Here is a 57,671-nt window from a genome sequence, read left to right as displayed (position 1 = left end):
GTTCTCACTCGTCGCCGAGCTCGACGGTGTTGATGGCTTCGCCGAGCAGGCCAGGGCTGTGGCAGACGCCGTGGGATATCGTTTAGGCGATGGCGGTGAGAGGGGCGGCGCGCGCATGCCGAGGTCGAAGCGCAAGCCCAAGCCGCGCCCTCCCTTCGACCCGCCGCGCGAGGCGGGAGGTGCGAACTGCGCCGAGGCGTGCGGCAACGCGTTCGCGCACCTCTACAGCGCCGAGGGCGACATCGGGCGGCGCTACCTGAGGTGGCGCGGCCTTGACGACGGGGACGCGGCGGCCTTCGGGCTGGGGTTCACGCGCGACCCTCGCGAGGTCATGCCGGAGTTTTCCGTGTACGAGCCCAGGGCGCTCGGCTTCATCACCATACCGTTTTGGAACAGGGACTTCTCGATAGCCAACTACTGCATGGTGCGCACCGTATGCCGCCCGGGAGACGCGCGCAACAAGGAGTGGCGGCCGCGCGGGCTGGCATCTCCCTTGTGGCGCGAGTGGCTGCTTTCGGTCGGCGCCGAGCAGGTGTATGTGACCGAGGGGCTGATCGACGCGATGGCGCTTGCCAAGATCACGGGCGGCGACACGGTGGCCCTGGGAGGCGTGGCAAACGCAAAGCGCCTAGCGCAGGTGCTCTACGCGACGCCGCCGGAGCGCAGGCCTGCGAGGGTCACCGTGGCGATGGACGAGGACGACGAGGGGCGCAGGACCCGCGACAGGATCTGCCGCGACCTGGACGTGCTTGGGGTGCCGCACGCCGTGATGCCGCCCTATCCGGGCGGTGCCAAGGACGCCGACGAGTACCTGATGGCGATGCGCGGCCGCGAGTGGGAGTTTGAGGTGCGCGAGCCGAGCATTCAGACCGGCTACGACCTGTATTACACGAGGTGGCTTTGATGGGCGCTGCCAAGGACGCGTACATGCAAGACGTGGAGGCCGCCAACGACGCGGCCTCCGTTGTCTCAGAAAACGTTGCGGCAGCAAGCGCCTCTTTCGGGCTTCCCCCCTTCGAGGCCGCCATCGTCATCCCCGAGGAGCTGCCCGAGATGCCGGCCGAGATCGTGGAGGGCGTGCTGCTGGAGACGCACAAGATGCTGCTCACGGGACCTTCCAAGGCGAACAAGACGTGGGGGCTTATCAACTTGGCCGTGAGCGTGGCGACCGGTGGCTGGTGGATAGACTTCAAGTGCGCCCGGCGCAAGGTTCTCTATATAGACCTGGAGACCGACCGCCGCACGCTGCAGAGGCGGATCTCGACCGTGAGCGCGGCCAAGGGCGCAGACGCGGGGGCCGTGCGCGAGAACCTGGCCGTCTGGCCGCTTCGCGGCAAGAGCTGCGGGCTTGCGGAGATAGCCGCCGAGCTCTTTGCTAGGTGCCGCGTGGGCGACTTCGGCATGGTGGTGATCGACCCGGCGTACATGGTGCAGGACGGCGACGAGAACAACGCGCGCGACATCCGCGAATTTTTCGCCAAGCTCGACGAGATCTGCGTGAACCTGGGATGCACGGTGGTCATAAGCCACCACCACTCAAAGGGCGCCCAAGGGTTAAAGAGCGCCATTGACCGCGGCAGCGGAAGCGGCGTGTTCGGGCGCGCGCCCGACGCGGTGCTCGACATGACCGAGCTTGTGCTGGAGCCGGGGACGCTGGAGGCGGCGCGGCAGTCCGTGAGGCTTGCGGCGGCAACGCATCTGACCGGCTGGCGCATGAGCTTCACGCTGCGCGAGTTCGCGCCGAGGCCGCCGCTGGACGTGTGGTTCTGCTTCCCGCTGCATGAGGTGGACCGCACCGAGCTTCTGGCTGACTGCAAGCCGAACTACGGCGGGGTGTCTGAGGCGCGCAAGCTCCGCTGCGAGGCCGAGAACCTGGGCAAGGTGGCATCGCTCGATGCCGTATGCGAGAAGCTGATCGGTGCGGGCACGAGCTGTTTGCGCGACGAGGTGCGCAGGGCGCTTAACTGGAGCCTGCCAACCGTGAGGCGCTGGCTTGATGAGTCGGGCCGCTTCGAACAGGAGCTCGACCCGAAGACAGGGCGTGCGCTCATTGTTCGCACGGACGTGAATGATGCGGCAACTACTGGATTTTTAGGCGATACCGCAAACAGCGGAGAGGGGGTGCAAGGTGTCCTTCCCATGGCCTGAAAGGGTGCAAATTTTCACGTTTGAGGGGGGTAAAAAAACCCTTATATATAGATTTTTTTATGGGGAGGGGGATGTGTGTCGGGGACGAGACGCCCCGACCACACACCCCCGCACCCTTCCCGTGGGGCTTGAGGGGGTCAAAGGCTTTCAGCCTGGTTTTCACCCTGGGCGGTGGCGGCTATGAGCGGCAGGGCGTGGCGGGAGTGGACCACGCGCGAGATCGACGTGATGCGGGCCCACGGGCACCTGGGCGTGGGCGCCGTTCACGACGCGCTGCTTGCCGAGTGCGGCACCGACCGTTCCGTCCGCGCGATTGAGAGCCAGGCGAGCCGCTGCCACGTGAGCCTTAAAGTTCAGCAGGTGTGCCCGGAGTGCGGGGTGGTGGGCGTGCGGCTGAATAGGCAGAGCGGGATGTGCCCGAAGTGCACCGAGGCGATGCACCTGGCCGAGGAGGTCGCGTTCAACGAGGTCCTGCAGCGGGAGCGCGAGGAGAAGGCAGACGTGCGCGAGGTGGCGGCGATACGGCGGGAGCGCGACCGGATGCGCCAGCGCAACAGCAGATTGTGCCGCAGGTACGGCCTTCCGAGCCGGCGCGAGCGGCAGGGCGGCAGGTGAGCGCGGGGGTGCAAACGGCGCAAAGGCTAAGGGCTTTTCACCCTTTCACCCTCCTGTTCGCCCCGAGTTTGTGACGCGCGGGGACTATGCCACCTTGAGGAGGTGGCTGACCATGCCGGCAAAACTTAAACTCACATACGCGCTTGTGGAGCAGATCGTCGAGCTCAAGCGAGACGGACTGTGCGACGCTGACATCATCGCAGCTATTGGCGTTCACCAGGCGACGTTCTACCGCTGGCTCAAGGAGGGCGAGAACGCGAAGACCGGGGTGAAGCGCGCGTTATACGAAGAGCTAAAAAAGGCCGAGGCGCAGTACAAGAGGTGCCTGCTCACGACCATCAAGTCGGCTGCGGCATCCCGCGCCCAGTACTGGACCGCTGCCGCCTGGCTGCTTGAGCGCAAGTACCCGATGGAGTACGGACGGATGGAACGCAAGGCAGATGAGGGCGAGGGAGCGCCGGTGCAGCTCACCTTGGGGTTGGTCATCGAGCCCATGGTCGACGACGAGGGCGGCGAGGGCGGTGATGGCAGTGGCGACTGACGTCTCCGACTTCGTCATCCCGCGCTTCCACCCGGTGCTGGGAGATGTGATGGCGCACGGCCACACGCACTACTGGCTGCCGGGCGGGCGCGGCTCGACCAAGTCCTCTTTTATTTCCATTGCGATTGTTCTTCTCATCATCGCGAACCCTAAGGCTAACGCGGTGGTGGTGAGACGCTTCTCCAACACGCTGCGCGATTCGGTCTACCAGCAGATACAGTGGGCCATAGAGGTGCTGGGGCTTGAGGGGGTGTTTCGGTGCAGGGTCTCTCCCATGGAGATCACGTACATGCCTACCGGGCAGAGGATCGTGTTTAGAGGGGCGGACGACCCGCTGAAGCTCAAGGGCGTGAAGTTCACCAAGGGGTATTGCTCGGTGGTGTGGTTCGAGGAGCTGGACCAGTTCGAGGGAGTGGAGGCGGTGCGGAGTATTCTCAACTCGCTGCGGCGCGGTGGGGATAGGTTCTGGATCTTTTATTCTTACAATCCGCCGAAGACTATGTGGTCGTGGGTGAACGTTGAGCGGCTGGAGCGTGTGCGGCGCGACGACACGCTGGTGCGCGGGAGTTCTTACTTGGACGTGGTGGAGACGCACCCGGAGTGGCTGGGCGCGCCGTTCGTGGAGGAGGCGGAGTATTTGCGCGACACGAACGAGCAGGCTTGGCGGTGGGAGTATTTGGGCGAGATCACCGGGACGGGCGGGGCTGTGTTCGACAACGTTCACGAGGCGAGGCTTTCCGATTCGCGCATCCGCACCTTCCAGAGGGTGCGAAACGGCGTGGACTGGGGCTGGTTTCCGGACCCGTGGCGGTTCGTGCGCTGTGCCTGGGAGCCTGACGCGCGGCGGCTTCTTGTGTTTGAGGAGCACTCGGCGAACAAGATGATGCCGGCGGATACCGGGCGCATCGTGGTGGATGCGCTCACCTTCCCCGACGAGGCGGGCGCGGAGGCGTACTTCCACGACCAGATGGTGTGGTGCGACGACACGCCCGATTCCAAGGTGCAGATGAACGTGTGGCGGCGCGAGCTGGGGATTCGCGTGCATGCGGCGCGTAAAGCGCGGATGCGCAGGCTTTCCTACGAGTGGCTGGCGGGGCTGCGCGAGATTGTGATAGACCCGGAGCGGTGCCCCTTGACCTTCTCCGAATTCACGCTCAAAGAGTTCGAGCGTGACCGCGACGGGAATTGGATTGACGAGATTCCTGACGGCAACGACCATTCCATCGACGCGGTGAGGTATGCCATGATGGATGATGTTTTGCGGGGGTAGGCGGTGAGGGCTCGTCGCCGCCAAGACAAAGAATTTGGCTTGGCAGCTGGAGGGCAGACGCCGTTAGGTGGCTGCCCGACTGCGAAGCAAGACACATGAAATGTGGCTTGCGTAGCCCACGGAAAGACCGCGAAGCGGGCTTGGAGTGGCCTGGAGTGACACCGAAGGTGGCACGGAAGGTGCGGAGTGTGACCCCGCAGGGCTTGCGCTGATTGACCTTCATTGACTGAATGCGTTTTGCGCAAGACCGAGGAGGCACACGGAGCTGCAGAGTAAGACTTGGCGGCAATGCCGTGGCGTGGCGGCTTTTCGCTTGCGCTTGTGCGGCATTGGCGGCAAGGCTTATGGAGCCATGGAGCAAGACATTGACGGCGATGCGCGGATGATTCGCATTGCCGCTTTTCTTTTTGCGCATTGCCGGCAAGGCTTATGGAGCTGCGGAGCGTGACAGCTTGCTGGCACGCGCAGCTAGAGCCGAGACGCGAAGCGGGTTGGCGGCCAAAGGGCAAGACCCCGCAGGGCGAGCCAACGGAGGGTCATTGAGATTCGGGCTAATGCGAGCCCGAGGAGGCTTGCCCGACATGGAGCCGAGACGCGAAGCGGCTTGGCGACCGAAGCGCCGACTTCAGGCGGCGCGGAGTGGAATGTAACGCGCAGTGGCACATGGAACTGCGAGCGACGAAGCGCGAGCCTGCTTATGCAGCTGCATTTCGCAGCCGTATGAGCAGAAGCCCTGGCAATAGCTGGGAAAGTGGCAATGGTTGGTATAGAGGGATAGAGACGGACGCGCTTTGATTGGCGCGCATGGGCATGTGCGATACGGGCGCGAGGGACGCTGAACGGATGGGGCGCGGGCGCCTCCATGGCCATGGTGGACATATCTGGGGCGAAGCGGATTGTGACGGCGGCGGACACTTCACCTTGTTTGCTTGATTGGCAGAAGGGGGTTTCCGCATGGGCGTGAATGGGCTGGACGAGTATTGGGTGCCGGAGCATGTGAAGGACTATCTGAGGCGGCTGGGGTTTGTGCTTCCGCTGGATGATATGGAGCCTTGGATTAGGTCGTGGGATGACTGGATGGGCGCCCGTGGGGACTTCTACGACTATCGCGACAAGGACGGGATGGGGCGGGTGTACGCGGTCCATCGTAGGAGCATTCACCCTGCCATGCGCGTGTGCAAGGAGTGGGGGTCGCTTCTGCTGAACGAGAACGTGCGGGTGGTGTGCGAGGACCAGGGGGCGACAGAGTGGATCAACTCGTTCTTCTCCTCCACGAACTTCATGAGCGCGGCGCAAGCGACCGTGGTGAGGGCCTTCGGTCTGGGGACCGGGGCATGGGCATTGTGGCTCGACCTGGGAAAGCGGAAGGTTCGCGTTAGGCACTACGACGCTCGCATGGTGATACCGCTCACGTGGGACGAGGACGGCATTACCGAGTGCGCCTTCGTCACGCGGGCCTTCTACCGCGGAAAGGCCGTTGATCAGCTGCAGATGCACTTGCTCGGCGGCGGCTTGTCTGAAGGCTTGCCGCCTCTGCTCGGGGAGGCGGGGCATAGCGGGGGCGCCTCCGGGGGATCGTCGCTTCTGGCCGGTGGGGCGAAGGGCGGCGGGGGCTTCTCGGCTGTTACTCACTCCTCGTCTGGTAAAACAGGTCACGGCGCGCCCTTCTCTCCTGGTGAAATGGAAAGCGGTGTGGGCTTCTCCACAGAGTCTTCCCCGTCTTCACCTTACGCGGCTTCCCATGGAGGCGCGAGAGGGCTTCTCGCCGTGGAAAGCGAGGAGACGTACCGGATTGTCACCGTGTGCTTCGACCATGAGGGAAATGAGCTCGCACCTGTGGGGATCCTGCCGGTATACGACACGGGGTGCCCTTTCCCCACCTTCGGCATCGTGAAGCCGGCGGTCACCAACACGCGCGTGGACATGTCACCCTATGGTCAGAGTGTGTTTGCGGACGCGGTCGACGCCGTCCAGGCGGTGGACCTCACCTTCGACGCGCTCATCAACGAGATCGACCTTAGCAAGATGAGGGTGTTCCTTTCCGACGTGCTCTTCGACCGCGAACAGGACGGCAACAAGAACGTCACCATCCCCTTCGGTAAGCAGGACTGCACAGTCTTCCGCAAGGTCATGAGCACGGAAGACACCATCCAGGAGTTCGCGCCTGCGCTTAGAACCAATGGGCAGATCGAGGCGTTTCGCGTGGCGTTGCAGATGCTCGGTGACCTCTGCGGCTTCGGCATCAGCTACTTCGACTTCGACAACACCGGGTACGTCAAAACTGCCACGGAGGTGAGCTCGGATAATTCGGCGCTCATGCGCAACGTCCGCCGGCACGAGAACAGCCTGGAGGGGGCGATCGTCTCCATTACAAAGGCAGTCATGCACACGGCTCGGGTGTTCGGGGAGAACATCCCCGACGAGGGGGAGGTGCGCGTCCAATTTGACGACAGCATCATCCAGGACACGGCAGCCGAGAAGGAGCAGGACATGCGCGAGGTGGGCGTGACGATGTCCGCCTGGGAGTATCGTGTCAAGTGGTATGGCGAGGAGGAATCGGTTGCACGCGCTCGGGCGGCTGAGGTCGGCACGGGTGCCTTCAAGCGGGACACGATCACGAACGGAGTTATCTGAGGCGGTCTCGGCATTGGTGACGCGATCTCTGGTGCGTAAGGATTTCGGCTGGTAGCGGGCTTCAGGTGAGGCTGCTTGGAGCCCGTATTCGCTAGCTTTTGAGCTGGTGAGGTTGGGTTGCGGGTTGGCGTGTCGTGGCCCTGAGATGGCTCCTGGCGGGCGCTGTAGGGTGTCGGCTGCTGGTGGAGAGGCGGGAGACGGCGACTGAGGGCGTGCGGTGGCAGCCGGATGAGCTTTGCGGCGAGTGTTTGCCGCCCGCGCTGGCTGCTGGACTGGACGGGCGCGAACGAGCCGGATAATGCAGCAGACCGGACGACCACGCGTAGGGTGTGCGCCGCTGGCCGGGCGTGACGCATGACGGACGCGCGCCCCCATAAACCTTGCAGCAGGCCAGATGGCGGCGTAGGGCGGGCTGAGCACGCGGCCGAAAGCAGACCGCGCAAGCGGGCTGCTGTAGGCGCGTATGCGAAGACCGACCGAAGCCGACAGCTGGCCGTGAGGAAGACTTCCATGGGCGCGTGGTTGGCATGTGGCACGAACGGCCCGAGCGCACACCCGGAGCGTGGGCGGCCGGTCTGCGGACAACCCGAGGTTGGTAGCGCCCGTCCAGTCCAGCAGCCAGGGATGGCGGCAAAACAAATTCGAAGCGATGAGACTTACGACACAGCGAAATGTGACAACCAAGAACGCCCACGAGTCGAATCAATCGATAAACTAATGCTTGCCTTTCTCGTGGAAACGGATAAGCTGTTTATTTTGCGTACTTGACTTTGCTCACGAGATGGCATATTCACTTTTCTCCGCTCTCTGATAGAATTTGAAACGCTGGAAGTCGACATCCAAGGTTTTGAGTTTTGAGCGGAGAGGAACGTGTATTGCACGAGATGTAATCGCTATACGGACAACGAAAGATGTCCTGAATGCAATATGGAGACGCTAGAAGAAGCCCCCCATGTCGTATATTGGTGCGATTCGTGCAGGGTGCCTATCATCCACATCCCCTCAGGAAACAAAATACAGTGTCCTACCTGCGGAAACGAAGCGAAGTATTTATGCGCCGACATTAGGCCGGTATTTCCCGAAGAGCGACTACTCTTTGAAATACTCTCAGCAGAGCCATACGTGTATATGCGCGAATCAGTGTGGGCCATTGGAAGCAAGTACTACGTTAATGGCGAACCCCATAACATAACCATTGCTGAGATTCAGTCTTTCGATCCCGTCGAGGTAAGAGAGAAACTTGACCGTTACGCCGAGGGAAATGACGACACGGATTTCCGCCATTACGTAAAAGCATTTGTAAAAGCTAATCGCGCCCACAAGAACGAGATTGTTCACGAAGCCTGCGAATTCATTGTTGAAGCTTCGAAAGGGTACCCCGACGAAAACCTTGTGGTGTCATTCTCGGGAGGAAAGGACTCTACCGTTACAGCAGATTTGGCTGTACGGGCGCTCAGCAATCCTTACCTCGTGCACATATTTGGGGACACTACACTAGAGTTTCCTAGCACAATCGAATATGCCGAGCGGTTTCGGAGTAGCCACCCATTGGCCGTCTTTAAAACCACCAAGAATTACGAGCAATCGTTCTACGACGTCGCTGAAGAAATTGGGCCACCCGCACGCATGATGCGATGGTGCTGCTCGATGTTTAAAACTGGACCGATATCACGTGCGTTCAAGGGCTTGTTCGGTGATCAGCCGATACTCACCTTCTATGGTATTCGTAAAGGAGAATCGGTTTCCCGAAGCAAATACAACAGGATCGAAGATAGCGCCGAATCGGTTAAGATCCAGCGCCAGAAAGTGGCTGCCCCAATCTTCTATTGGAATGACATCGACGTCTGGCTCTACATTCTCGCTGAGGGCGTTGACTTCAACGATGCTTACCGGCTTGGTTACGAACGTGTGGGGTGCTGGTGCTGCCCGAACAATAACCCACGCGCACAATTCCTCTCCCAGATATATATGCCCGAAGAATCGGAGAAGTGGCATACGTTCCTTGTCGACTTCGCTCGAAGAATCGGAAAGCCGGATCCCGAGGTATATGTGGACACGGGAAAATGGAAGGCACGTCAGGGCGGCAACGGCGTGACGGCCGCATCGTCTGTGCAGGTAGATGCCAGCCACTGCGCAACGGAGGACAATGCCATGATCTTCTCCCTGGAACGGCCGTTTTCAGAGGAGTTGGTTGGCCTTTTCACTCCCATTGGGGACTACGCACCCGATCTTGGACGGAAGCTTCTTGATGAGCGATTGTTTGTTGACCCCAGGACAAGCGAGCCGGTAATCGCGGTCATGCCGTTTATCCAGCCTGGATATGAGCATGCTGTAAAGGTGCGGATACTCCGCGACAGCGATTCGGAAACACTGCTTAGGCAAGCAAAGTATCAGGTCGTTAAGTACAACGCCTGCAGACAATGCTTGAAATGCGAATCATTGTGTCGCTTCGGCGCGATAACAATAACCGGCGACGGGTATCGGATAGACCCAGCGAAATGTGCTCATTGCAAGCAATGCGTGACCGACAAGTACCTAGAAGGTGGCTGCCTCATGCGCAAATATCTGAAGACGAAGGACGAGTAGCCCATGCAAATGAAGTTTAAGGCACATCAGACATTCGCCATACGCAAGGGATGGCTTGGAAAAGGGCTAAGAGGCGTAGAGGAAGTCAGCCCTATGTTGTTGATGCCAAGCAGCAGCAAAGAGGCGATGGACGAGCTCGGCCTTGGCTCAAACCAAGTTGTCGCATTGCGTTACTGGCTCGAGACTGCCGGCCTGATTGAACGGGTGCGGAGGAATCGGGAGCACGATCTGACTGAAACCGGGCGACTGATACTCGAAAACGACCCATACACCGAAGAGGTTGGCACTCTGTGGGCGCTTCACTGCAACATAGCGTCTGCGCAGGAAGACGCGGCATCCTGGTACTTCTTCTTCAACGAGTTCAAGATGAACGTATTTGGGAAAGATGACTTCACTCACGCGATTGGGCGATACATATTCACGCACAACGATAAGTCGAAAGTCGCGCTAACGTCGCTCGACTCCGACTTTAGCTGCATTCTTAATACCTATATCCCGCATGATCGAACCAGCAACAAACAGGTATCTCCCGAGAGCGTCATAGACTGCCCCCTCGGAGAGCTGGGACTTGTGGATGTCGATAACCGTGCCGCAAGAACATATCGCAAGAAGCCCGCGAACCTGAGTGTACTACCAAGCCTGCTCGTGTTATATGCGATGTGCCCGACACGCAAGCAAATGGAGGCAGACGGGTATACCGCCGAGCGTGAAATCAAGCTCGAGACACTCCTCGACGGCCCTTGCATGCCTGGACGTGTCTACAACCTCGATTCGGTCGCATTGCTCACGAAACTTTACGAGCTTGAAAGTGACGGCCTGCTCCGTATTAACCGGACGGCAGGGCTTGATGTGATACGGCTCACGGAGCCAGGGATGACCAAAGAGGATTGCCTGGCAAGCTACTACGAGATGATAGGCTAGGGGGTGGTGCTATGAGACTGCGCGATATGGTTAGGCCGAACGAAGACTTCCAGACCTCCATCAATATAGATTTCGACTTCGGTTCGAAGGCGAAGGTTGAAGGGCTCATCCCCACGGATTCGGTATGCCGTTATCTCGAGGAAATACTTCGCGACGTGGTTGCCGCCTCCAACCAGAGGGCGAAACTCCTTGTGGGCGCTTATGGCAAGGGCAAATCACATGTCGTGCTAGCAGCCCTGACCGCCATGTGGGTCAAGGACAGGGATAGCTTTGAACGCATCATCGGGGCCTACCGTGAACGCGGGTTGGGCTTCGGCGATACGCTCGAACGATTCGTAAGCGACGGCGGAAAGCTGCTCCCCGTCATCATATCTGGAAGCACATCAGATCTCAGGCACTCGCTTCTTCATGCGCTCAGGAATGCACTGCGAAAAGCCGATCTAGAAGACCTGATGCCCTCGACGAACTACGACTGCGCTATTAAGGTTCTCGAACGCTGGAAGAAAGAATATCCGGAGACACTAACCCGATTCGAGGAGATTACGGGCAACAGCGCAGCTTCTATTTTATCCCGACTCAGGAACATGGACACTGCAGCTTACGAACTCTTCGTCGAAGCATATCCTAACTTGACGTCTGGTGGCAGCTTTGACGCGTTGGACGGCGCGGAAGTTATCAGTGTTTATGAGCATGTTCTCGATGGGCTGAAACGCTGTGGAATAGACGGCATATACGTTGTTTACGACGAGTTCAGCAAGTATCTCGAAACGAGCCTCGACCGCGCAACCTTCGAAGACACTAAACTCTTGCAGGATTTCGCTGAAGCGTGCAACCGCACCACGAACGGCAAGCAGCTGCATCTCTTGTTAATCAGCCACAAGAGTCTCTCCAACTACATCGATTCAAACCTCCCCAAGGAGAAGGTCGACGGCTGGCGTGGAGTGTCGGGGCGCTTTCGTGAAATAGAGATGATTGACGACGCCAATCAGTACTACGAGCTGCTAAGCAACGCAATCGTCAAAGATGAGATGCTTTGGAGCGAATGGCTTACAGAGCGAAACGGCACCAACAAACTGAAGCTTGCACAGATGCGAGCACGATACGCCAGGCAGGGCGTTTTTGATGACGACGCATCAGTGATGGTAGCCGAGGGATGCTATCCGTTGCACCCTCTAACAACTTACCTTCTCGCCAAGATGTCTGAGAAGGTCGCCCAGAACGAACGAACGCTGTTCACTTTTATATGCTCACACGAAGAAAACTCGCTGAGTGATGCACTGCCGAGCGCAGATGTATTCATTTCGCCTGACTACGTATATGCCTACTTCGAACCGCTGCTGCGGAAAGAGTATTACACGAGTCCCTTACATAAGATCTATGAGCTTGCCCGTACGTCAATGCGCAGGGTCGAGGCGGGCAGTCTTGAAAACAAGATCATACAAACCATAGCAGCAATTGATGTGGTTGCGCAGTACGACACAGTAGCACCGACAAGGCAGACGCTAATAGACATCTACACGGACTGCGGATATGAGCCCCTCGAAGTCGACGAGGCTCTTGACGTCTTGGTAGCAACTGAATCGGTCGTATATCTCAGGCGCAGCAACGCGTATCTAAAGCTCAAGGAAACGTCGGGCGTACGAATCGATAGCGAGATATCAGACCGAGCCGAAAAACTGCGCAGCACCTACTCGCCAACCGACATCCTGAATATGGCGATGAAAGGCAGGGCGCTATACCCCTCGCGTTACAACGAGGAACGCGGCATGGTGCGGTACTTCGACTGCGGATTTACCAGCTCAGAAACAATTTGTGAATGGAAACGCGGGGCTAGGGTCCTTGAAGGCGACGGCGACGGCGAAGTAATTGCCGTCTTTGCCAACACGCCGGATGAACTCGAAGACGTTAAGGACTTCTCTAAGGACGTGCTGTCCGCAAAGCCAATGACCGTCGTCGTCTTCCCAAGGAAGCATACAGATATCGCAGACGCCCTTTACAAGCTTCAAGCAGCTAAACAGCTCAAAGAGGAAGCGAATGGCGATGATGTCCTCGTCGAAGAATATGAGATAGTCGTAGAGGACTATAGCGAGATCGTTGACGACTACATAGCGGGCTATTTCCAGCCCGAATTAGGGCGCTCTCTATACTATATTGGGTGCATCCGGCGCAATATCGTCACACGCAAGCGCAAGCTTTCAGAAGAGTTGTCACGACTATGCGATGAGGCATATCGCGATACACCTCGCATTACGAGCGAGGCGCTAAACAAGAACGATCTTACAGGCACGGCGTTCAGCAGCCGAACCAAGATTCTCAAGGCCCTGTGCGCGAAGACGCTTTCCCCGAACTTTGGATTTGTCGGCAATGGGCAAGAGACTTCCATGGCACGAAGCGCATTCGAGAAGACGGGGTTGATAGCCGATCTCGCCGCATCAGCAGAAAAGCCTGGAACGAATCGGGCGCACGGCATCGACAAGGTCATCAACACGATACGTAAATACATAGAGCAAGCGCAGGGTACGCCATTCTCCAGACTATACGACCAGCTCATGGGGCCAGAGCTGAAAATTGGTCTTAGGAAGGGCCCGATATCACTTTATCTGGCTTATGTCCTGAGAGACTATCGGGAAGAGATCAAGATTACGCACGGTGGCGAAGAGAGGGTCCTTAGTGAGACTCTGCTCGACGATATTTCCAAGCAGCCCGAGGCCTATGAGTTGACGAGGCTTAACTGGTCGCCACAGATGGCAGAATACGTACACGAGCTGGCCGAGCTATTCGGCTGCAAAGACGCAGAGGCTAACAGGAACGATGTGGCCGAAGCGATACGCCTATGGTACGTGGAGCTACCGCAGGCAACGCGAAACAACCGATGCGACCACGCATGCGCGGATAGCGCGCAGCCAATTCCGAGAACGCGAACGGCATTCTTCAAAGCAATCCGGCGAATCGAGACCGACTCGAACGAGTTCTTGTTCGAAGATTTGCCACGTGTTTTTGGCTCTCAGCTCGGTAACCCGAGACTCATTGCCGCCATTCGAGAGGAAAAGCGCGAGTGCGATGAGTATCTCTCCGAATCGATTGGCAGACTTGCGATACGACTGATTGCACTGTTTGACCCGGCTGCGCATGCGGATGCGACGCTGGGATCGGTGCTGCATGATTGGGCGGACAAGAACCCGGCTACGACCACCCATGTGCTCTCAGGTGTGAACAACCAGGTTCTCAGTGCGCTCATGGCGGCGAACGGCGATGATAGAGTAACCGTGAACAGACTTGCCAAGGCTGCAACGTCGCTTCGAATTGATGATTGGAACGATGCTCGGTTCGAGGACTTCATGCGAGTCATACAAGACATGAAAGCAGAGGTAGAGGGCGTTGGCTCGAACAGCGCAAACAACGAAGGTACGAACACGATTGGAATCGTTTTCGTCGATAGCGACGGCATAACGAGGCAGAAGGCTTTTAACGTAATCGAGTGCAGCAGCCGTTCGAGGCTGCTCAAGAACAGCATCCTCGCATGCCTAAGCGAAATGGGCGGCGCGCTCCGGCCGGAAGAGAAGCGACAGATCATCTTCGAGGTGTTGGAGGGGTTGTGCTAATGGATCAAAACACAGCCTACTTCGATAATGCCGCTACGACCTACCCCAAGCCTGCTGTGGTATATGAGTTTGCAGACGCCTTCTACAGAAGCAGCGGAGGGAACATTGGCCGTGGAGGCAACGCCCTCGCAGTCGCAGCGGGTGAAGTCGCTCGTCAGGCAAAGGACAATCTCAAGGCTCTATATAACTGCCCAGCGAGAGAAGTTGTGTTCACCTCTTCAGCTACAGACGCACTCAACCGCATTATATTCGGGCTAGGCATAGGTGCTGACGAACATGTATATCTCTCGCCATTCGAGCATAATGCAGTGACGCGGCCCCTGAATCATTTGGCGAAAGCTGCAGATGTCCAACTGCACGTGCTTCCCTTCGCCAGAGATACGTTCTTACCCGATTTCGATGGGATTCAGAAGGCTTTTGAAGCTGATAAGCCCAGGCTGGTTGTGCTTACTCATGCAAGCAATGTTTGCGGTGCGGTTGTTCCGGTTGAAGAAATCTGCGCTCTTGCCAAGCGGTATGGGGCGACTACAGTCGTTGACATGAGCCAGACCGCCGGCCTTCTCACCGTTGATTTGGCAGGACCTGCAATTGACTATGCGGTGTTTGCAGGACACAAGACGCTCTATGCGCCATTCGGCATTGGGGGCTTCTTCTGTCGGAGAGGTGCGCAACTCAACCCTGTTTTTTTTGGTGGCAACGGCATCAACTCTATTGAACAAGACATGCCGAACAACATCGTTCAGATGGAGGAGATTGGCAGCCAGAACACATACGCAATTGCGGGGCTTAAGGCATCAACCGACTTGATACTCAAACAGGGTATAGCTCAGGTCCGCAAACGCGAGCAGCAGGCACATGATGCCCTCCTAAAACATCTCGCGGGCGACGGAATTGAGATTATCGGGCTCGATATGAAATGCGAGAGAATTGGTGTCATATCGGCGCTCTTCGAAGGTTATAGCCCCGATGAAACCGAGATGGTCCTTGGGCGTTTTGGTGTTGCCGTGCGGTCCGGTATTCAATGTGCGCCTTACGCCCATGACTTCCTCGGCACGCTACCTGAGGGCACCGTGAGATTTAGCGTAAGCGCGCTTACGAATGAGCGGGATTTTACCGTACTAGAAAACGCCTTAGGTATCATAAGAGACGCTTGATAGTGATGGAAGAAAAATGGGTTTAAGAGACTTAAACATACAGCCCGAATATCGTACCAACATGTGCGATATCGCCAAGGAATTCCTTGTGCCTGTCCTCTCCGAAGCGGTAACTTACGATCGCGCAGTGGGCTTCTTCTCCTCAAGTGCTTTAGCCGAAGTCGCAAAAGGCATCGGCAGAATTGCGCAGCGTGGTGGACGGATTAGATTGATAGCCTCGCCGAATCTTTCTGACGAAGACATCAAAGCGATAGAAAGCGGGTATGAACGACGAGAGCAGATACGAAAGCGTCTGCTCAACGGTCTTGCCGATATCGATCTGCTCAATATCGCAGACAAAAATCGCCTTAACATGCTGGCCGACCTCATCGCGTCGGGACTGCTCGATATTCGCATCGCATTTGCCGAGGGCAAGAAAGGTTATGGCATCTATCACGAGAAAGTTGCGATCGTCACTGATGGTGCTGGCGACAAGGTGGCTTTTTCGGGGTCGATGAACGAGTCTGCTACGGCGATGCGCGAAAATGTTGAGACTGTAGATGTCTTTCGCTCCTGGGATGACCCCGAATGCAGAGTGCGAATGAAAGACGCAGCTTTTGAAGCCATCTGGGAGAACCGTGAGGTTGGCGTAATCTCCTATGACTTTCCAGAAGTAAAAGACGAAATCGTTAAGCGATATAGGACGAGCAAGCCCGATTACAATGAAGACCTTATTGATACGGAAGAAAAAGGCGCCGGCGACGGGAAACCACGCACTGAAGAACACTATCCCGAGATACCGAGCGCATATACCTTACGAGGCTATCAGGATGAGGCAATTAAGGAATGGAAGAGCCGCGACTATAGAGGCATATACGACATGGCCACCGGAACGGGCAAAACCGTCACTGCCCTTGCCTCCATCGTTGAACTGAGCAAGTGGTTGGGAAACGAGCTCGCTGTTGTTATCGTCTGCCCATACCAGCATCTTGTGGACCAATGGGTCGAGGACATCGAGCTGTTTAACATTCGACCGATAATTGGCTACAGCACATCGCCTCAACCAGACTGGGAGAAACGCCTCGATAGGGCGATACGGAACCAGAAATACGGGGTTTCAGGCTCGAAATTCCTATGCTTCGTTTGCACTAACGGCACATACGCAACTAGTCGCGTGCAAAGGTTGCTAGACAAGATACGCAAGCCGAAGCTGCTCGTAGTGGACGAAGCTCATAACTTTGGAGCCGAGTACATTCGATCTCTGCTGCGTAAGGACTTCGAGTATCGCCTGGCGCTATCAGCAACAATTGAACGCTACGGCGACGCAGAAGGAACCGAAGCGTTGTTCAACTACTTCGGTGAGAGATGCATCGAATACACCCTTGAGGAAGCGATATACGGACGAGGGGATGAGCCGCCTTGTCTAACCCCGTACAGATATCACCCAGTGGTTGTCTATCTTGAGGATGACGAGCTGGAAGAGTATGCGAGTCTATCTGCAGAGATAGCTAAAGCGATGAAAGTGGGCCGCGACGGCAAGCGCAGGCTGACGGAACACGGCAAGAAACTCGCACTAAAACGAGCACGACTAGTCGCGGCTGCCCGCCAGAAAATAGTGTTGCTAAAGCACGAGATAGAACCCTATGTCGACGATAATTATATGCTCGTTTACTGCGGCGCCACCAAGGTGGAAATCGATGCAGGAGACGTCCAGGGCGTAGATGAGTATGAGCTGAGACAGATAGATTTGGTCACTCGCCTGCTCGGTGACGTGCTCAATATGAAAGTACGGCAGTTCACCTCCAGAGAAAACAGTGCGGAGCGCGAGGAAATCAAAGAGATGTTCTCCAATGCAGCTCTTCAAGCTCTCATTGCAATAAAGTGCCTCGACGAAGGCGTTAACATCCCCATGATTAAGACTGCTTTCATATTGGCAAGTACAACCAACCCACGTGAATACGTGCAGCGCAGGGGCCGTTTGTTGCGCAAGGACAAGCTTGGCCGAAAGCAGAGGGCTGAAATATACGACTTCATCACGCTGCCCAGAGACCCAGCGGAAGCAGCGGTGCTGCCCGATGAGGATACGCGGGGAGAAAAGAGGCTAGTTTACAATGAGCTCGTACGAGCAAAAGAGTTCGCGTCTCTTGCTGAAAACAGGGCGTTAGTTATGCAAACGCTTGATGATATTGAGGAAGGTTTCTTCGGCATGGCTGGAATCGATGCCTATCAGACAGAGGAGGTTGAATAACTATGGCGAAGCTGGAAGATCTGAAGGTGCCTGAAGGGGTTGATCCGGCCAAAGCCAACAGGCTTATTAAATGGATCATCGATGTCGAAGCCGAAAACGATAAGACTGGTCAGCTGAACGACTCAGCAATGGTCCAGAAAATCGGCAAACGAATTCAGAGTGATGTCAAATGCTTATAAGATCAATAACCGTAGAAAACTTCCTACCATTCCAGGGGAAGCACACCATTCAGTTTTCAACTGATCCAGACCGCAACGTCACTCTGATCATGGGCAACAACGGTGCCGGGAAAACTTCATTAGCACAGGCGTTTGAGTGGTGCTTGTACGGACATTCTCCCAAGGATTCGGCGCAGGTCATCAACGCATTCGTCAGAGATCATATAACGCCTGGCAGCTATCGGTACGCGTCTGTCGAGATTGAAATCGATAAGGATGGCACGATCTTCACGGTGTCGCGCAGTCAGAAGTACGCGCGCCGTGAATCCGGGACACTCGACAAACCAGGCCAGCATGAGTTTGTGATTAGCTACAAAGAAGGTGGACAAACGAAGCAGGTTGCCGCCAACGACAGGCAGGCGACAATAAACACCCTTCTATCCAGTCAGCTTTCGCACTACTTCTTCTTCGACGGTGAGCATGTTAAGAGCATGCGCACTGAACTTGAGAGAGGCAAGAGCAGCGACTTTGCCGATGCAGTAAAGACCATTCTTGGCCTTCAACCAATAGCCACCGCGCTAGACCATCTGAAAGCACCCGGTCCACGCATGTCGGTCGAGCGATGGTTTAATAGGCAATTTGACCTCGCCGGAAATCAGGATCTCGAGGAAAAAGCCAAGAGAATCGACACTCTTGAAAAGAAAATTAAACGACTCACTGAGGAGATGGAAGTAGCCTCCATCGATGAAGAGGCGGCTATCAAAAATGTATCAAAGTACCAACAATTGCTAAGAGAGAATCAAGAGAGCGAAGAAGCCCAACGAGCAGTTGACAAGGCCATGCGTTTACAGCAACAAGCAAAGAAGGCCTACGAATCCCAACGCGATGACTTGTTCAAGCTATTCCGAACCAGGCATTTTCGGTTCTTTGCCGAGCGCATGATTCGCGGCGCTCAAGAAGAGCTTGCAGACGAGGATAAGATCAGCAAAGGCATACCGAGCGTAGACAACAAGACTATCACTTTCATTCTCGAACGCGGTGAGTGTCTCTGCGGTACGAAGTTCCATACGGGAGATGAAATCTTCCAGCATCTAAACGCACTTTATGAGTACGTACCACCCAAGGACCTTGGAACTTATATATCGGAATTCGACAAAGAATGCCGCGTGCGAACCGAAGGGCCGTTGACGTTCTATGGCGACCTTGCCAAAGCGTATCGCAAGTATGGAGAAGCAGAAAACGCCGTAATCGAAGCCGACCACGCTCTCTCCTCGGCAAGAGCATATCTTGCGAGTATTAATCATATTGATGTAGGCATTCTCCGCGGGAACCTCAATGATGCGGAACAAGACAGAAGCCGCGCCGCCGGACGAGCGCAAGTCGCCAGGCGCGACATTACTGCCGCAAAGAGCGAAATCGAGAAGCTTCGGACCGAGATTCAATCCTATAGCGTGAAGAATGCAAAGAACAAGGAAATCTCCGAATGCCTCGAGTACGTTAATTACATCTATGACTTCCTCAACGACTTCTATAGCAAGCATGAAGCAGCAACTCGCGAGCAGCTCAGGGAAACTGTGAACAAGTTCTTTACCGAGATGTATGACGGAGAACTGCACCTTGAACTTGACGAGAACTATGGCGTCACTGTAGTGGTCGACAACATCAACACTACCGGTGAAGTATGGAAGACCTCCTCGGGCCAAACTCTAGCAATCATTCTTGCGTTCATACTAGGCATTCTTGATATTGCAAAGGACACCAACACCGAAGGCAGCGAACTGCTTAAGGGAGATACTTATCCGCTCGTAATGGATGCACCGCTTTCGGACTTTGACAAGACGAGGATTGGCACGATTTGCAATCTGCTACCTGCTGTAGCAGAACAGGTAATCATCATCATCAAGGACACTGATGGCGACTTGGCCGAGCAGCACATGAGGGATTGTATCGGGCGGCGCTACACTATCGAGCGTGTCAGGGACTACGAGTCGGTTGTGAAGGAGTAGTCATGGCAGACATTTTTAGATCACAGGTAAGGTTTTACGGGAAGCATGGACAGTACCTCGAAGCTCTAACGCCGGGAACCGAAAATGCAAAGAATCTCGATTTGCCAGAAATCGAGCGCAACAAATACCTCTTTGATACGGTCGTCGACATTTACATCATCGCCCCTATCGTCGGTTACTTATTCCAAAGGCGAGCGCCAAGGGATGGCGGCGACTCCAATAAGAACATCATGGAGGGGGCGCTAGCTTCGCATCACGATAAGCTGGTTTTCAGTTATGAGCTCCTTATGATATTGGACAAGCAGAGTGAGCCAGATATCAACGAGCGGATACGCAGGGCATTTCGCGCGAACGACGAACTCACTGCTCAGGGTATGAGTGTATACAACGATTACGCACGTGGCGGAATCGAAGTGCTATACGAAAAGCTAGTTACCGGTGCGGCCACCCCTGAGGATCTTCTGCGTAACCTTATGGACTTCACCGAGGAGTGGAACGAGAAGTTTATCGAGGAAACTTCCGAACTCAATTTGGATGAGCTGCTACATAGATAACGACAAAATAGAGACTAGGTTTGTGACAGCCCCTTAGCCTAATTGAAGGTTAAGGGGCTGACTGTTGTCGGCCACGAAACGAAAGGTGGCTGACATGGCCGATGATAAACATGGCGCAGAGACGCAGGAAGAGCCGCAAGCTCAGGAAGACCTCGGGCGGCAGGAAGCGCAGATGCAGGTAGAGGGCGCGGGTGCGGCAGCGACAGAATGGGAGCGGGCCGTCGCGGAGCGCGACGAGAGGATCGCGGCGCTGGAGGCGCAGGTGGCCGAGGCTGCCAAGAACGCCGAGACGGCAGAGCAGCTGCGCGGCAAGATCGCCGAGCTCAAGGCCCAGGGAGAGAGCGACCGGATCGACTTCAAGCTGCAACTCGCGGGCGTGCGCAACGTGAAGGCGGCACGCGCGCTTCTCGGTGACAACGACAACGACGTGGACAAGCTGAAAGAGGCCGAGCCCTGGCTCTTCGAGGCCACGGGCAAACACGCCAAGGGCGGTAACGCAGGCGGCACCGGCACGACCGGGCTCCCGAATGCGGGCACGGCCAGCGACGAGGGCAAGACGCTCAAGCACTGGCGCGAGATCGCGGGCCTCACCGACGATGACGACACCAAGAAGGAGGGCTAAGCCATGCCTAGCAACAACATCGCGTTTACACGCAACTACACCTCGGTGATCGACGAGGTATACCAACGCGCCTCCGTGTCCGGCTGCCTGAACAGCGGACGGCGCATGGTGCGCGCGGGACACAACGCCAAGGAGATCATGATCCCGAAGATATCCGTGACGGGTCTTGGGAACTACACCCGCAACGTGGGGTACAAGACCGGCGCGATCACGTATGAATATGAAACTAAGACTTTCAATTACGACCGGGGAATCAGGCTGTTCGCCGACGTGATGGACGTTGAGGAGGCGGGCGTCAACGACTGCTTCGTGGAGGCGGGAGCCGAGCTGCAGCGCACGCAGGTGGCACCCGAGGCCGACGCGTTCACCTTCGCGCAGATCGCCGGACACACGGGCGTGACCGTGGACGAGGCGGACTTTGCCACCGCTGAGGCCGCAGACGTGCTGGCCGAGCTGCGCGAGGTTACCTCGGCCATGGACGAGGCGCAGGTTACGACGGGGAGCCGCTACCTGTTCATCACGCCGACCTTGAAGGGCGTGCTCGACGACTACTCCTACGCCAACCCCGCACGCTCAAACCGCGTGCTGGAGCGCTTCGCGCGGATGGTGGAGGTGCCGCAGGTGCGCTTCTACACGGCGATCGACCTGAAGTCCGGCGACACGGAGTTCGGCTACGCCAAGGCGGCCGCCGGCAGGGACATCAACTTCATGGTGGTGGAGAAGTCGGCCGTGATCAAGTTCGACAAGCACGTAGCGTCGCGCGTGTTCTCGCCCGACGAGCTGGAATCGCTCGATTCTTACATGATGAAGTACCGCAAGTACGGCATCGTGGAGCTTCTGGACAACAAGCTCGACGGCGTTCACGTGTCGGCGGCTCCGGGCGCGTAGCCGTGGCGTCGACCGTGACATACGGGTTCTACCGGGACTCCTTTGGGGGAAGCCTTTCCGAGGCGGCCTTCGGGGAGTCCCTTCCCGTTGCCGAGGCGCACGTGAGGTGGCTGTGCGCCGTGAAGGGCGCGGACGCAGAGAGCGAGCCTTTCATGCGGGCGGTATGCGCGGCGGCGGATGCCTTCGCCGAGTACGGCGCGGGCGAGGTGGGCGGATACGCCATCGGCGAGTTCAGCGTGAAGAACTACGCATCCCAGCAGACGACCGGCGAGGAGCTGGCGACGGCCGCGGCGCTGCGCGAGCTGGGCATTTCCGGCATGGCGTTTACGGGGGTGTGTTGATGAGGTCGATACGCCCCATTCCCCGCTCTGCCCTGCCCGACGTGATGAGCGTGCGGGTGCCGCTTGCAGACGGCACCTTCGAAGAGCCCGTGCTTATCTGCAACGTGCGCTTCGAGCGGGTGCAGAGGGTGTCGGGCGACGACCACCGATCGGCCGACGCAGGGGCGGGCACGGTGTTCGTGGACGCCGTGAACTCAATCGGCGCGTTCGACGTGCCGGCGGGCTCGCGCGTGGCCGTGGGCGGGCGCTCGATGTTGGTGGCCGAGACCCACGCGTGCTGCGACTTGTTCGGGCGCGTGCACCACTGGGAGCTGAAGGTGAGGTGAGCTGGGTGCAGCTGTCTTTTCTGATTGTGAAGGCCCTGATGACAGGCGACTTCGCAAGCTGCTTCGCAAGCGTTCCGTCGGCGGACGCGGAGCCCGAGCCCATCGTGGTTCGCGAGGGGCGCTTCGAGCGCACAAGCCGCATGGAGCACGAGGAGCGCGGGACCGTTACGGTTACCGTGCTTGTTGTGCGCGAGGTGGAGGCTGCGGCCGATGCCGACGCGATTGCCTGCGAGAGGTGGATCCGCACCTACGGCTGGGAGCCGGTGGCGGGCAACGGCAGCTGGCGCATCGTGGGGATGGACACCACGGCGCCGGCGTTCAAGGAGACAGACGGGTCCGGGCGGCACGTCTGGGCCTTCGACGTGATCTTGACGGTGGTGAGGAGCCTATGAGGGACAAGGACAGACGAGTGAATGCCTCCGGGCAGCGGGCCGAGGCTGCGGTGAGGCGGGCGCGGCCTTATCCGCGCGACGATCGCGCGGCGCGTGAGTCGCAGCGACGGGCGTCGGCGTATGGAAGGGCGCGTGGTAGCGCATGAGGTCGATCGTCTATGCGGGCAACGACTTTTCCGAGATATGCTCCGCCGAGGTGATCGAACGGGCGGCCAACCCCATCGTCTCCGAGGCGATGGCGGTTCCCGGTCGCGCGGGGGCGCTTTTGGTGTCGGGCTACATCCCGCCCGTGGACGTGACAGTGCGGCTTTTCATGGACACGGGGTACAACCCGGGTTTTACCGGCATGACGCGGATGCGGGGCGCGCTGCGACGGTGGCTCAGCTGCCCCGGCGGCGGGAGCCTGGTGCTTCCCGAAGACCCGGAGGTCGAGTACCGCGATGCGGTCCTCGTGGGCGCGAGCGCCTGGTCGAGCCTTTTCGAGACCGGCGAGTGCGAGCTGACCTTCACCCTGTTCGACCCTATCGGCTGGGGTGCGGGGCGCGTGGAGCGCACGGAGAGCTTTGCGGTGGGCGGCAACTGGCCGACATTCCCTGAGTTCCGCGCGGTGGCTGCCGCCGGGCCGTATGTGCAGGTGTCGCTTCCCTCCGCCGGCAAGGGCATCAGACTCGACCACGAGTTCGCGGGCGGCGAGGTGGTGGTCATCGACTGCGCCGGCGAGGCCGTGGAGATCGACGGGGCCGACGCCTGCGTGTGCGTGGCGCTGGAAAGCGACTTCTTCGCGCTGGAGCCGGGCGAGGCGGTACTTGCGACTGAGGGCTGCGCCTGCGTGGAGACGCGCTTCTTTGAGAGGTGGGCCTAGCATGGCGGGCGCGGTGCCGGCGCTCTGGTGGTTCGACCGGTGGGACGAGCGGATCGGGCTTCTGCGCGTGGCGGGCGAGCTTGTTCACACTGAGGAGCTGAACGGCGAGGACACGCTGGAGTTCTCGAGCTTCGAGGTGCCCGCCAAGGGCGATAGGCTGCTGTGGCTGGACAACGGCACCTGGCGCGAGCACGTGGTGGTGAGGACTGACGAGCCGATGGCGGGACCCTGCGCCGTGTATGCTGAGTCCTCCCTCTGCGAGCTTTTGGACGACTTCGTCGAGGAGGCTCAGCTGGCGAGCCGCACGGCGGCGCAGGCGCTGGCGGCCGTGCTGGCGCCCACGCGCTGGGGCATCGAGCATTGCGCGGACCTCGGCAGTGCCGGGTGCCTTGTCTACCACAGAAACGCGCTCTGGGCGCTGCGGCGCGTGGCCGAGGTGTGGGGCGGCGAGGTGACGTCCGTCATCACCGTTGCGGATGGCCGTGTGGCCTCGCGCGCTGTTCGACTCGATGAGCGGCGCGGGGCGTGGCGGGGACTTCGCCTCACCTACGGCAAGAACATGGCCGGGTGCACGCGCACCGTGCTGGAGCAGGACGTCTACACCGCCCTCTACGGCTTCGGGGCCGGGCTTCCCTACACCGATGAACAGGGAAACTACAAGGCCGGATACCGGCGCAAATTGACCTTCGGCGAGGTGAACGGCGGGCTTAACTACGTGGCGGACGAGGGCGCCCGCGAGACGTGGGGACGTTGGAACGCGGACCGCACGGCTAAGGTGCACAGCTTCGGGCAGGTGACGTTCTCGGACGTGACCGACCCCGCGCGGCTGCTTGCGCTGACGCGTAAGGCGCTTGTGGAGGCGTCGCAGCCCAAGGTGAGCTACGAGGTGGACGTGGCGGCGCTTTCCGGCGACGACGCGGAGCTGGGCGATGCCGTGGCTGTGATCGACACGTCGCGCGACCCGGAGTGGCGGCTGACCGCCCGCGTCGTTAAGCTCGTGCGGACCTTCGGCGAGTCGGTTGCGGCGCGGGTGACCATAGGGTGCGTGGAGCCCGCGGACTACGCGAGGGCGAGCGCGCTTGTGGCAGACGTTTCCGCGCTGCGCGACGATGTGGCGGGCATCGACGGCAACCTGAGCACGGCGGCGTCGGTGAGCGCGGTGGAAAGCGCCGTGACCACTGCAATCGACGATTTGGACGAGCTCTCGGAGATGAGCTTCTGATTGTGACGCGCCCCTAACATCTTCTGAGACGGAAGCGGAAGGAAGGGGCGGCATGCTCGACGGGTACGGCATCCACACGCTTATCTGGGACTCGGCGGACGAGCGGCTGGGCGACTTTCTGGTCGCCTCGCCCGCCGACGCTTGTGGGCGCGGGCTTGAGCTGCACGTGAGGCAGGGTGGTGCGGCTGCGGACCTGACAGGGGCTTCCGTCTACTTCTTGTGGCGGCACAAGATGGCCGGCACGCGCGGGTGCGAGCCCATGGACGAGATCGACGCGTCGCTCGGACAGTTTCTCGTGTACTACCCCTCTGCCATGCAGGAGGTGGAGGGCGCGGTGGACGCGCAGTGCATGGTGAGCTGGGACGACAAGTCTATTTCCACGCGGGCGTTCACGATACGGGTGGAGCCCGTGATCGTCGGCGGGACCGAGAGCGAGGACGGGTTCACGCTGTTCGTGGACGCCATTAAGAAGTACGAGGACGGGAGTGCGCTCGCGCGCGACGCGGCGGACGCTGCCAACGAGGCCGCAGAGGCCGCAAGCATCGCCGCCGATTCTGCCACGGCGGTCGCGAACGCCATCCAGGAGGCTGCCCAGCGCGGCGACTTCGACGGAGCGGACGGGCGGGACGGTGCGGACGGGTTCAGCCCGACGGCCGCCGTCACGACCACCGAGGGCGGCTGCACCATCACCATCACCGACAAAAACGGCACCACGACGGCCGACGTAGCACGTGGCGTGAAGGGCGACAAGGGAGAGCCCGGCGACACCGGTCCCCAGGGCCCGAAGGGAGATGCGGGTGAGCGGGGGCCGCAGGGAATTCAGGGCGAGACTGGCCCCCGAGGCCCGAAGGGCGACGCAGGTGCTGCGGGGCCGCAAGGGCCCAAGGGCGACACGGGTGACACGGGTGCCGTCGGAGCGACCGGGCCGCAAGGCGCTATTGGGCCAACTGGTGCCGATGGTACCCCCTGCACGCATTCGTGGAACGGTTCGGTGTTGACCGTCACGAGCGCGAGTGGCACGAGCTCCGCCGATTTGCGAGGGCCGCAGGGAATTCAGGGTATCCAGGGCGAAGCCGGCCCTCAAGGAGAGGCGGGTCCCCGAGGAGAGGCCGGTGCGGCGGGAGCTATCGGGCCGGCTGGACCGAAAGGTGACACGGGCGACAGCGGAACGAACGCGACCATCACCGGCGCGAGCGCCACCGTCGATGCCTCCACGGGCACGCCTTCCGTCAATGTTACGCTCGGCGGCACCGCGTCTGCCAGGACGTTCGCATTCGCCTTCCACCACCTCAAGGGAGAGCCGGGCGCTACGGGGCCGGAAGGTCCGCAGGGGCCGGCCGGCGCGACGCCGAACCTGTCGGCTTATGCGACCCAGACGTGGGTCACCCAGCAGATAAACGCGGCGATGACCGACCTGGTAAACCTCGAAGAGGAGGAATTCTGATGGCTGTGGGAACGGTCTCGACACACATACTCACCGACATAGCCAATGCGATCCGCTTCCAGCGCGGCGACGGGGCCTTGTTCAAGCCCCGCGAGATGGCCGCGGCCGTGGCCGCGCTCGACGGCTCCTATGCGGGCAACTACCAACCGCAGGGCTACATGGAGCTTGAGAGCGGCGTGCTGCCCGAGTCGGTGTTCGCAGACATCGCCGCCGCCATACGAGGGCAGAACGGCGAGAGTACACTCTATGCGCCCGGCGACATGGCGGCCGCCATCCTGGCGCTGGAGTGGGACGTGGGATTCAAGATCCGGGCACTGCTGCTCGATGACGGCACGCTGGAGATCAACTACTACGAGCGGAGGACGAGCGTGACCGGCGGGCGCATCGTGCAGGTGTTCGAGGTGGACCCTGCAGGGTACTCTTCCGCAACCGCGCGGCCATGGGACGCGGTCAAGCTTCTGGTGAAGAGGGTCTTCATCGACAGCACAATAGGCGGCCTGGGCCTTGTCAACTGCGCGTACTGGTTCAACGCCTTCACCGAGTGCACCGAGGTGCGCGGGTTCGAGAACCTCTCCGGCATGAAGACCGCCACGCAGATGTTCGCGAACTGCGCGAGGCTGGAGACGGTCTGGGCCACGAGCTTCGTGGGCGCGATAACGAGCGGCTCCGGTATGTTCTACGGGTGCGGCCGCCTGGTGGGCGGCGCCGACGGCTTCGTGCCGGCGAGCACGAGCGGCGCTTCCGTGTGCAAGCTGGGCGCGGGCGGGGTGCTGACCGACCCGAACAGCGACTCTCGCACGTGGTTCTGGGCGCACTATTACGCCGACGGGGAGGGCGTGCTGACGGCGGCGGGCGCTCCTGAGAGCGGCCGTGCGCTTGTGGCCTCGGGGCGGATCTGCGCGAACGCGAGGTACGCCGGGCTGGGTTTTGCGCCCTGGGACGGCGCGACGGGGCCGACGCACCGCGAGCACCTCGTGCGCGCGAGCTTCGCGGCGGACATGGCGGTGTTCTCGCACCTGAACCTGAACTACCTGTTCTACAGCTGCGCCAACCTGGCGGAGGTTGCGGGGCTGGGCAACCTTTCCGGGGTGCGCTCGATGCGCTACGCGTTTTCCTCCTGCGCGGTGGCCGAGCTGGACTTTAGGGGCTTTGACCCCTCGCACCTGACGGATCTGTTCTACTGCTTCTCGGGGAGTGCGTCGCTTGCGAGGATTCTTGCCGACGCCGACTGGGCGCTGCCCGCGAGCGGGCTTACCGGCGCGCAGTGCTTCTACAACTGCAAGGCCCTGGTGGGAGGCGCCGGGACAGCTTATGAGAATTCGCGGACGGCGTACACGTATTTCCGCATCGACAGGGCCGGGCAGCCGGGGTATCTGACGGCAGTATAAAACTGACAGGCCATGGAAGACATATCGCTCCTTGCGCCTAAACTATACGTAGAACGTAACGACCGGCACCGTAACCAACGCCAAAGCATGCCGCGAAGATGGAGGCAGTACCCAGCACCTTGAGCACGCTTTTAGCGTTAAACACGTCCGCGAGGTGGATGGCATCGTGACGGATGGCAGCCCTCTCCTCGAAGAACTTACTTCGGTCGTTATCGCTGAGATTTTTGTTCTGTAGTTGGGCTTCTGTCTCATCTGCCTGCAGACTAAGGATGCTCATTGCCCCCATTGTCACGTTCTCACACGCATGCAATTCAGTCCTTGCTATATCACTCATCATGTTGAAGACATTCTTACGTCGATTGTCATTGCCATCTTGCGGCTCTTTCTGCATTGTGGCGGTAGCCATTTTTTCTCCCTTCAACCTGGACTTGTTTCGAATGAGTCGTTACTATAACTGCGCGTAATAATACGCGCAGTTTTTGACACTCATAGAGTAGGTGAAAACTGAGGCGTTTCGTAGTCTGGCAATAATTGAATTAACACGCGCAGTGTGGATAAAGGAGGGGTAATGACTGGCAGAAAGCCTGAAAGTATAGAGGTGAACATCGAATGGTTTCATTGGGTGCGTAAAAAGGTAAAACGCAGCATACGTTCTCTAGGCAAAGAGCGTGGAGGATCTACCTATTACGATCGTAATATTCGACAGGCACTGAAGCCGGACAATAAAAACCCAGAAGTGTGTCATATGACGCCCCGCATGATCGATGCCTTAGCCAAGGCAATGGGAGTAGATCCAGGTTATCTATCTGGGAAGTACCTATGGACGCTGCAGTTGCCGATAATGGATGAATGCGATATACGGGAATACTGGTTAGAGAATCATTTGCATCCCAAATGGTATCCCTACATACACCATGAGCAGGAAGAGTTGGGTATCTACAAGCACCTTCACGATATCCTGCTTATGCATGGCGTTGACCAGGAGGCATATAAGAAGTTGACGCCCCAGGAGCGTTGGAATCTCAAGCGTGACCTCGATCATATGACCACCAAGATACTCAGACACTATTTGCATCAAGGCAATCTCATTGAAGATGTTGAGTACAGACAGGACATGGAATGGCAGAACAAAGATGATGTGATCGATACGTTGTTGCCGCATCTCGAGGATCTCGGCCTCATCAGAATCGAGCCATGGAAACCTGACGACACGCCTAGCCCCCTTGCCGAGAAGTACAAGGGATACCCTTTAGCTGAATAGCCATGGCCAGCTTGTGACGCTGTTAGACACTGCCTCCCGAAGACGGACAACGCGATCTCGGGAGGCAGTTCTTTATGGAGTCAATCATCGTTGCATGCATAACGGGGGTGGTAACGCTTGTGGGCGTGATCCTCTCCAACTCGAAGAGCAGGGCCGTCATGGAGGTCAAGCTGGACGCCCTGACGGAGAAGGTCGAGAAGCACAACCGGGTGCTCGAGCGCACCTACGCGCTGGAGCAGGACATGGCCGTGGCGAAGCACGACATCGAGGAAATCAAGGAAAAGGTGGCATGAGATGGGCGATTTTCTGACAAGCAACGAATGGCAGTGGAGGCTTTTGCGCACGGTCGTGCAGGGGGTTTTGGGCGTGCTCGTTGCCAATCTTGATTTGATTCTGGGCTGGTGCGTGGTGGACCCGGGCGTGCGAGCGCTTGTGGTGGCGCTGGTGATGGCGGTGCTCTCGCCCGTGATGGCGGAGATCGGCGCGCACCTGCCTGGCGATGCGAGCGCGGGGCGTGGGTCCGGCGCGTAGACGCAGGTCGAACCGCGCTTCTCAAGTAACTTCGCAAGGTTTTGTCTCAAGGTTTCGGGCGCTGCGGCTGCGGCGCCCGCTGTATGAAAGGGGCTTCGTTATGTCGATGTCGAGGGCGAACGTGGCGGCGCAGGTGATGGAGCACCTATGCTCCTGCCCGGAGCACGGGTACTCGCAACCCGGGCGGCATGGCGCTTCGGGCCATTGCAGCGTGATGACCGACGCGGGCACGATCCGCGTGACCAAGGGCGACCGCGACTGCTCTTCTGCGGTGTGCGAGGCGTGGGAGCTGGCCCTTGCGGGCACGGCCTATGCCGGCCTCATAACGCGCTACAACTGGACCGGGGGCATGCGCGAGATGTTCGTGGGCTCGGGCCTGTTCAGTTGGGAGCCGATGTCTTTCAGCGCCTCCCGCGGCGACGTCTACCTGGACGAGAGCTCGCATGCGGCCATGTGCGTGCGCAACGACGGGGCGGCCGACCTCCTGGCCGAGTTCAGCATCAGCGAGACCGGCGGCATCGACGGGGCTCCCGGCGACCAGACCGGGCGCGAGAGCCGGGTGCGCGGCTACTACAGCGGCCGCTGGGACGGCATCCTGCACTACAACGGCAAGGCGGACGGGGGCGGAGCTGCGGCCCCGGCCGGCCACGGCGGACCCTCCGGCGACGCGTCGAAGCTGGCGCGGCGCGTGATAGCAGGCGAGTTCGGAAACGGCGATGCGAGGCGCGAGGCGCTGGGCGACCGCTACAGCGAGGTGCAGGCCGAGGTGAACCGGATCCTCTCGGGCGGGGCGTCCTCCGGCGGCGCTTCGGCCGACGTGGACGCGCTCGCGCGGCGCGTGATCGCCGGGGAGTTCGGCAACGGGGATGCTCGCAAGGCCGCCCTGGGCGACAAGTACGCTGCGGTGCAGAAGAGGGTGAACGAGATGCTGGGCGGCGGCGCGGCCGGGACCACGGTCGACGTGGACACCATGGCCCGCGCGGTGATCCGGGGCGACTACGGCGACGGGGATGCGCGGAAGCGTAGGCTAGGCTCGTACTACATGGCCGTGCAGCGGCGCGTGAACGAGATGCTGGCGTGAAGTGACTTTGCTGCGGATGCCTGCGTTTAAGACGACCGACGATGCGCGCGGCATCATCGGTGGCTACTAGAGGTACGGAAGGCCGCTTGTCTTGAGACGGGCGGCCTTCGTCTTTGCTGTTGTGTGTTCCGGGTCAGATAAGCGGTTCGAGCTCTCGGTAGAGCGGGTCCCCTTCGCCCACGAGCATGTCCCACTACCACTGGGGCGACTCGACGCCGGAGGCGCAGAGCGCATCCAGAAGCTTGGCGCGGGCGTCCGGCGTAAGCTGCTCGAAGTCCTCGCGCATGGATTCAAGCACGGCTTTGCTCGCGGCAATCATGTCGTTGCAGATCTCTTTCTTCTCTTCCAGGCTGTAGCTCTCAGGCGAGTAGAGGCAGAGATCCGCGCGGAAGTAGGCCATTTCCTCGGACTGGGTGATCTCTGTCATCTTCATTTCGTTTATCATATTGAATCATCCATCCTTCACTTCTGCGCTCCTTTGGGGCTCTTGACAGTCAAGAAAACAGTCAAGAGCAATCCTCAAAGGAGCGTTTTTTTGTGGGGCGAAGTGATGGGTGTTTTGCGGGTTTACCTGCGGTTTTGGAGTTTTGTGGGTTAGAGTGTTTTTCCAGAACAATAGGGTTAGGCCTGTTGTCATTCGCTCCGCATCTACAGCAAGTTATCGAGTGCGGTGGCGAGCGCCTCTTCTTCGACAACGCCGGAAACGTAGCCGATAACGTTACCTTCGGGACTCACGACAACCGTTGTGGGAAAGCCTCGCACTGCGTATGCCGACAACGCCTGACCGTCGGTGTCGAAATAGAACGGCATGGTAAATCCACCGTCGGCGATGTAGGCATCGGCAGCTTCACGCGTCTCGCGCGATTCATCGGTGGCGTTAATCATCATGAACTGCACCCGATCGCCGTACGTTTCCCACATGGACTGCATCATGGGCATTTCTTCCTTGCAGTACGTGCACCAGCTAGTCCAGAAGTTGATAACCACCGGCTTGCCCTCAAACGACGACAGCGACACTTGCTGACCATTTTGGTCTTCCACGGTAAAATCGGGAGCCTCAATCGGCTCGTTATCTTTCGCATCCGCTGCCCCATCTTGCCCGTTTTCCGTTCCCTCCGACTGCCCGGCGCCCTGCGCACTTTCCGCACCAGAAGTTAGCGATGCATCCTTCGATCCAGCTAACGCACCGTATGCAACCGCTGCAACAGCCACCACCGCAACCAATGCGACCGCAATGATGATCAGAGTTTTCTTTCCGTTCTGCATAAAGCCTCCTAAAAGCTCAACAGCGAGAGCGCCCTCCCCATAAGCCCTGTAGCCATAAGGACGCCAACCACCACCAACAATCCACCGCACACCAAGTTAACAACGCGATAATGCCGTTTGATAACGTTGAACGCCGATTCAAGCTGCTTGACCAGCACCGCGCTTAACACAAAGGGAATACCCAACCCCAGCGAATAGCACACGAGCATGGTAATGCCAACGAGCATAGAACCTTGCTGAGCGGCCAACAGCAGGGCCGAACCTAAAAATGCACCCACGCACGGCGTCCAGCCGGCAGCGAACACTAGCCCAAACAACGCCGACGAGAAAAAACCCACCGGACGCACCGATGAATCCGCCTTGATGGTTTTATTCAGCAACCCAATGTTCAACACGCCCATGAAGTTTAGTCCGAACACGACAACAATCAGGCCACACACGATATTGAACGCTGTTTGGTACGTTGTAAGAAGCGCGCCGACCGTACCTGCAAAGGCACCGAGTATCACGAACACGATGGTGAAACCAAGTACGAACCCGAGCGCATTCACCAGCGTTTTCGAAAGCAGCCCGGCCGATTCGGTTGTGGTGCTCGCCTCGGCAAAACCGTTTGCGGGCGCGTCACCACTTGTGGCAACCTCGCCATCCGCACCGGCCGTTGCAACGCCCGTACCAGCATCGCCAGCGAAATACGCCAAGTAAATGGGGATCATGGGCAAAATACACGGCGACACAAACGTGATAATGCCTTCGAGAAACGAAACCAGGTATTCCACATGCGCCTCCTTCGGCATTGCAATTCAATAACATACACCAACACGATACGCGAGTCTGTTTCACGTGAAGCGTACCATGCATGCAATCGCACGCAATGTAAAACTCCGTAACAACTCGGTGATCTTCCTCCCGGCATTTCTCACCCCGCAAAAGAGGGAGCAAAGCCGAAGTTCTGCCCCCTCTTGAGGAAACGCTGATTCAAGCCATCTTGTCATGCGTTTCCCGAACACACGCGTTGTTGCCACGTGAGTTCACGCACGCAATTGCGGCGCGAACTGTTTGTCGTTATGTCGTTACCTTGTTACGCCGTAGCACCTTCCTGCGCTGCATCAGCCTCGTGCTCGCTTTCGAGTTCTTTGGCATACTCGCGGTCGATCGCGCCCTCAACCGACGGCGGGTTCACGTCGAACGGCACGCTCTTCGTGAACAGGCTCACCACCGGCACAATGATAAGCGACAACACCATGGCAATTGCACCACAGTTGATAGGACTTGCGATAAGCGGCGTACCCATGAAACCGAGTAGCATGTTGCCCGTGGTCAGGCTAACGCCCACAATGAAACTCACCCACACAGCTGCCTTCGACACCTTGCCGGAGTACAAACCCCACAAGAAGGGCCCCAAGAACGCGCCGGCCAGCGCGCCCCAAGAAATACCCATGAGCTGGGCGATAAAGGTGATCGACGAATGATATTGCACTAGCGCGATAGCAGCCGACACGGCAACAAACACCAGCAGCAGCACACGCATGTAGCGAATTTTCTTCTTCTCTTCCATGTCTTTCACAATGTTGCCCTGAATGAGGTCGAGCGTGAGCGTAGATGAACTGGTGAGCACCAGCGAACTCAATGTTGACATCGAAGCCGACAGTACCAGCACGATAACCAGGCCGATCAGTAAGTCGGGCAGCGTCGACAGCATGGTAGGAACAATGGAGTCATACACCGGCGCTCCGTTGGGCCCCATTTCAACCTGGCTGCCATACAAACGACCAAAGCCACCTAAGAAGTACGAACCACCCGCAACCACAAACGCGAACAACGTGGAAATAATAGCGCCTTGTTTTACCGCAGGGCCGCTTTTAATAGCGTAGAACTTCTGCACCATCTGCGGCAAGCCCCACGTACCCAGCGACGTAAGGATAACCACGCCCAGCAAGTTCAGCGGATCTGGCCCGAACATGCTAATGAACGCGCCTTGCATTTCGGTTCCCTCGGCGGGAATTTGCGAGAGCGTGGTAAGTGCGCCCATGAAGCCGCCGTTGTCGCCGATAACCACCGCAATAACACCGCTGATGCCCAGCAACATAACAATACCTTGCAGAAAGTCGTTCATAACCGTTGCCATGTAGCCGCCAACCACCACATACACGCAGGTGATCAGCGCCATGCCGATAACGCACCATTCATACGGCAAGCCAAACGCCATACCGAACAGACGCGACAGGCCATTGTAGACGCTGGCGGTGTATGGAATCAGGAACACGAAGATGATAGCCGCCGCGGCAATGCGCAAGCCCTTGCTGTCATAGCGCTTGCCGAAAAACTCCGGCATGGTGGTTGCCCCCAGGCGGTGCGTCATCTCGCGCGTACGCGGGCCAAGCACCCACCAAGCAAGCAAGCTACCTAAAATGGCGTTGCCAATGCCTGCCCACGTGGCGGCGATGCCGTACTTCCACCCAAACTGACCGGCATAACCAATAAACACCACGGCGCTGAAGTAGCTCGTGCCGTAGGCAAACGCGCTCATCCACGGGCCAACGTTGCGCCCTCCCAAAACGAACCCATCAACATTGGTGGTCGATTGGCGACAGTAAATACCCACGCCAACTGCAACGCCCACGAAAATGAGCACCATGCATATCTTTGCAATCATGTCGTTTTTTCCTTTCCTTACAAGAACTCAGTTACGCATCGGAGGCGCACACGGCCTTTGCGGGGCAAAAAAATTAGCACCGGCAAAACCCGTGTGCTAACAATATCGGTAGATCAAATTTGGGGAATTCACGCGCGCACGCACGGATTGCTGAGCCTCGTGCTGGCTCATCACGGCGCAAGCGTTCTCAACGGACTTCTGAGCTACATGCTGCGACATGATGGCGCACGCCACGTCGTCGCTCGTACACTTCTGGGCGACGTGCTGGCTCATCACCGCATTGGCGGTGTCGAGGGAACACTTCTGAGCGACATGCTGCGACATAATGGCGCACGCAACATCACCTTGCAGGCACGCGGCGGCACGCGCAATCGAAGACGCGCCGTGCGCGATTCGTGCGGTTCGTGCGGTTGCCCATGCGGATGCGGTATGTTTCCAAGCGAATGCCATGCGCACCACTTTATCACAGCAAAGCGATTGCGCAAAGGCTTTTTTGCTGCGTTCGAGCTGTGTCTGCCGTGTGTCTGCCGTGTCTGCCTGCTGTGCCGTACCGAGTTCAAGAATCCAAAGCCACGCTGTGTCTGAGCTGTACCCGCCGCACCAAACCGTGCTACCATGACGTTTAAGAAAACACTGATTAATTCCACCAGTCCCGCGCTTGCCAAACACACCGCAAGAAACCCCTTCCGAAAGCTCGTTTTCGGAAGGGGTTTCTTCAGTACTCAGACCAATACCACTGTCAGGGCTCGACACCACTGAGACCGGCGTTACCAGTGGCGTCGTCCAAATTCAGCGACCAACACCTGCGTTAATAGCGGCTGTCGAAAATGCGCTTGGTCTTTTTCTCGGAACGAGGCAACTCGCCCATAGGCACGCCCTTGGCGTCGGGCGTGCAGCCCAACTTCGCCTTGAAGATCATAGCCAGCTCTTCCTCGCAGCGTGTCTTTTCGTCACCTTCAAGCGGCGTTTCGAACAGCACCGTAAGAACATCCTTGCCGCTGATGTTTTCGATCATCACCTGATACTCAGAGCTCGCACCATTCGTTACCTGAATGACCTCTTCCACCTGAGCCGGGAACATGTTGCACCCCTTCACCTTGAACATGTCATCGGTGCGTCCCGTAAGCGTTGCGATGCGCGGATGCTTGCTGCCGCACGCGCAGTCACCGGGAATGATGCGCGTTAAGTCGTGCGTACGATAGCGGATGAGCGGCGCGCCTTCCTTCTGCAGCGTAGTGAGCACCAGCTCGCCTTCTTCCCCATCGGGAAGCGGCGCACCCGTTACCGGATCAACCACCTCGATGTACACGTAATCGCTCCAGATATGCATACCGGCGTGTTCGTCGCAGCTGATGCCGATGCCCGGACCGTAAATTTCGGTCAGGCCATAGATGTCATAAATCTGAATACCCAGCTCGTTTTGAATACGGCTGCGCATCTTCTCACCCCAGCGCTCCGATCCAATAACGCCCTTGCGCAGTTTTAGCTTGTCGCGCAAACCGCGTGCCTGAATTTCCTCGGCCAGCAGCAATGCATACGAGCTGGTGGCACCGATAACGGTCGAACCCAAGTCTTGCATCATCTTCAGCTGCTTTTCGGTGTTACCGGGCCCCATGGGAATAGCCATAGCTCCCAGACGCTCGGCGCCCAGTTGGAAACCGATGCCTGCCGTCCACAAACCGTAACCCGGCGTAATTTGGATGCGGTCGCGATTAGTGATGCCTGCCATTTCGTAGCACCGCGCGAACTGAATGGCCCAATCGTCCACGTCTTTTTGGGTGTAGGGAATGATAACCGGCGTACCCGTGGTGCCCGATGAACTGTGAATGCGAACTACATCTTCGTCTGGCACCGCTTGAAGTCCCAGTGGATACGCGGCGCGCAGATCGTCTTTTTCGGAGAAGGGCAGGCGCTCGAAGTCCTCTTGCGATTGGACGTCTGTAAGGTCGATGCCCTCGAATTTCTTCGCATAGAAAGCGCTACGCTCTTTTAAGGTGGCAAATTGCTTCTTTAGCAGGGCAAACTGCTCGGTGGTTAACTGCATGGGAACCTCTTTCTCGATCGATGCTGCACGAAGATGCGCTGTTTTGCAGAATTGCGACAATGCGCAGGGTTACGATGCCGCGCAACGTTGCGCACGGAGTTTCGAAATACGACGCTTCAAGCCCACGACCCGCCAGCAACGCCAGCGGGTTCGCCCGAACTTGAAGCTAAAGCCATCGACCAGCCAACGCGGTGCGCGCGGCTACAAAAAGAGAGATGTTCGAACAAGAATCCATGTGCACTATTGTAGGCTAAAGTACTGCTGTTGCAAGCGGCTTTTCACGATAAACCACGGGCACTCTGTGGTGTGTTTCTCCACAACGGTGTCTACTGCGCGTAAGTTCATGTCCACAAATTTCGGTTTCACGCACAAAGAGATGGCGCTTTTCAGCTCGTCAATGGTAATAGGCACGCGACCTTCCGTAATGGCGCAAGCCAAAAGCACCATGTTGAGCACTTTGCTACTGCCGATTTCATGAATAAACTCCGCTTCATGAACAATCGAGAGCGCTTGATCGGCGATCATTGCACGATCAATACCGACAAGCACATCATTTGCCCGATACGGTTCCTTCGACAACGCAGCGGTCACCGGCTGAATGGCAGTGACGGCGGTCACCAGCAAACCGTCGGTTGCCAGATACGGCAGCACGCGTGCCGCCTCTCCCGGTTCGAACGCGATAATCAGATCAGCGGTTCCCGGAAAGATCAGCGGCGCGTGCACCATTTCGCCATCGTTTCCCATGCGTACGTGCGACACCACGCTGCCGCCTCGTTGTGCCATGCCGATGGTTTCCGCCGTGCGCACATGCCAGCCCTTGCTCTGCGCCGCCTGTGCCAGCACCTTTGCCGCTAGCACCGTGCCCTGGCCGCCCACACCTGTCAACAGTATGTTGATCATCGGGTACCTCCTTCTGCTGGCGCAATCGCATCGAACGGGCACACTTGCACGCACAACCCGCAACCATCGCACAGCGTTTCGTTCACAAGCGCCTGACCTCGATCTTTGCTTCGTGCGCCTGTCGCATCAAAGTCAAAGCCAATGGCGGGACAACCGATCTCGGTAATGCACTTCTTGCAGCCCGTGCACGCATCTGTATTAATGTGTACCGCCGGATCGGGCTTTTTCAGCTGAATGCACGGAGAGCGGAAGATGATGGCGGACGGCCCTTCGAAATCGATCGCCTCGCGCGCCGCCGCTTCCGCTTCCGCAAGATTTAACGGATCGGCGAATGTGATGCATTCCACACCTATGGCACGCAGCACGCCTTCGATGCTTACCGGCTTGCGCTTGTGGCCCATGAGCGTGACGCCCGTGCCCGGGTGCGGCTGCGAGCCGGTCATGGCAGTGGTTGCGTTATCCAGCACCGTAACCGTGATGTCGTGCCCGTTATACACTGCATTCACAATGCCGGTTAGACCGCTCGCGAAGAAGGTAGAGTCGCCCACAAACGCCACGTGCTTCTTATGCGGCTCTACCACAGCGAAGCCTTGCGCCATAGTAATGCCCGCACCCATGCACAAACACGTGTCCACCGCGTCGAGTGGCTTGGCATTGCCCAGCGTGTAACAACCAATGTCACCGCACAGTACCGCATCGCGCTTTCCGAGCGCCCGCTTCACTGCGTAGAAGCTACCGCGATGTGGGCATCCCGCACAGAGCACTGGCGGGCGCACGGGCAGCGCGTCGGGATAGCGGGTAAGGGCAGATTTGTAGGTAAACTTCTTGACCAACGACACGAAAAAGCAATCCTCTTTGTCGAAGAAGTGCGCCAACCGCATGATAATGTCCTCAGTGGAATTCTCACCGCGGTCGCTCGCATCGCCCGTGAGTTTGCCACGTACCTCAACCGACAAATGACGCGTGCCTGCAAGCTTTAGCAGCTCGTCTTCAAGCACATAATCGAGCTCTTCGAACACAATTATTTCGCTGAGTCCTTCAGCGAAGCGCGCAGCAGCATCTGTAGGGAACGGGTAGGGCGTGCCTACTTGCATGAAACGATACGCCGGCAACGTCTCACCCATTTCTCTAGCAAGACGATCCAACAGCGAAAGCGCTTCGCGTGCGTATGCAGCAGACACACCGCCCGCAACCACGCCAAACCGTGGCTGTTCGGACGTGTTGCCGCCTTCTGTCACAGGGTTGAACTGCACAAACGACAGATCTTCGCTGAAGTCGCGCGCTATGTCGCGCATACGCTGATTGATTTCACCATGCGCTTCGTAACTGCGTCGCGGGAAAATGACCCAGCGCGGATCTTTCTCAAAACCACCTTCAGGCACATCAAGTGCGTGGGTTTCCGCCGGTACATCGAAGAATGTGGATGCATGGCAAATGCGTGTGGTGGGGCGCACAATCACCGGCGTGCCGTAGCGCTCCGACAGCTCAAACGCCGCACGCATCATAGCAGCGCCTTCTTCGGGTGTGGAAGGATCGAGCACCGGCACCTTCGCGAATGAGGCAAAGCGACGCGTGTCTTGCTCGGTCTGCGACGAAATAGGACCAGGATCATCCGCCACAAACAGCACTGTTCCACCGCGCACGCCCACGTAATTCAGCGACATCAGCGCATCGCTCGCTACGTTGAGCCCCACCTGCTTGCAGGTGAACAGCACACGAGCACCGCAGTACGCTGCGCCCGCAACAAGTTCCAGCGCCGCTTTCTCGTTGGCGGACCACTCTACGTGCACGCCATGCGCCACGCCTGCAGCATGCTGCTTCGCCACCGTTTCGATGAGCTCGGATGAAGGCGTACCCGGGTATCCTGCCACCACGCGCACACCCGCTTCCAGCGCCGCCCACGCGAACGCCTCGTTACCCATCAGCAGTTTCTTCGCCATACGTTCCTCTTCCGTCGGCAAAACCTTACGCTTGTGCCATGGCTTCCTTGTAATCGATAATTTTCTGACGCGCTCCCTCGCAACCGGTTCCCATAATCTGAACCGCCAAAATGGCTGCATTCTTTGCGCCGTTGATGGCAACACACGCCACCGGCACACCACTCGGCATCTGCACCATAGACAGCAGCGAGTCAAGCCCGCCCAAATCAGACGTTTTCATGGGCACCGCAATAACCGGGCACGGCGTGTACGCAGCAACAACGCCGCCCAAGTGCGCGGCCTTTCCCGCAGCGGCAATGATCACGCGAATGCCGCGCTCGTGTGCCGTGCTGGCCCACTCGTGAACCTCAGCGGGCTTGCGATGGGCGCTAGCCACCTTCACCTCGTACGGCACACCGAAATCATCGAGCTGTTTCATGCACGCTTCCATGACCGGCATGTCAGATTCAGACCCCATGATGATGCCAATAATGGGATTCTTTTCAGAACACGACATGTCTTTCTCCTATCCTCAAAAACGCAACGGCCTAGATTTTACCAACTCAGACCAGTAACGAAGTTCGAGTCTGTGTTGCAGAACGAAAAATTCGGTCATTCTCCTACTTGACCCACGAGCAAAACATCGGTAGACTATCTACTCGCGTTCGAATCAAACGCAACTTGGTCGGGTAGCTCAGTTGGTAGAGCAGCGGACTGAAAATCCGCGTGCCGAGGGTTCAAGTCCCCCTCCGACCACCATAAACAGCACGACCCCCAGCAATGGGGGTCGTTTCATTGTTGGGGAGAGTCCTGGGACTTGAACCCTGCGAAGGCGAAACCGTCCAGCGGACGGTTTCGGCGCGAGCACCGCGTAAGCGGGGCGCAGCGAAGCGGTTTCGCAAAGCGAAAACGCCAAGTCCCCCTCCGACCACCATAAACAGCACGGCCCCCAACAATGGGGGTCGTTTCTTATTTGGAAGAAGTCCACGGACTTGAACCCTGCGAAGGCGAAACCGTCCAGCGGACGGTTTCGGCGCGAGCACCGCGTAAGCGGGGCGCAGCGAAGCGGTTTCGCAAAGCGAAAACGCCAAGTCCCCCTCCGACCACCATAAACAGCACGACCCCCAGCAATGGGGGTCGTTTCATTGTTGGGGAGAGTCCTGGGACTTGAACCCTGCGCCTTATGCGCTCGCCGTTAGTACGTCGTCAGTACATCGGCGGGCACTTCAATGATTATGTTGGCACCTGCCTTTTGTAGCACCTCTGTTGGCTGATAGCCCCACGCAACGCCGATAGCGAACACGCCGGCGCGGCGTGCCACATCCATGTCACCCGCGGAGTCGCCCACATACGCCGCGCGGCTGGGCGAAACCCCAAGTTCCTGCAGCGTGCGCAAAAGACCTGCGGGGTCAGGCTTGCGAGGAAACTCGTCGCATTCGCCATGTACAACATCGAACACACCCGGGAAATGCTCCGCGATAACCGATTGCGTGGCCGCATCGAACTTGTTCGACAGCACCGCTAACTTCGCACCGCGGCTTTTCAACTGATGGAGCGTTTCGGGCATGCCCGCATAGGGAAGTGTGAGCCGATGTCCCAGCGTGGCATAACTCGCCTTCCACCGGTCGAGCGCCGCCTGCGTGTCGGCTATGCTGGTGTTCGGCGGAACCGCCTGCTTTATCAAAGTGAACGCTCCGTTACCCACGTAGCTTAAGATTTCTTCGCGTGTGTGCTCTGGATACCCGCATTCGCGCAGCACTGTATTCGTCAGAACCACCAGGTCAGGAAGCGTGTCGAGCAAAGTGCCATCCAAGTCGAACACGTATGCATCAAATGGGAGTTTTTCGTCCATCTATTCCTCGCCTTTCTGCGGTTTTGCGGCTTTTGCAGCGCTTGCCTACTTATGATACGGCTCCCCGCGCGAGATACGCTGCGCACGGTACAGTTGCTCGAGCAACACCACACGAGCAAGATTGTGCGGCAGCGTGATGGGTCCAAACGATAGCGTTTCGTGCGCCCGGGCTCGTACTGCATCGCTCACGCCATCAGACCCGCCGATGACGAAAGCCACGTCGCTCGTTCCGCCCAGCGCCAGCGCATCAAGTCTGCGGGAAAAGTCGACGCTACCGCGCTGCGTGCCCTCTATCGCCAACAGCACCACTCTTGTTTGCGCAGGCAGCGCGCCAAGTGTAGCAAGAATAGCTTCTCCTTCGCGGTTGCGCGCATCATCCACGCCTCCAGCTCGCGCCGGATCAACATCAGCAACTTCACGCACGACCGTTTTCCCATAGGGCTGCAAGCGCTTCACGTACTCGTCGCACGCTTCCTTCCAGAAGCGTTCTTTCAACTTACCAACAGCAACGATAGTAAATCTCATGACTGAAAACGAAACGCGCTATGCGTGAAACTTTTCGAGAGCAAACGCAACCTTGCGCGCGGCTTCCGTGATGGTTAGACCGTTCACGTCAACCGTCACTTCGGCGTACTGCTCGTACAAGGGCCTGCGCTCATCGAACAGCTCGCGCAGACTCATGCCCATGCCGCCTTTCAGTACCACGCCGCGCTCTTGCAAGTCGCCCAAACGACGTGTCAGTTCGTCGTAGGTGATTTGCAAGTACACGATAACGCCCTCAGACGTTAGGTGCTTCATAGCAGCGTGCGAATACACAGCACTGCCGCCCGTAGCAATGACGGTATCTTCCATGTCGATAACCGACAAAACCTGATTCTCAACCTCGATAAACCCATCGGGACCACATGCGTCAATGATCTTCTGCAGCGTTCTGTCGCACTGCTTTTGAATGAGCAGGTCGCCATCGACGAACTCCATGTTCAGCATCTTCGCCAGAACCACGCCTAACGTCGACTTGCCGGCTCCCGGCATACCAATGAGAACGATGTTGCTCTTTTCCGCCATGAAAACACTCCCTTTCACCAGCCTGCGCGTCTCGGAAAACACTGACCACATTGCCACATCGCAGCTGCCCCACGCCCGAGTCTTTTACTAATCGGAGCCATTATAAAAGATGACCGCTCGCCCGCAAGTCCCGAACCAGCAGGCATGCAATAAGACACGACAAAACGACGAAATGAGACAAACCCGTGAGAGAAAACTTCTATGAATTTCCAGGTCAATCAGGTGGTTTATCGAGTGCTGCAGATTCTCACGATTGCGATTCCAGTTCATTCGGCGCACAGGAGCGCTTCTTTAACGGAAACGTTTCGCTGATAACGATGGCGGCAAAGATAAGGGCAAAGCCCGCGATCAAACGTGGAGTCATCTGCTCGCCATACAAAATTACGCTGAACACCACGCCAAAAACGCTTTCCAAACTAAGCAGCAGCGACGCCTGTGCCGGCGGAACATGGGCCAACGCGATATTCTGAAACAGCAGCGCCAAACACGATGCGCACACCACCAAATACAGCATGGTGGTCACTAAATCGGCATTTACTGCCGAAGCAGGGGGCAGTGTTTCTGTGCAGGCTCCCACCGCCAAACCACATACGCCACCAACCAGAAATTGATACACAGTAAGTGCCAGCACGTTTAACCCTGCATCAGAGAACTTCGAAACACACACGATATGGAATGCGAAGAAGAACGCGCACACAAGTGTCATTAGGTCGCCAAACTCTATGGTCAGCTCGAATAGCGAGCCGGTCAGCGACACCAAACCCAAGCCAGCAACGGCAAGTACAGCCGCAAGCAGGTTAAATACCGTCGGACGTTTCTTTGCCACAAGCCACCAGGCAAACGGCACGATAACACAGTATACGCCTGTAATAAACGCATTCTTACCCGGCGTCGTGTATGCAAGCCCTATCGTTTGCACCCAAAAGGCCAGAAAGTTCAAAACGCCCACGATCAAACCCGCTACAAGATGCCGACGATCGAGTGACTGGCGCACGTGTTTCCACAAAATCGCAAGCAAGATCAGGCCAGCAAGCGAAAACCGAATGCCGATCAGGTATGCCGGCTGAAGCACGTTCACGGCGTCTTTCATGAACACGAAAGACAAACCCCACATGATGGTGGCCGCCACAATGAGCAACTTGTACCAGACGTTTGACATGCCGTTTAACGCATTCCTTTCCTTTGTTTGTTGCTTGTTTGCTGCTTGAGCGTCATGCTCGTTCCGTGAGTGAGCTAACTGCACGCCATTTGAGTGCCACTCGGCAAAACAATCCGGCAGCGCCAACGATTCAGCAGCCTAGCTTTGTGACCATGTGTTTAGCTCGGTGTCACCGCCAAAACTGCTGTGCTCTGACGAAAGCGCCGCACGTGACGCATGCATCGCCTCATCAAGGGACCGTTGCAGCTCGTCGGCAGCACGCGCGTAGTCGGCGGCTTCCCTAGCATCGTCTGATCCCCAGGCGTTCGCAACAGCGGCGTCCAGCACGCCAAACTGATAGGCATACGGCACCAGAAGCCGCCAATCGACCACGGCGTCGGAAAGCGACTCGCCTCGATCACCGAACTCGAGCAGCCAGTTGCGCAGCGCCTTGCAGCGCGCAACCAGGTTGTTCCCCGAAACGGATCTCCGCGGAAGGTAATTGCCCAAAACCGCCATGGCAAGCGCTGTAGGAACCGCAAACGCCGCTGGGAATATGCTGCCCGCCAAAAGCGACAGCGCAATGCCACCAACAAGCATTGCCAACGCCGTAATCAGCACGACTTTTTGAACCGCACGTGAACGCTCGTCGAAATAACCTCGATACCCAATCTCCGCACCGAGTTCGTTATTGAAGGCACTCATGACATGAACGTACGCATGCGCGTCTTCTTCGCCAAAACGCCTGATGTCGGCCGTGGTCAGCTCGCCAGAGCCCTGTGCTATCACATCGAACAGTGACGAAAGGACCGACGCATCAAAGGGGTCGCTAAGCGTGTCTGGTGCTGCAAGCGCTCGTAAAACAAGCTGGTCGCCGGATGTCGTTCCACTCGCTTTACCTGCTTCGCCTGCTGCCCCCATCGCGCCTGCTTCACTTGCTTCGCCTGCTGCCCCCATCGCGCCCGTTTCGCCCGCAACGTCGGCGCGCCATTCCCACGAGAGTGCGCCCTCGTTGCGAAGGCGTATTGCTGTTGCGACGAAATCAGTCCGACTGGGATGATTCCATCGCCACAACCGACCAGCCAGCGCTGGATGAAGGTTGCTGTCAGGCACATCGCACCAATAGTCGCCGGTGAAATCCGGCTTGCGCTCGCGCCCGAACGCAAGATAAGCAACAACCGCCGCGAAAAGCGCTATAACACACACGATCGCCGACACTGCCGCCCGATTGAGCTCGGCAAGACGACGCATACTGTTCTGGTCGGCCCATCCATCTTCTTCGTTGAGCGCCGTGGCAAGGCGCATGGTTTCGCCGGTTTCAGCTCGGGCTTCATCGGACACGTCGTAGAGCCAGCCAACCGGGAATGTTACGCGTGCTTCGGCAAATTGCCCCGCTTCAACCCGATCGGCCGAATACGTGATTGTGCCGTCATCGTTCACGCCAAACGTTCCACTCTGCGGTCCGTGACCCCACGCATGCACGTTGTCGCCAGCCACCGCCGAAATACCTTGGGGTACGGGTAGCGTCAGTGTCATGGTTACCTGCTCCGACGCCACGTTCCATTTGTCGCTTACATATTTCCAATACACCTCGCCAACGTCTTTGTATGCAGCGACACCGTTGGTTATCGTGTAGTCAAGCTCCACAACGAGGGGAGTTTCCGTTTGTTTTTGCTGATCCGAGTCTTCCTGGGTGCGAAGATCCTGGTCAGCCGCTTCGGTGTCAGCTGTAGCATCGGCAGTGGCAGCTGTCGTATCAGCATCAGCATCAGATGCTGCGACGACAGAAGCGTCATTTTGCGCTTCTGGTTCGCCATCGCCAGCGTTTTCTTCTTCGCTTTCCCCTTTGCCTTCACTTTCCCCTTTGCCTTCGCCGCCTGCCGTCGCAGTCCCTTCGGCATCTTCGTCATCTGTGCTACCCTCACCCGAGCCAACCCCTATGAACACATAGATATCGTTTTGAGGGTTGTCCACCGCGAAGGAATCGGCATCGGGACTCCCGCTTTTTCGCCAATCAACCACGAAGTAAGTGCTTACCAGCTCGGTCCAATCTCCCACTGCCTCGCCATTGGAATCAGCCGCAGCGAAGCACACCGAGTTGACGGCAAGCTCGGCATTATCGGAAGGCTTCTCAACGTGCCACACTGCCGAAAGAGCGCCGCTCTCCCCTACAAGAACCCGCCGCTCAACCACATGCAGCGAGCCATCAGCACCAACCCGAGCATCAATGGACACGCTAGGGGAAGCAACAGCATCGGCGTACGCTACGGTCCTGCTTGCAGCAACTTGACCAGCGGCAAACAACATCGGACCTCTGTCAGCAGGCGCCGCCAGCTCGCCGCACACACCGTTCGCAAAAGGAGCAGCCGCAACCAAAGCGAATGCGCATACAAGCGAAACGAGCGCACGCGCGCACGCCGCCAACAGCGAACGTAGCGAATGACACGACCAACGTCGCGCGATATGCCGCTCACCGCTAGGCGTATAGAACGCATCGGGCGCATTCGAACGCGTTTTCTGCGCATGACCTGTGTTTTGCACGTTTCTGCTCCTTGCAAGTTTTCAGTGGTCACGGTATCATAGCAAATCGCATTTGTTGTTGCGTGGAGAGCTGACCGAGAGGCCGAAGGTGCTCGCCTGCTAAGCGAGTATACGCCAAAAGCGTATCTGGGGTTCGAATCCCCAGCTCTCCGCCACTGGCAAGTTTTCGAACCCCTACCTGTTTTCAGGTAGGGGTTCGTTGCATTCGGCGGCACAAGCTAGCGACGAATGACATGGCGCTTCGCTTGAACCATTGATCCAGATAAAAAAGTGCAGCTCATCGATTTTCATCAAGAGCTGCACGCTATAACACTATAGATTTGTTGCTTGGCTTATGCTTTCTCTGCAAAAGCAATGGAGTAGACGAACGCATCCGGCGTGTAATAGTCGACCGCTTCACCGTCAACTTCAGCGTAAGGATATCCGAATGTGTTCAACGGATCTCCATCCTGAGCAGGATTCAACGTGAGATCCCTTCCACGAGAAAGCTCAACGCGCTTTTCGTCCCAGTTGCCCCAATAGTACTCTTGCATTTCTTTCGTCTCGTTGGACGACTTATCCCATTCGTTCGTCAAAACAGCCTTTAGAACGTCGGCAGGATCCGCCGGAATCCATCCGGTACCCGGCAAGTAGAACTCTGCCCAGCAATGCTGGTTCTTCGTGATGTCCTCATCGTTGATACGAACGCCGAACATCTCGCGAGCAGGCACTCCCGACGCACGGCATAAGGCAACAAACATGGAATTGATGTCGGTGCACTTGCCCGCCTTCGTATCCAGCAAAGCACAAACATCGCCCTGACCGCAGCCCTTAACATCGTTATCGCGGTTCATATTGGCAATAACCCAATCGTAAATTGCACGAGCCTTACCCAAATACGTCGTTTCGTCCTTCGTGATTTCGTCGGCAAGGTCTTTCACTTCACCGGTCACCGACACCATGCTGGAAGCGCCAAGGTACTCTTCCATGTCACTTCCAACTGTGCCTTCTTCAACCAGTTCGGGGCAAGCTGCCTCTTCACGCTCTACGAAGAAAGAGCAGCTCGCAACTCGACTCGCGGGCTCAACCGAGGCATCCCATTCAACGTACAGCATCTGATTTCCATAAGTATCTTCAGTGATTTCGGCTCTTGTTGCGCCGTCGGCTTCATAGGCAACATCGTCGATTACCTGATATTCGTTCGACTGAGCAACGGGAATCCAAGCACGAACAACACTACCCTTGTCGTATTGGGACATATCGACGCTCGTTGTAACCGTACCGGCTTGCGTTGCTCCTTCAACAGTAACCTGAACGGATGCCAGAACTTCATCAGAGTCGGGAGCCATGGCGCTAATCGTGGCAGAGCCCGCCTTAACGGCAGTCACAACACCTTGGTCGTCAACCGTTGCAACATTTTCGTTGCTCGACTGATAAACGACATTGCTTGCTTCTTCAGCAGGAGTCACTTCGATCGTTGTGGTATCACCCTTCTTAAGCGCCTGGTTGGCAACATCGATTGTGATCTCCTGAGCAGCGCTGGGTTCTTCGGCAGGTTCTGAGGTCTCCGAAGATGTGCTGCATGAGCACAAAGCGAGAGGGAAAGCAATTGTCGCTATGAACAAGGCTGCCGCTTTTCGAACAGTCAGTTTCATTTCGATCTCCTCTACAACATTAGTAAACGATTTTTCGGCACTACACGCCATAAGGCATGAAGAAGGCCGTGCAGAAGGCTCCATTCGCTTTACAAGCTCAAAACAAGCTGTCCCCCACATGGCAGGCACGAACGGAATAATGAAAGCAGATAACGCGAATGAGGCTCGTACGCTGCCCAAGATATTCAACGAGCAACAAGCCGCAAAGCAGCCCTCCCCCGCTGCAGAAGAGAATATCTAGATCGCGAAGCGATAGTCTAACTTGCTAGATTCGATTTCGCAACTTCCCTTCTAATGTTTCCTGTGTTTCGTATTTAAATTTACAAGAATTTGATGTTTTGAGGTGCCTACACACAACCCAGCCAAAAACGGATGCTGAGAGATTGGAGGCCTCATACAAGATTGGAACACTCATCCAAGACTCGCTCAAAACCCTGACTACAAGCAGTGAATAATCGGTCCTCGCACACTTTTTGAAACTTAACCCTGATAACCCGATAAACAAGGCAAAAACCGCAGAAAACAAAAATCCTGAAATCGTCTTCGATTCCAGGACCTTACGTCCAAGTGGTGCGCCGTGAGGGATTCGAACCCCCGACGTACTGATTCGTAGTCAGTCCCTCTATCCAGCTGAGGTAACGGCGCACTTCCAAAACAGCAAGGGCTATTTTGCTACTAAGACAAGCTCCTGTCAAGCACGAATTTCACTTTTTTACAATGGACGTCACTGCTCGTTACCGCCCACGGATCAGCCCGTAAGGCAGCAAGGTGCAACGAGCTAATCTATAGGCAGTAACGCCAGAGTTGCGTGTACGCGCTCTTGGATTTCGCGCGCGATAGAAAGCGCTTCAGATTGCAACATACCAGCGCGTGTGGCGACCTGCACCATATCGTCGATTGTAATACCTGTTCCTTTGCCGTTGACCATGGTGGCATTCCGTGAAGAATCACTCGCAATGATGTGGGAGAAAGCTCAGGAATTGGTTCAACGGTGCGCCTCATCGATAACCTCCTGAATGGATGTATACGCGCGTTTCGAGAAGAGCTCGTCGAAATCACTTTCGCAGTCAAGAACAATGGCAATGCGGATGAGCGAGTCGAACGCAATGAGTCCCTTTTGTTCGAAGCGTTTGTACGATGCAAGCGACATGCCCGCTTTGCTGCTCAGCTGCTCTTGCGTGAGGTGCAACTCTTTACGGCGCGCACGAACACGCGCGGCAACTTCGCGGCGTATGTCATATGACGTTTTTTGATCAAAGGTAATCATAGATCATATAGTAGCCTTTTTGAGCAAAATTGCAAGAATTAGCTACTATATTATCCATGATGAAAAGACACAGTATTGCAGCCCATGGGTTAGCCGGCTGGACGGATAGCACCGACCTGCGTCAAACAGAAATCGACGTTGCCTTCTTTGCCATTCTCTATTCTCGGCGCAGATAATCCGCCAAATACGGAACTGCAAATGCAACTTTCCCTCGAGCAGGTGCTTCAATGATTCCAGCGTCAATAAGCCTTTTGCGGTACTTTTGAACGTAGTCGTGCGGAAAAGACATTGACTTCCCGTTGTGGAGGTTCGTTTTCCTTTTTTTCCTATTTGTCAAGAAAGCGCTCAGCAACGGTTTAACCTCAACCTGTCAAATGACTCCTCAGGCCATTCCCTCTTGAGATGAATAGACGAGCAGAATATAGAACGCGGAAGAGTCGTTGCAAGTTTGAGCAAAAGCGGAAAGTGAGTTGATTCTTGCAGCTTCTTGCAAACGGCATCTTTGAAGCGCGAACGTCTCTTTTTCTCTTTCCGCGCCGCTTTGCTATACTCGCCCTTATGACTGATCGAGAACAACAAGCCGTGCAGCGAAACGCCCGCAACACTGCTGAAAACACAACGTACGCCGACAAAGCTGCAAAAGCAGCCTGTCGGAAAGCGGCGCTTGCCGCGCGCGATGCGATTCCGCCCGAATTGCGCGCACAGAAAAGCGCTACTATTTGTGCTGAGCTTGTTCGTTTGACCGACAGCCTCTTCCAGCAAGCCAATATCACGCCACATACGCGCGCCATAAAAGCAACATGCAAGCCAACCATGGCCGTGTACTTCCCCATGAAAAGCGAAGTTGACCTGGGTGATTTCTTCTTTGCGGCGTACAAGTGCGGTTGGCGTCTTGCCTTCCCCGTGATGACCGATACCGGCATGGCGTTCTACGACATTCCCGTTGCGCGCTTTACCGAAGCTCGCGACGCCTTTCTCAGCACGCCGCTACGCACAATGTCCCGCGATCGCATGCACGAGCTGGGATACTGCGAAGCCGGCGCCACCGCCATAGACCTTGCGGTGTGCCCACTTGTCGCCTTCGACAACAGCAACGCACGCCTAGGATATGGCGGCGGCAATTACGACCGGTTCCTTCCCCAGCTGCGAGCGAACACACCGGTGATCGGTGTTGCATTCGATGAGCAGCGTGTCTGCCACGTGCCCACCGAACCGCATGACAAGCCGCTGCAGCAAATCGTGCACGCGTAACTTCGAACAGCCAACACCCGACCCACCCCGTCGAACCGTCGAACGGGGCCAAGCCGCTTGCAATGATTCGATGAAGAGCGCTCCCAATCTGCGAAAACGAGTACAATACGAATCCAGCGGCAGCACTGCGCGCGCGTTGCACGCATCTCCCGCACCGCAGCATCACACCCGAAACGAAGGATTTGCATGAACCCAGCAATTGTTGTTCCCACCTTTGTTTCCGCTCGCGCCGCCCGACGCGACGGCGGCGGCGTGACCACCACCTACGACCACACAACGCCCCTTCAGCAAGACGGCGAACTTCCCCGCCTGCTTGAATCGTTGCAATCGGTTACTGGTGTCGGACAAATCATCATCCTCGTTGCCGCCGAAAAGCCTATCGAAACGCAGGCGGCCGAGAAGGTGCAAGATATCGCCATGCGCTTCCCGACGCTCAACATTGTAGTTATCGGCGCGCCTGAAGCAGCACTGGTGCATCAGCGAATGGAGCAGCTGAATCTGGGTCGTCCCACAAAGGAAGTAGGGCTTGCCGGATATGGTGCCATCCGCAACATGGGCCTGGTGATCGCACATGTACTCGGGTTCGACTCGGTGGTATTTTTGGACGACGACGAAGTCATCGACGACCCGAACTTCCTGGTAAACGCCATGTATGGCCTAGGCAAGCTCACGCGTAAGGGTATTCCTATTCTGGCCAAAACCGGCTTCTACTTAAATTCCCAAAACTCGTGCATGGCCAGTCGCGAAAACAAATGGTACGACCGCTTCTGGCAGCAGAACTCAGCCTTCAATGAATGGATAGCGAAAGCGTTGCGCGGGCCGCGATTGTCGCGCTCGAACCACGTGTGCGGCGGGTGCTTGGCCATCCACCGCGAAGCGTACAAGCGCCTTTCGTTCGACCCGTGGATCGCGCGCGGAGAAGACCTCGACTACATGCTGAACCTGCGCATGTACGGGTCGGATATTTGGTTCGACAACAAGTGGCACATGCGACATCTGCCACCCGCAACAAGAAGCGAAGGCACGCGTTTTCGCCAAGACATCTACCGCTGGCTGTATGAATTCCGCAAGATGGAATACAGTCGCACGCAAATTGACCTGATGAAGATAACCGCCGACTCACTCGAGCCGTACCCTGGTCCATTCTTGCGCCCAGGCATCCGCCGCCGCATCCGTTTGACCGCATGGCTGCGCAGTATCGGTCGTCCCGACAAGGCGGCTTACCGCAAGGCAGCAAAAGCCGCGGCGGGCGAGGCGTCCGTGTACGCCGAGCGCAATTGCACGAACTATTTCGAGTTCCAGTACGTATGGCCCGAGCTTATGTCACGCTTGGAAAATGACCGTGCACTGCGTACGGCGCTCGTCCAGTCGACCATTCAGCGTCGCGGACTCGATGTCGCGCAAAGCGCTGCGGCCGTAGCCGAAGAGCCCACGCCAGTCCGCAACATCGACCCGGGCGCAACCACGGAGATTCGCCTGAATCTGGCCGAATAGGCGAGCGCGGGAATCGGCATGGACGTTGTTTCGCTGCTTGTTCTTCCTGCGCTGTGCGGCGTGATCATCGGCATTTTCTCGGGGTTGCTGGGCATCGGAGGGGGCACTGTCATGGTGCCCGCTTTCCGTCTGCTGTTCGACATGAGTCCTACTATGAGCACGGCAACCTCGATGTTCGCGATTATTCCCACGTCCATTTCCGGAGCGACACAGCACCTGCGAAACAAAACATGCCTGCCAGCCATAGGTCTTGCCGCCGGCATCGGCGGTGCCTTCACCTCTCCGGTGGGTGTGTGGCTGGCGCAATGTTCCCCTGGCTGGATGGTTATGCTCGCGGCAGCGTTGGTTATTGGCTATTCGGCATTCACTATGTTGAAGAAAGCCGTAAAGATGGGGTCGTCTTCTCAGGGGTCGTCTTCTCAAGAACTGCACTCCCAAAGTTCGTCTTCACAAGCCGAAACGCAAGCAACGGCCGAGCCACTTGAAACCCCAGCAGCAACCAGCGCAACCAGCGAAGCTGCTCCGACAAAAACCTCGCGTCGGCAACTCGCCCTTGCCGCGGGAATCGGCTTGGTTGCCGGAGTCGCTTCGGGATATGTGGGTGTGGGCGGCGGCTTCCTCATGGTACCGTTGTTCATATCGCTTATAGGTCTGTCTATGAAGCAGGCTTCGGGCACATCGCTCATCGCGGTCATGATTTTGGCCGTTCCGGGCGTTATCGAGCAAATGTTGCTTGGCAACGTGAACTACTTCGCCGGGCTCGCCATCGTAGCGGGAACCGTTCCCGGTGCCATCATAGGTGCACGCCTGGTTCGCCGCGTGCCCGAACGCGCACTGCGTTTCATCTTCGGCGGTTTCCTCGCGTTTGCCGCCATCATGTTAGCAGTCAACGAATTTAGCCTTATCGGCTAGGAGGGCATCTCGATGCAGAAAAACGAGTACACAGGCGCTACCATGTCCCATTCGTTCGTTCTCGAAATGCTCATGATCACCATTGCGGTGGCGTCGTCGTTTGTGCTAGCCGGCACCATCTTCGGCCCACTGCACAGCCCGTTGCTCACCGTACTGGCCGGCTTGGTGTTCACCCTTTCCGTGGTGGTGGTAGTGCGACTGCTGATGGACCCTGACTCCGTACGCGCGCATCAAACCGACTCGATGCTCAAGCTCGCCCGCCAAACTCTGGAGAACATATCGGGCGAGGAATTCTCCACCGTACAGGCACAAAAGATTTGTTCGCTTTTGCTCCCATCAACAGCCGCCATCGCCGTGTCTATCACCGATACCGAAGTTATCCGCGGATACGTTGGCTACGATGAAGAACGAAACCCCACCGGCTCTCCCATTCGCACACAAGCAACCCGCAACGTCATTAACGATGGCGAAATGCGCATTCTCACCAGCTCATCTGCAATCGGCTTTCCCAGCCAGAAAACCAAGATCAACGCCGCTATCATTGTGCCGCTGAAGAAAAGTCGTCGGCAGATATGGGGCACCTTGAAGTTCTACTACCGCAACCCGAAGCAAATCACTGAAACGCAAACTTCCATTGCCGAGGGTTTTGGCAACCTGCTGTCAACGCAGCTTGCAGCCGTGTCGCTTGAAGAACAGACTAAGCTTGCAACGCAAATGGAGCTGAAAATGTTGCAAAGCCAGATTAACCCTCATTTTCTGTTCAACACTATCAATACCATCGCGTCGCTGATCCGCACCGATCCGAACAATGCCCGGCTACTACTGCGCGAGTTCGCCGTATTCTACCGACGCACGCTGGAAAACTCCGGCGACCTGATACAGTTCGACCGCGAGATGGAGCAAGTCGAACGATATTTCTCGTTCGAAGTGGCTCGGTTTGGCACCGACCGCGTGCAGCTTCGCACCGACATACAACCTACCGTGAACGAAATCATGGTGCCGTCGTTTTTGGTGCAGCCCCTGGTAGAAAATGCCGTGCATCATGCCATGCCTGCCGAAGGGCTGTTGACCATTACCGTGAAAGGTGTCATGCACGGTAAAGACGCTATTATCCACGTCATCGACGACGGCGTGGGTATGGATGAGCAAACATGTGCGAACATCATGAGCCCCGAAATGAGCACCGGTATGGGCATCGCCGTGAAAAACGTGCGCGACCGCATTGCCGGCTACTTCGGAACCGGCGCAACCATGGAAGTTGCCAGCGAGCTGGGAGAAGGAACGCGCGTGACGCTGGTGCTGAAGGATGCCGCAAACCGTTAACTATCTCGGCCAGCTGTTCTAAGTTACTCCGACAGCCTGCGCTTTCCTCATTCCAGATAGCACAACCAATTGCCACCCTGCGTTTCGTTAATCTTTGGGTGCACGCAGCAAAGCGAACGACCCCGAAACACCAAGGAGCACGAGCATGGCAAGCACCGTAACAAATGTGACATCATATCCAACGCCTTCGATAAGGAAACCCCACGCCGACGTGAACACCACGCCCGACAGCGAGCTTGCCGTGGAAATACGCGAGTAAATTGCCGGGTACTCACGCGTACCGAAGATGACGCGCGCCATAATGGGCATCTGCACCGTTTCCGCCGCATACAGAATGCCATACAGAAAACCAGCTGCCAAAAACAGCGGCGCCACGTTCGGAATCAGCCACAGAACAACAATACTCACAACTCCACATCCACCGGCCAGCAGCAATCCCGCAGGCGCGCTTTTGTCGCCAACAATCCCCAGCAAAACCTTACCGATTGCCTGCCCCGCCATGGTAGCGGCGGCAAGCGTTGCCGCCAGGGCTGCGATCTGAGGATACTCATTTCCAAGTGAACTTGCATACGACGGGAAGAACAGGTAGAACGACACCAGCGCCGTAACCATGACAGCAAACACCAACATGGCATAAAACGACGGCTCGCGCAGGGCCTCCTTGGCGGTAACGCCCCGGCGTGGTGGTCGAACCGGCCGGGCCGCTTGGGTTGATTGGACCGGTTGAGCCGAGCGGTCGGCTTGGACGGATTGGGAAGATTGGTCGGATTGGCCTGATTGATCGGATTGCGGCATGCCCGCCTGCGCGCACCACTCTTTCGACCACACCGGATGCATTCCTAAATCAGATGGCCAACTTCGCACACAGAACAAGGTAAACGGCAACGCAATGGCAATCGTTAGGACACCGAACACCAGATACCCCAGCCTCCAGCCTTCCGGTCCACTGGCAATAATCGCCCCGCCAATCGGGTTAAAGATAACGCCACCCACACCCGTAAACGCCATGCAGATTCCCACGTAAAAGCCCACTCGCTTTTCGAACCACCGTCCTACCAGCGTCGACACAGCCAAGTAGAGAATAGGTGCATCACCAATACCCATGATAGCTCCGGCAAGATAGAAATCCCACACCGAGTCGAACTGAGACATCAGCGCCATCGGGGCACCCATAAGTACCACCGCCACCGACAGCACGATACGCAAGTCAGCCCGCTCCATCAAACGACCCATGAACGGCAGCGCAAGCGTTTGGGCAAGATAGAAAAATGTCATATACAGCGAGAATACTCCCTTACCAACGCCTAGTGCCTCGCTTACCGGTGTGTAGAAGATGCCAGCACAACTAAACGTCAACGTAATCGGACCTAAGCAGAGTGCGCAGCCTGTCGCCACAACCAGATAGGGAAATATCTTTTGCTTGACTGAAAGCGCCACGAGGATCTACTCCTTCTACCGTTTTCGCGGAGAAAGGGCGGCCGCCTTCTTCCCATAAGGCAGTCGCCCTTTCCCCGTAACCCACGCATCGAAGGGAATTGTAGCGCCACGAAAACGCAACCGTCTACCGCATTGGCATGCGGAAATATCAGGTTGCTTATGAAACGTCTGCCCACGAGTCAGCTCACGACAGATAGCCCAAGCGCAATGCCGCCGCGGCGTATCCCCAACATGAGCGATTGCCCCGTCATGCACGTACATAACGGAGCAATCGCTCTTCTCAGATGCAAACACAAGGATTGAATGAGACGTGCCTCACACGACTCGGTGTTTATTGATTATTCTTGCTATTCTTGCCGATAGCTCTCCATAAGAGCCTTAAACCCAGGCATAGCGCCAGTAATGACTTCAGGGGCAACGCAGTAGCTGATGCGCACCCAGCCGCCCACGCCGAAGCTATCCGATGGAACGAGAAGCAGCTCGAAGCGTTTCGCGCGATCACTGAACGCCTGCGCGTCATCCTCAAGCGCCTTCACCCACAGGTAGAACGCACCATCGGGCTGCACGTACTCGTAGCCAAGCTCGCTCAATCCCTCGGTTAGCAAGCGACGATTCTCACGGTACGCTTCAACATTGGAGGGCTCGTCAATGCATTTCGCAATGGCACGCTGCATGAGCACCGGAGCGCAGATGTAGCCCAGCGCACGGCCCGCACCAGCAACAGCCAGCGACACCTCGTGCGCATTGTCCATGCGATCTGACACGTACACGTAACCGATGCGCTCACCCGGCAAGCTCATACTCTTCGAATACGAATAGCACACGATGGTGTTCGCATACAAGCAGGGCACGTACGGCACCTCGCAGCCGTATGTAATCTCGCGATACGGCTCGTCGCATACGATGAAAATCTGACGTCCCAACTCAGCCTGTTTGCGCTCAAGCATGGCCGCCAAGTTTTCCAGTACTTCGCGCGTGTACACGGCACCTACGGGATTGTTCGGCGAGTTCACGATGATGGCGCTCGTCCGCTCGGTGATAGTTGCCTCAATGGCGTCGACATCCAGCTGGAAACTAGGCACGAGCGTGGGAACCTCAATGCGCGTGCAACCAGCGGTTTCAATCCACACCCCATATTCGGGAAAGAAGGGGCTCGGGACGATAACCTCATCGCCCGGCTTCGTCACCGCAGACAACGAGATAGCGATAGCAGCAGCTGCACCCACCGTCATGTAGATGTTGCCCGGCGTGGCTTCAATACCGAAACGGCGACGAATGCTATCGGCAACTACCTGCTTTACCGCAGGATCGCCCGACGCCGGCGTGTAGCCATGCAGCGCGCAGGGCGGCTCTTCCATCAGCTCAAGTACCGCGCGCTTCAGCGCCTCGGGCGCAGGAACACTCGGATTACCGATGCTGAAGTCGAACACCTTGTCAGCACCGATTTCTGCCTTACGCTTCAAGCCGTACGAGAACAGCTCACGGATGGCGCTCGGTTCGTCGCCCAGCCCGAACATCCTCTCGTTAATCATGTGACATGCACCTTTCCTTCGAAAACTTTTCTTGCTCGCAGCGCGCTAGAACTCCAACTCCTGCAAACGCTCAAACACCGCATCTTTGCGCGTAAGGAACGCCCACGGATCGAAAATAGCGTCGAGCTGTTCGGCCGACAGCTTGGCATCGGGGTCGGCTTCCAAGCGCTCGCGATACGTGGGGCCATCAACCGCATTCTGAATGTCTTCCCACACTGCCATGGCATTGCGCTGCACGATGACGTAGGCATCTTCGCGCGTGATACCCGTTTGTACCAACGCCAACAGCACCTTCGAGCTGAAAATAAGGCCGCGCGTACGCCATAGATTCTGCTCCATCTTCGCCGGATAGGTGCGCAAGCCATCGAGCATCCACTGCATTTTCCCGAACATGTAATCAAGCGCCGTGAAGCTATCGGCCAGCGCCACACGTTCGGCACCAGAATGCGAGATGTCACGTTCAAACCACAGTGCCACGTTGTCAAGCGCCACTTGTGCGTTACTTTTCACCACGCGCGACAGGCCACACACGCGCTCCGCCGTAATGGGGTTGCGCTTGTGGGGCATGGCCGACGAGCCTTTTTGCCCTTTCGTGAACGGCTCTTCCGCCTCGATGACATCGGACTGTTGTAGCAGGCGCACCTGCATGGCGATGCTTTCCAACGTAGA

Annotated in this window: 54 protein-coding genes and 3 tRNA genes (2 of these 57 running past the window's edge); 35 read left to right on the top strand and 22 right to left on the bottom strand. The window is 57.5% G+C overall.

Annotated elements, in window-relative coordinates; all coding sequences use genetic code 11:
* From G7Y43_RS00815 to G7Y43_RS00695, 24 genes are all read left to right on the top strand, one after another.
* Positions 1–904, top strand: partial view of a toprim domain-containing protein gene (locus G7Y43_RS00815; RefSeq protein ID WP_165043055.1) — the 3' portion only. The gene continues 194 nt to the left of window position 1, outside the view; the window shows 904 of its 1,098 coding nt (coding positions 195–1,098); its start codon lies beyond the left edge, outside the window; the stop codon is at positions 902–904.
* A complete protein-coding gene (locus G7Y43_RS00810) occupies positions 904–2,148 on the top strand; it encodes an AAA family ATPase (RefSeq protein ID WP_165043054.1) in 1,245 nt (414 codons plus the stop codon). The genes G7Y43_RS00815 and G7Y43_RS00810 overlap by 1 nt, the downstream gene beginning before the upstream one ends.
* Before the next feature lie 180 nt (positions 2,149–2,328).
* The gene (locus G7Y43_RS00805; protein WP_165043053.1) at positions 2,329–2,763 is read left to right on the top strand and encodes a hypothetical protein; all 435 of its coding nucleotides are present in this window, start codon (positions 2,329–2,331) and stop codon (positions 2,761–2,763) included.
* A gap of 112 nt (positions 2,764–2,875) precedes the next feature.
* Entirely contained in the window at positions 2,876–3,304 is a 429-nt protein-coding gene (locus tag G7Y43_RS00800) for a hypothetical protein (protein WP_165043052.1), read from the top strand.
* Positions 3,288–4,574, top strand: coding sequence for a PBSX family phage terminase large subunit (locus G7Y43_RS00795; RefSeq protein ID WP_165043051.1), 1,287 nt, complete (start codon positions 3,288–3,290; stop codon positions 4,572–4,574). Before G7Y43_RS00800 ends, G7Y43_RS00795 begins: the two co-directional genes overlap by 17 nt.
* Before the next feature lie 298 nt (positions 4,575–4,872).
* Positions 4,873–5,022, top strand: a complete 150-nt coding sequence (locus tag G7Y43_RS00790) for a hypothetical protein (protein WP_165043050.1) — start codon at positions 4,873–4,875, stop codon at positions 5,020–5,022.
* A gap of 506 nt (positions 5,023–5,528) precedes the next feature.
* Entirely contained in the window at positions 5,529–7,208 is a 1,680-nt protein-coding gene (locus G7Y43_RS10575) for a hypothetical protein (protein ID WP_206215063.1), read from the top strand.
* A 1,128-nt stretch (positions 7,209–8,336) separates the two neighbouring features.
* Positions 8,337–9,794 (top strand): phosphoadenosine phosphosulfate reductase family protein, encoded by a 1,458-nt coding sequence (locus G7Y43_RS00775; RefSeq protein ID WP_206215062.1) that lies wholly within the window; start codon positions 8,337–8,339, stop codon positions 9,792–9,794.
* 3 nt (positions 9,795–9,797) lie between these two features.
* Complete coding sequence (locus G7Y43_RS00770) at positions 9,798–10,715, top strand: DUF4007 family protein (RefSeq protein ID WP_165043044.1); 918 nt, start codon at positions 9,798–9,800, stop codon at positions 10,713–10,715.
* Between the two features lie 11 nt (positions 10,716–10,726).
* Complete coding sequence (locus G7Y43_RS00765; RefSeq protein WP_165043042.1) at positions 10,727–14,317, top strand: hypothetical protein; 3,591 nt, start codon at positions 10,727–10,729, stop codon at positions 14,315–14,317.
* On the top strand, positions 14,317–15,471 hold the full coding sequence (locus G7Y43_RS00760) for an aminotransferase class V-fold PLP-dependent enzyme (RefSeq protein ID WP_165043040.1): 1,155 nt from the start codon (positions 14,317–14,319) through the stop codon (positions 15,469–15,471). Before G7Y43_RS00765 ends, G7Y43_RS00760 begins: the two co-directional genes overlap by 1 nt.
* A gap of 16 nt (positions 15,472–15,487) precedes the next feature.
* Positions 15,488–17,698 (top strand): DEAD/DEAH box helicase family protein, encoded by a 2,211-nt coding sequence (locus tag G7Y43_RS00755; RefSeq protein WP_165043038.1) that lies wholly within the window; start codon positions 15,488–15,490, stop codon positions 17,696–17,698.
* A 2-nt stretch (positions 17,699–17,700) separates the two neighbouring features.
* Positions 17,701–17,877, top strand: coding sequence for a hypothetical protein (locus tag G7Y43_RS00750; RefSeq protein WP_165043036.1), 177 nt, complete (start codon positions 17,701–17,703; stop codon positions 17,875–17,877).
* Complete coding sequence (locus tag G7Y43_RS00745) at positions 17,868–19,862, top strand: AAA family ATPase (RefSeq protein ID WP_165043034.1); 1,995 nt, start codon at positions 17,868–17,870, stop codon at positions 19,860–19,862. The genes G7Y43_RS00750 and G7Y43_RS00745 overlap by 10 nt, the downstream gene beginning before the upstream one ends.
* A 2-nt stretch (positions 19,863–19,864) precedes the next feature.
* Positions 19,865–20,416 carry a hypothetical protein gene (locus tag G7Y43_RS00740; protein WP_165043033.1) on the top strand — a complete coding sequence of 184 codons (552 nt, stop codon included), beginning with the start codon at positions 19,865–19,867 and terminating at the stop codon, positions 20,414–20,416.
* 94 nt (positions 20,417–20,510) lie between these two features.
* Positions 20,511–21,038 (top strand): hypothetical protein, encoded by a 528-nt coding sequence (locus G7Y43_RS00735; RefSeq protein WP_165043031.1) that lies wholly within the window; start codon positions 20,511–20,513, stop codon positions 21,036–21,038.
* Positions 21,039–21,041: 3 nt separating this feature from the next.
* Positions 21,042–21,926 carry a hypothetical protein gene (locus G7Y43_RS00730; RefSeq protein WP_165043029.1) on the top strand — a complete coding sequence of 295 codons (885 nt, stop codon included), beginning with the start codon at positions 21,042–21,044 and terminating at the stop codon, positions 21,924–21,926.
* 2 nt (positions 21,927–21,928) lie between these two features.
* On the top strand, positions 21,929–22,267 hold the full coding sequence (locus G7Y43_RS00725) for a hypothetical protein (protein WP_165043027.1): 339 nt from the start codon (positions 21,929–21,931) through the stop codon (positions 22,265–22,267).
* Positions 22,267–22,593, top strand: a complete 327-nt coding sequence (locus G7Y43_RS00720) for a putative minor capsid protein (RefSeq protein WP_165043095.1) — start codon at positions 22,267–22,269, stop codon at positions 22,591–22,593. The genes G7Y43_RS00725 and G7Y43_RS00720 overlap by 1 nt, the downstream gene beginning before the upstream one ends.
* On the top strand, positions 22,590–22,985 hold the full coding sequence (locus G7Y43_RS00715; RefSeq protein WP_165043025.1) for a hypothetical protein: 396 nt from the start codon (positions 22,590–22,592) through the stop codon (positions 22,983–22,985). The genes G7Y43_RS00720 and G7Y43_RS00715 overlap by 4 nt, the downstream gene beginning before the upstream one ends.
* Before the next feature lie 142 nt (positions 22,986–23,127).
* Positions 23,128–23,847, top strand: a complete 720-nt coding sequence (locus G7Y43_RS00710; protein WP_165043023.1) for a phage tail domain-containing protein — start codon at positions 23,128–23,130, stop codon at positions 23,845–23,847.
* Between the two features lies 1 nt (position 23,848).
* A complete protein-coding gene (locus tag G7Y43_RS00705) occupies positions 23,849–25,069 on the top strand; it encodes a phage tail spike protein (protein ID WP_165043022.1) in 1,221 nt (406 codons plus the stop codon).
* 52 nt (positions 25,070–25,121) lie between these two features.
* The gene (locus G7Y43_RS00700; RefSeq protein WP_165043020.1) at positions 25,122–26,513 is read left to right on the top strand and encodes a BppU family phage baseplate upper protein; all 1,392 of its coding nucleotides are present in this window, start codon (positions 25,122–25,124) and stop codon (positions 26,511–26,513) included.
* Positions 26,513–27,901 (top strand): hypothetical protein, encoded by a 1,389-nt coding sequence (locus tag G7Y43_RS00695; RefSeq protein WP_165043018.1) that lies wholly within the window; start codon positions 26,513–26,515, stop codon positions 27,899–27,901. Before G7Y43_RS00700 ends, G7Y43_RS00695 begins: the two co-directional genes overlap by 1 nt.
* A gap of 37 nt (positions 27,902–27,938) precedes the next feature.
* On the opposite strand, the gene G7Y43_RS00690 is transcribed toward G7Y43_RS00695, so the two are convergent.
* A complete protein-coding gene (locus G7Y43_RS00690; protein WP_165043016.1) occupies positions 27,939–28,307 on the bottom strand; it encodes a hypothetical protein in 369 nt (122 codons plus the stop codon).
* 162 nt (positions 28,308–28,469) lie between these two features.
* Between G7Y43_RS00690 and G7Y43_RS00685 the strand changes: the two genes are divergently transcribed.
* From G7Y43_RS00685 to G7Y43_RS00670, 4 genes are all read left to right on the top strand, one after another.
* Positions 28,470–29,162, top strand: coding sequence for a hypothetical protein (locus G7Y43_RS00685; protein ID WP_165043014.1), 693 nt, complete (start codon positions 28,470–28,472; stop codon positions 29,160–29,162).
* 74 nt (positions 29,163–29,236) lie between these two features.
* Positions 29,237–29,455 carry a hypothetical protein gene (locus G7Y43_RS00680; RefSeq protein ID WP_165043012.1) on the top strand — a complete coding sequence of 73 codons (219 nt, stop codon included), beginning with the start codon at positions 29,237–29,239 and terminating at the stop codon, positions 29,453–29,455.
* Position 29,456: 1 nt separating this feature from the next.
* On the top strand, positions 29,457–29,693 hold the full coding sequence (locus tag G7Y43_RS00675) for an alanine racemase (RefSeq protein WP_165043010.1): 237 nt from the start codon (positions 29,457–29,459) through the stop codon (positions 29,691–29,693).
* Positions 29,694–29,793: 100 nt separating this feature from the next.
* Positions 29,794–30,774 carry a hypothetical protein gene (locus G7Y43_RS00670; RefSeq protein ID WP_206215061.1) on the top strand — a complete coding sequence of 327 codons (981 nt, stop codon included), beginning with the start codon at positions 29,794–29,796 and terminating at the stop codon, positions 30,772–30,774.
* Positions 30,775–30,967: 193 nt separating this feature from the next.
* Here G7Y43_RS00670 and G7Y43_RS00665 read toward each other — a convergent pair whose 3' ends face one another.
* From G7Y43_RS00665 to purE, 9 genes are all read right to left on the bottom strand, one after another.
* Complete coding sequence (locus G7Y43_RS00665; RefSeq protein ID WP_165043008.1) at positions 30,968–31,219, bottom strand: hypothetical protein; 252 nt, start codon at positions 31,217–31,219, stop codon at positions 30,968–30,970.
* 203 nt (positions 31,220–31,422) lie between these two features.
* Positions 31,423–32,040 carry a TlpA disulfide reductase family protein gene (locus G7Y43_RS00660; RefSeq protein ID WP_165043006.1) on the bottom strand — a complete coding sequence of 206 codons (618 nt, stop codon included), beginning with the start codon at positions 32,038–32,040 and terminating at the stop codon, positions 31,423–31,425.
* Positions 32,041–32,048: 8 nt separating this feature from the next.
* Positions 32,049–32,816 (bottom strand): cytochrome c biogenesis CcdA family protein, encoded by a 768-nt coding sequence (locus tag G7Y43_RS00655; RefSeq protein WP_165043004.1) that lies wholly within the window; start codon positions 32,814–32,816, stop codon positions 32,049–32,051.
* Positions 32,817–33,118: 302 nt separating this feature from the next.
* Positions 33,119–34,693, bottom strand: coding sequence for a sodium:solute symporter (locus tag G7Y43_RS00650; protein WP_165043002.1), 1,575 nt, complete (start codon positions 34,691–34,693; stop codon positions 33,119–33,121).
* Positions 34,694–34,789: 96 nt separating this feature from the next.
* Positions 34,790–35,449 (bottom strand): hypothetical protein, encoded by a 660-nt coding sequence (locus G7Y43_RS00645; RefSeq protein ID WP_165043000.1) that lies wholly within the window; start codon positions 35,447–35,449, stop codon positions 34,790–34,792.
* 52 nt (positions 35,450–35,501) lie between these two features.
* A complete protein-coding gene (locus G7Y43_RS00640; RefSeq protein ID WP_165042998.1) occupies positions 35,502–36,737 on the bottom strand; it encodes a phenylacetate--CoA ligase family protein in 1,236 nt (411 codons plus the stop codon).
* A 240-nt stretch (positions 36,738–36,977) separates the two neighbouring features.
* Complete coding sequence (locus G7Y43_RS00635) at positions 36,978–37,637, bottom strand: indolepyruvate oxidoreductase subunit beta (protein WP_165042996.1); 660 nt, start codon at positions 37,635–37,637, stop codon at positions 36,978–36,980.
* Positions 37,634–39,577: an indolepyruvate ferredoxin oxidoreductase subunit alpha gene (iorA, locus tag G7Y43_RS00630; protein WP_165042994.1), complete on the bottom strand. Its 1,944-nt coding sequence runs from the start codon at positions 39,575–39,577 to the stop codon at positions 37,634–37,636. The genes G7Y43_RS00635 and iorA overlap by 4 nt, the downstream gene beginning before the upstream one ends.
* 25 nt (positions 39,578–39,602) lie before the next feature.
* Positions 39,603–40,073, bottom strand: coding sequence for a 5-(carboxyamino)imidazole ribonucleotide mutase (purE, locus tag G7Y43_RS00625; protein WP_165042992.1), 471 nt, complete (start codon positions 40,071–40,073; stop codon positions 39,603–39,605).
* Between the two features lie 166 nt (positions 40,074–40,239).
* Between purE and G7Y43_RS00620 the strand changes: the two genes are divergently transcribed.
* A tRNA-Phe gene (locus tag G7Y43_RS00620) sits at positions 40,240–40,315 on the top strand.
* 436 nt (positions 40,316–40,751) lie between these two features.
* Here G7Y43_RS00620 and G7Y43_RS00615 read toward each other — a convergent pair.
* The 5 genes from G7Y43_RS00615 to G7Y43_RS00595 form a co-directional block, all read right to left on the bottom strand.
* Entirely contained in the window at positions 40,752–41,408 is a 657-nt protein-coding gene (locus G7Y43_RS00615; protein ID WP_165042990.1) for an HAD family hydrolase, read from the bottom strand.
* Between the two features lie 45 nt (positions 41,409–41,453).
* Positions 41,454–41,933, bottom strand: a complete 480-nt coding sequence (locus G7Y43_RS00610) for a 23S rRNA (pseudouridine(1915)-N(3))-methyltransferase RlmH (protein WP_165042988.1) — start codon at positions 41,931–41,933, stop codon at positions 41,454–41,456.
* 18 nt (positions 41,934–41,951) lie between these two features.
* The gene (locus G7Y43_RS00605) at positions 41,952–42,473 is read right to left on the bottom strand and encodes a shikimate kinase (RefSeq protein WP_165042986.1); all 522 of its coding nucleotides are present in this window, start codon (positions 42,471–42,473) and stop codon (positions 41,952–41,954) included.
* A gap of 247 nt (positions 42,474–42,720) precedes the next feature.
* Positions 42,721–43,632, bottom strand: coding sequence for a DMT family transporter (locus G7Y43_RS00600; protein WP_165042984.1), 912 nt, complete (start codon positions 43,630–43,632; stop codon positions 42,721–42,723).
* Between the two features lie 138 nt (positions 43,633–43,770).
* Positions 43,771–46,152, bottom strand: a complete 2,382-nt coding sequence (locus G7Y43_RS00595; RefSeq protein WP_165042983.1) for a DUF2207 domain-containing protein — start codon at positions 46,150–46,152, stop codon at positions 43,771–43,773.
* A gap of 64 nt (positions 46,153–46,216) precedes the next feature.
* Here G7Y43_RS00595 and G7Y43_RS00590 point away from each other — a divergent pair.
* A tRNA-Ser gene (locus tag G7Y43_RS00590) sits at positions 46,217–46,307 on the top strand.
* A 177-nt stretch (positions 46,308–46,484) separates the two neighbouring features.
* Here the strand turns inward: G7Y43_RS00590 and G7Y43_RS00585 are convergent.
* Positions 46,485–47,756 carry a transglutaminase domain-containing protein gene (locus G7Y43_RS00585; protein ID WP_206215060.1) on the bottom strand — a complete coding sequence of 424 codons (1,272 nt, stop codon included), beginning with the start codon at positions 47,754–47,756 and terminating at the stop codon, positions 46,485–46,487.
* Here G7Y43_RS00585 and G7Y43_RS00580 point away from each other — a divergent pair.
* Positions 47,749–48,027, top strand: a complete 279-nt coding sequence (locus tag G7Y43_RS00580) for a hypothetical protein (RefSeq protein WP_165042979.1) — start codon at positions 47,749–47,751, stop codon at positions 48,025–48,027. The genes G7Y43_RS00585 and G7Y43_RS00580 overlap by 8 nt on opposite strands.
* Before the next feature lie 327 nt (positions 48,028–48,354).
* Here G7Y43_RS00580 and G7Y43_RS00575 read toward each other — a convergent pair.
* The 3 genes from G7Y43_RS00575 to G7Y43_RS00565 form a co-directional block, all read right to left on the bottom strand.
* Positions 48,355–48,431 (bottom strand) — tRNA-Arg (locus G7Y43_RS00575).
* A 133-nt stretch (positions 48,432–48,564) separates the two neighbouring features.
* Complete coding sequence (locus G7Y43_RS00570; RefSeq protein WP_165042977.1) at positions 48,565–48,714, bottom strand: hypothetical protein; 150 nt, start codon at positions 48,712–48,714, stop codon at positions 48,565–48,567.
* 57 nt (positions 48,715–48,771) lie between these two features.
* The gene (locus tag G7Y43_RS00565; protein ID WP_165042975.1) at positions 48,772–49,053 is read right to left on the bottom strand and encodes a helix-turn-helix domain-containing protein; all 282 of its coding nucleotides are present in this window, start codon (positions 49,051–49,053) and stop codon (positions 48,772–48,774) included.
* 558 nt (positions 49,054–49,611) lie between these two features.
* Between G7Y43_RS00565 and G7Y43_RS00555 the strand changes: the two genes are divergently transcribed.
* From G7Y43_RS00555 to G7Y43_RS00540, 4 genes are all read left to right on the top strand, one after another.
* Positions 49,612–50,304 (top strand): 5-formyltetrahydrofolate cyclo-ligase, encoded by a 693-nt coding sequence (locus tag G7Y43_RS00555; protein WP_165042973.1) that lies wholly within the window; start codon positions 49,612–49,614, stop codon positions 50,302–50,304.
* A gap of 186 nt (positions 50,305–50,490) precedes the next feature.
* A complete protein-coding gene (locus G7Y43_RS00550; RefSeq protein WP_165042971.1) occupies positions 50,491–51,798 on the top strand; it encodes a glycosyltransferase family 2 protein in 1,308 nt (435 codons plus the stop codon).
* A gap of 18 nt (positions 51,799–51,816) precedes the next feature.
* On the top strand, positions 51,817–52,710 hold the full coding sequence (locus G7Y43_RS00545) for a sulfite exporter TauE/SafE family protein (RefSeq protein WP_165042969.1): 894 nt from the start codon (positions 51,817–51,819) through the stop codon (positions 52,708–52,710).
* Between the two features lie 12 nt (positions 52,711–52,722).
* Complete coding sequence (locus G7Y43_RS00540; protein ID WP_165042967.1) at positions 52,723–54,033, top strand: histidine kinase; 1,311 nt, start codon at positions 52,723–52,725, stop codon at positions 54,031–54,033.
* 87 nt (positions 54,034–54,120) lie between these two features.
* Here G7Y43_RS00540 and G7Y43_RS00535 read toward each other — a convergent pair whose 3' ends face one another.
* From G7Y43_RS00535 to purB, 3 genes are all read right to left on the bottom strand, one after another.
* Complete coding sequence (locus G7Y43_RS00535) at positions 54,121–55,470, bottom strand: MFS transporter (RefSeq protein WP_165042965.1); 1,350 nt, start codon at positions 55,468–55,470, stop codon at positions 54,121–54,123.
* 347 nt (positions 55,471–55,817) lie between these two features.
* Entirely contained in the window at positions 55,818–57,002 is a 1,185-nt protein-coding gene (locus G7Y43_RS00530) for a pyridoxal phosphate-dependent aminotransferase (protein ID WP_165042963.1), read from the bottom strand.
* A gap of 45 nt (positions 57,003–57,047) precedes the next feature.
* Positions 57,048–57,671, bottom strand: the 3' end of a protein-coding gene (gene purB / locus G7Y43_RS00525; protein WP_165042961.1) for an adenylosuccinate lyase. 720 nt of this gene lie beyond the right edge of the window; 624 of the gene's 1,344 nt are visible here — the last part of the coding sequence; its start codon lies off the right edge, out of view; it ends in the stop codon at positions 57,048–57,050.

It is taken from the genome of Adlercreutzia sp. ZJ138 (assembly GCF_011038935.1).
Classification (GTDB): domain Bacteria; phylum Actinomycetota; class Coriobacteriia; order Coriobacteriales; family Eggerthellaceae; genus ZJ141.
Note: the sequence above shows the minus strand (reverse complement) of the source record. Positions and strands in the feature narration are given on the sequence as shown.

Bases quoted from the DNA above. Each gene is read 5' to 3' on its own strand.
- G7Y43_RS00810 (WP_165043054.1), top strand. From the start codon at position 904: ATGGGCGCTGCCAAGGACGCGTACATGCAAGACGTGGAGGCCGCCAAC.
- G7Y43_RS00805 (WP_165043053.1), top strand. From the start codon at position 2,329: ATGAGCGGCAGGGCGTGGCGGGAGTGGACCACGCGCGAGATCGACGTG.
- G7Y43_RS00800 (WP_165043052.1), top strand. From the start codon at position 2,876: ATGCCGGCAAAACTTAAACTCACATACGCGCTTGTGGAGCAGATCGTC.
- G7Y43_RS00795 (WP_165043051.1), top strand. From the start codon at position 3,288: ATGGCAGTGGCGACTGACGTCTCCGACTTCGTCATCCCGCGCTTCCAC.
- G7Y43_RS10575 (WP_206215063.1), top strand. From the start codon at position 5,529: ATGGGCGTGAATGGGCTGGACGAGTATTGGGTGCCGGAGCATGTGAAG.
- G7Y43_RS00775 (WP_206215062.1), top strand. From the start codon at position 8,337: ATGCGCGAATCAGTGTGGGCCATTGGAAGCAAGTACTACGTTAATGGC.
- G7Y43_RS00770 (WP_165043044.1), top strand. From the start codon at position 9,798: ATGCAAATGAAGTTTAAGGCACATCAGACATTCGCCATACGCAAGGGA.
- G7Y43_RS00765 (WP_165043042.1), top strand. From the start codon at position 10,727: ATGAGACTGCGCGATATGGTTAGGCCGAACGAAGACTTCCAGACCTCC.
- G7Y43_RS00760 (WP_165043040.1), top strand. From the start codon at position 14,317: ATGGATCAAAACACAGCCTACTTCGATAATGCCGCTACGACCTACCCC.
- G7Y43_RS00755 (WP_165043038.1), top strand. From the start codon at position 15,488: ATGGGTTTAAGAGACTTAAACATACAGCCCGAATATCGTACCAACATG.
- G7Y43_RS00750 (WP_165043036.1), top strand. From the start codon at position 17,701: ATGGCGAAGCTGGAAGATCTGAAGGTGCCTGAAGGGGTTGATCCGGCC.
- G7Y43_RS00745 (WP_165043034.1), top strand. From the start codon at position 17,868: ATGCTTATAAGATCAATAACCGTAGAAAACTTCCTACCATTCCAGGGG.
- G7Y43_RS00740 (WP_165043033.1), top strand. From the start codon at position 19,865: ATGGCAGACATTTTTAGATCACAGGTAAGGTTTTACGGGAAGCATGGA.
- G7Y43_RS00735 (WP_165043031.1), top strand. From the start codon at position 20,511: ATGGCCGATGATAAACATGGCGCAGAGACGCAGGAAGAGCCGCAAGCT.
- G7Y43_RS00730 (WP_165043029.1), top strand. From the start codon at position 21,042: ATGCCTAGCAACAACATCGCGTTTACACGCAACTACACCTCGGTGATC.
- G7Y43_RS00720 (WP_165043095.1), top strand. From the start codon at position 22,267: ATGAGGTCGATACGCCCCATTCCCCGCTCTGCCCTGCCCGACGTGATG.
- G7Y43_RS00710 (WP_165043023.1), top strand. From the start codon at position 23,128: ATGAGGTCGATCGTCTATGCGGGCAACGACTTTTCCGAGATATGCTCC.
- G7Y43_RS00705 (WP_165043022.1), top strand. From the start codon at position 23,849: ATGGCGGGCGCGGTGCCGGCGCTCTGGTGGTTCGACCGGTGGGACGAG.
- G7Y43_RS00700 (WP_165043020.1), top strand. From the start codon at position 25,122: ATGCTCGACGGGTACGGCATCCACACGCTTATCTGGGACTCGGCGGAC.
- G7Y43_RS00695 (WP_165043018.1), top strand. From the start codon at position 26,513: ATGGCTGTGGGAACGGTCTCGACACACATACTCACCGACATAGCCAAT.
- G7Y43_RS00690 (WP_165043016.1), bottom strand. From the start codon at position 28,307: ATGGCTACCGCCACAATGCAGAAAGAGCCGCAAGATGGCAATGACAAT.
- G7Y43_RS00685 (WP_165043014.1), top strand. From the start codon at position 28,470: ATGACTGGCAGAAAGCCTGAAAGTATAGAGGTGAACATCGAATGGTTT.
- G7Y43_RS00680 (WP_165043012.1), top strand. From the start codon at position 29,237: ATGGAGTCAATCATCGTTGCATGCATAACGGGGGTGGTAACGCTTGTG.
- G7Y43_RS00675 (WP_165043010.1), top strand. From the start codon at position 29,457: ATGGGCGATTTTCTGACAAGCAACGAATGGCAGTGGAGGCTTTTGCGC.
- G7Y43_RS00670 (WP_206215061.1), top strand. From the start codon at position 29,794: ATGTCGATGTCGAGGGCGAACGTGGCGGCGCAGGTGATGGAGCACCTA.
- G7Y43_RS00665 (WP_165043008.1), bottom strand. From the start codon at position 31,219: ATGATAAACGAAATGAAGATGACAGAGATCACCCAGTCCGAGGAAATG.
- G7Y43_RS00660 (WP_165043006.1), bottom strand. From the start codon at position 32,040: ATGCAGAACGGAAAGAAAACTCTGATCATCATTGCGGTCGCATTGGTT.
- G7Y43_RS00650 (WP_165043002.1), bottom strand. From the start codon at position 34,693: ATGATTGCAAAGATATGCATGGTGCTCATTTTCGTGGGCGTTGCAGTT.
- G7Y43_RS00640 (WP_165042998.1), bottom strand. From the start codon at position 36,737: ATGCAGTTAACCACCGAGCAGTTTGCCCTGCTAAAGAAGCAATTTGCC.
- G7Y43_RS00635 (WP_165042996.1), bottom strand. From the start codon at position 37,637: ATGATCAACATACTGTTGACAGGTGTGGGCGGCCAGGGCACGGTGCTA.
- iorA (WP_165042994.1), bottom strand. From the start codon at position 39,577: ATGGCGAAGAAACTGCTGATGGGTAACGAGGCGTTCGCGTGGGCGGCG.
- purE (WP_165042992.1), bottom strand. From the start codon at position 40,073: ATGTCGTGTTCTGAAAAGAATCCCATTATTGGCATCATCATGGGGTCT.
- G7Y43_RS00615 (WP_165042990.1), bottom strand. From the start codon at position 41,408: ATGGACGAAAAACTCCCATTTGATGCATACGTGTTCGACTTGGATGGC.
- G7Y43_RS00610 (WP_165042988.1), bottom strand. From the start codon at position 41,933: ATGAGATTTACTATCGTTGCTGTTGGTAAGTTGAAAGAACGCTTCTGG.
- G7Y43_RS00605 (WP_165042986.1), bottom strand. From the start codon at position 42,473: ATGGCGGAAAAGAGCAACATCGTTCTCATTGGTATGCCGGGAGCCGGC.
- G7Y43_RS00600 (WP_165042984.1), bottom strand. From the start codon at position 43,632: ATGTCAAACGTCTGGTACAAGTTGCTCATTGTGGCGGCCACCATCATG.
- G7Y43_RS00580 (WP_165042979.1), top strand. From the start codon at position 47,749: ATGAACAAGGCTGCCGCTTTTCGAACAGTCAGTTTCATTTCGATCTCC.
- G7Y43_RS00570 (WP_165042977.1), bottom strand. From the start codon at position 48,714: ATGGTCAACGGCAAAGGAACAGGTATTACAATCGACGATATGGTGCAG.
- G7Y43_RS00565 (WP_165042975.1), bottom strand. From the start codon at position 49,053: ATGATTACCTTTGATCAAAAAACGTCATATGACATACGCCGCGAAGTT.
- G7Y43_RS00555 (WP_165042973.1), top strand. From the start codon at position 49,612: ATGACTGATCGAGAACAACAAGCCGTGCAGCGAAACGCCCGCAACACT.
- G7Y43_RS00550 (WP_165042971.1), top strand. From the start codon at position 50,491: ATGAACCCAGCAATTGTTGTTCCCACCTTTGTTTCCGCTCGCGCCGCC.
- G7Y43_RS00545 (WP_165042969.1), top strand. From the start codon at position 51,817: ATGGACGTTGTTTCGCTGCTTGTTCTTCCTGCGCTGTGCGGCGTGATC.
- G7Y43_RS00540 (WP_165042967.1), top strand. From the start codon at position 52,723: ATGCAGAAAAACGAGTACACAGGCGCTACCATGTCCCATTCGTTCGTT.
- G7Y43_RS00530 (WP_165042963.1), bottom strand. From the start codon at position 57,002: ATGATTAACGAGAGGATGTTCGGGCTGGGCGACGAACCGAGCGCCATC.